Source organism: Sphingopyxis macrogoltabida, from assembly GCF_001314325.1.
GTDB lineage: Bacteria > Pseudomonadota > Alphaproteobacteria > Sphingomonadales > Sphingomonadaceae > Sphingopyxis > Sphingopyxis macrogoltabida.
On sequence record NZ_CP009429.1, the window covers coordinates 1,016,396 to 1,072,952 of the forward strand.

General features: G+C 63.3%; 53 protein-coding genes, 1 tRNA gene and 2 pseudogenes (2 of these 56 cut by a window edge). 43 read left to right on the top strand and 13 right to left on the bottom strand.

The window, feature by feature from the left end:
* Together LH19_RS04960 and LH19_RS04965 are read left to right on the top strand one after the other, a co-directional pair.
* Positions 1-41 carry the 3' end of a TetR/AcrR family transcriptional regulator gene (locus LH19_RS04960; RefSeq protein ID WP_054725342.1) on the top strand. The gene continues 568 nt to the left of window position 1, outside the view, so the window shows 41 of its 609 coding nt (coding positions 569-609); the start codon falls outside the window, past its left edge; its stop codon occupies positions 39-41.
* A gap of 23 nt (positions 42-64) precedes the next feature.
* On the top strand, positions 65-502 hold the full coding sequence (locus tag LH19_RS04965; RefSeq protein WP_054733030.1) for a hypothetical protein: 438 nt from the start codon (positions 65-67) through the stop codon (positions 500-502).
* A 158-nt stretch (positions 503-660) separates the two neighbouring features.
* Here the strand turns inward: LH19_RS04965 and LH19_RS04970 are convergent, their stop codons facing one another.
* The 3 genes from LH19_RS04970 to uvrB form a co-directional block, all read right to left on the bottom strand.
* Positions 661-2,169, bottom strand: a complete 1,509-nt coding sequence (locus LH19_RS04970) for a S10 family peptidase (RefSeq protein ID WP_054725344.1) — start codon at positions 2,167-2,169, stop codon at positions 661-663.
* Positions 2,170-2,272: 103 nt separating this feature from the next.
* Positions 2,273-2,965: a 2OG-Fe(II) oxygenase gene (locus LH19_RS04975; protein ID WP_054725347.1), complete on the bottom strand. Its 693-nt coding sequence runs from the start codon at positions 2,963-2,965 to the stop codon at positions 2,273-2,275.
* Positions 2,966-3,068: 103 nt separating this feature from the next.
* On the bottom strand, positions 3,069-5,255 hold the full coding sequence (gene uvrB, locus LH19_RS04980) for an excinuclease ABC subunit UvrB (RefSeq protein WP_054725351.1): 2,187 nt from the start codon (positions 5,253-5,255) through the stop codon (positions 3,069-3,071).
* Positions 5,256-5,341: 86 nt separating this feature from the next.
* Between uvrB and LH19_RS04985 the strand changes: the two genes are divergently transcribed.
* The 10 genes from LH19_RS04985 (at position 5,342) to LH19_RS05030 (ending at position 14,994) form a co-directional block, all read left to right on the top strand.
* The gene (locus LH19_RS04985; protein ID WP_062912870.1) at positions 5,342-5,860 is read left to right on the top strand and encodes a DUF3617 domain-containing protein; all 519 of its coding nucleotides are present in this window, start codon (positions 5,342-5,344) and stop codon (positions 5,858-5,860) included.
* A 128-nt stretch (positions 5,861-5,988) separates the two neighbouring features.
* Complete coding sequence (locus tag LH19_RS04990) at positions 5,989-6,531, top strand: DUF3617 domain-containing protein (RefSeq protein ID WP_054725357.1); 543 nt, start codon at positions 5,989-5,991, stop codon at positions 6,529-6,531.
* 659 nt (positions 6,532-7,190) lie between these two features.
* Positions 7,191-8,948, top strand: a complete 1,758-nt coding sequence (locus LH19_RS04995) for a tetratricopeptide repeat protein (protein WP_054725360.1) — start codon at positions 7,191-7,193, stop codon at positions 8,946-8,948.
* 127 nt (positions 8,949-9,075) lie between these two features.
* The gene (locus LH19_RS05000) at positions 9,076-9,312 is read left to right on the top strand and encodes an acyl carrier protein (RefSeq protein ID WP_003039428.1); all 237 of its coding nucleotides are present in this window, start codon (positions 9,076-9,078) and stop codon (positions 9,310-9,312) included.
* Positions 9,313-9,495: 183 nt separating this feature from the next.
* Positions 9,496-10,758, top strand: a complete 1,263-nt coding sequence (gene fabF / locus LH19_RS05005; RefSeq protein ID WP_054725364.1) for a beta-ketoacyl-ACP synthase II — start codon at positions 9,496-9,498, stop codon at positions 10,756-10,758.
* 300 nt (positions 10,759-11,058) lie between these two features.
* Positions 11,059-11,976, top strand: coding sequence for an endolytic transglycosylase MltG (gene mltG, locus LH19_RS05010; RefSeq protein WP_082396229.1), 918 nt, complete (start codon positions 11,059-11,061; stop codon positions 11,974-11,976).
* Positions 11,977-12,019: 43 nt separating this feature from the next.
* On the top strand, positions 12,020-12,772 hold the full coding sequence (locus LH19_RS05015; RefSeq protein ID WP_054725370.1) for an alpha/beta fold hydrolase: 753 nt from the start codon (positions 12,020-12,022) through the stop codon (positions 12,770-12,772).
* A 166-nt stretch (positions 12,773-12,938) separates the two neighbouring features.
* A complete protein-coding gene (locus tag LH19_RS05020) occupies positions 12,939-13,424 on the top strand; it encodes a 2'-5' RNA ligase family protein (RefSeq protein WP_054733033.1) in 486 nt (161 codons plus the stop codon).
* A 61-nt stretch (positions 13,425-13,485) separates the two neighbouring features.
* Positions 13,486-13,562: transfer RNA gene (locus LH19_RS05025), tRNA-Met, on the top strand.
* Positions 13,563-13,740: 178 nt separating this feature from the next.
* Positions 13,741-14,994, top strand: coding sequence for a tyrosine-type recombinase/integrase (locus LH19_RS05030; RefSeq protein WP_054733036.1), 1,254 nt, complete (start codon positions 13,741-13,743; stop codon positions 14,992-14,994).
* A 15-nt stretch (positions 14,995-15,009) separates the two neighbouring features.
* Here LH19_RS05030 and LH19_RS29355 read toward each other — a convergent pair whose 3' ends face one another.
* Positions 15,010-15,318 carry a DUF5818 domain-containing protein gene (locus LH19_RS29355; RefSeq protein ID WP_322787401.1) on the bottom strand — a complete coding sequence of 103 codons (309 nt, stop codon included), beginning with the start codon at positions 15,316-15,318 and terminating at the stop codon, positions 15,010-15,012.
* Positions 15,221-15,880 carry a lytic transglycosylase domain-containing protein gene (locus LH19_RS27750; RefSeq protein ID WP_082395425.1) on the bottom strand — a complete coding sequence of 220 codons (660 nt, stop codon included), beginning with the start codon at positions 15,878-15,880 and terminating at the stop codon, positions 15,221-15,223. Before LH19_RS27750 ends, LH19_RS29355 begins: the two co-directional genes overlap by 98 nt.
* 127 nt (positions 15,881-16,007) lie before the next feature.
* Between LH19_RS27750 and LH19_RS05035 the strand changes: the two genes are divergently transcribed.
* Positions 16,008-16,916, top strand: a complete 909-nt coding sequence (locus tag LH19_RS05035; RefSeq protein WP_054725373.1) for a DUF7146 domain-containing protein — start codon at positions 16,008-16,010, stop codon at positions 16,914-16,916.
* Between the two features lie 103 nt (positions 16,917-17,019).
* Entirely contained in the window at positions 17,020-19,488 is a 2,469-nt protein-coding gene (locus tag LH19_RS05040) for a strawberry notch family protein (RefSeq protein ID WP_054725375.1), read from the top strand.
* A 137-nt stretch (positions 19,489-19,625) separates the two neighbouring features.
* Here LH19_RS05040 and LH19_RS05045 read toward each other — a convergent pair whose 3' ends face one another.
* From LH19_RS05045 to LH19_RS05055, 3 genes are read right to left on the bottom strand one after another with little or no spacing between them, the layout of a single operon-like run.
* On the bottom strand, positions 19,626-20,630 hold the full coding sequence (locus LH19_RS05045; RefSeq protein ID WP_030540398.1) for a tyrosine-type recombinase/integrase: 1,005 nt from the start codon (positions 20,628-20,630) through the stop codon (positions 19,626-19,628).
* Complete coding sequence (locus tag LH19_RS05050) at positions 20,627-21,541, bottom strand: tyrosine-type recombinase/integrase (RefSeq protein ID WP_030540399.1); 915 nt, start codon at positions 21,539-21,541, stop codon at positions 20,627-20,629. The genes LH19_RS05045 and LH19_RS05050 overlap by 4 nt, the downstream gene beginning before the upstream one ends.
* The gene (locus LH19_RS05055) at positions 21,535-23,082 is read right to left on the bottom strand and encodes a tyrosine-type recombinase/integrase (RefSeq protein WP_054725389.1); all 1,548 of its coding nucleotides are present in this window, start codon (positions 23,080-23,082) and stop codon (positions 21,535-21,537) included. The genes LH19_RS05050 and LH19_RS05055 overlap by 7 nt, the downstream gene beginning before the upstream one ends.
* Positions 23,083-23,246: 164 nt before the next feature.
* On the opposite strand from LH19_RS05055, the gene LH19_RS05060 reads away from it, so the two are divergent.
* From LH19_RS05060 to LH19_RS05075, 4 genes are read left to right on the top strand one after another with little or no spacing between them, the layout of a single operon-like run.
* A complete protein-coding gene (locus LH19_RS05060; RefSeq protein ID WP_082396231.1) occupies positions 23,247-24,977 on the top strand; it encodes a strawberry notch C-terminal domain-containing protein in 1,731 nt (576 codons plus the stop codon).
* Positions 24,978-25,036: 59 nt separating this feature from the next.
* A complete protein-coding gene (locus LH19_RS05065; RefSeq protein WP_054733039.1) occupies positions 25,037-25,450 on the top strand; it encodes an MbcA/ParS/Xre antitoxin family protein in 414 nt (137 codons plus the stop codon).
* The gene (locus LH19_RS05070; RefSeq protein ID WP_054725394.1) at positions 25,447-26,163 is read left to right on the top strand and encodes an RES family NAD+ phosphorylase; all 717 of its coding nucleotides are present in this window, start codon (positions 25,447-25,449) and stop codon (positions 26,161-26,163) included. The genes LH19_RS05065 and LH19_RS05070 overlap by 4 nt, the downstream gene beginning before the upstream one ends.
* A gap of 13 nt (positions 26,164-26,176) precedes the next feature.
* Positions 26,177-27,340 (top strand): hypothetical protein, encoded by a 1,164-nt coding sequence (locus LH19_RS05075; protein ID WP_054725397.1) that lies wholly within the window; start codon positions 26,177-26,179, stop codon positions 27,338-27,340.
* A gap of 6 nt (positions 27,341-27,346) precedes the next feature.
* Here LH19_RS05075 and LH19_RS05080 read toward each other — a convergent pair whose 3' ends face one another.
* Together LH19_RS05080 and LH19_RS05085 are read right to left on the bottom strand one after the other, a co-directional pair.
* The gene (locus tag LH19_RS05080) at positions 27,347-28,129 is read right to left on the bottom strand and encodes a DUF5131 family protein (RefSeq protein ID WP_054725399.1); all 783 of its coding nucleotides are present in this window, start codon (positions 28,127-28,129) and stop codon (positions 27,347-27,349) included.
* Between the two features lie 2 nt (positions 28,130-28,131).
* A complete protein-coding gene (locus tag LH19_RS05085) occupies positions 28,132-29,247 on the bottom strand; it encodes a three-Cys-motif partner protein TcmP (RefSeq protein WP_054725401.1) in 1,116 nt (371 codons plus the stop codon).
* A gap of 276 nt (positions 29,248-29,523) precedes the next feature.
* Here LH19_RS05085 and LH19_RS05090 point away from each other — a divergent pair, with 276 nt between their 5' ends.
* From LH19_RS05090 to LH19_RS05130, 10 genes and pseudogenes are all read left to right on the top strand, one after another.
* Entirely contained in the window at positions 29,524-31,512 is a 1,989-nt protein-coding gene (locus LH19_RS05090) for a ParB/RepB/Spo0J family partition protein (RefSeq protein ID WP_054725404.1), read from the top strand.
* 155 nt (positions 31,513-31,667) lie between these two features.
* Positions 31,668-32,294, top strand: a pseudogene (locus tag LH19_RS05095) (ArdC family protein); the annotation flags it as partial.
* A 116-nt stretch (positions 32,295-32,410) separates the two neighbouring features.
* On the top strand, positions 32,411-33,628 hold the full coding sequence (locus LH19_RS05100; protein WP_054732971.1) for a tyrosine-type recombinase/integrase: 1,218 nt from the start codon (positions 32,411-32,413) through the stop codon (positions 33,626-33,628).
* On the top strand, positions 33,625-34,563 hold the full coding sequence (locus LH19_RS05105; protein ID WP_054725041.1) for a tyrosine-type recombinase/integrase: 939 nt from the start codon (positions 33,625-33,627) through the stop codon (positions 34,561-34,563). The genes LH19_RS05100 and LH19_RS05105 overlap by 4 nt, the downstream gene beginning before the upstream one ends.
* Entirely contained in the window at positions 34,560-35,552 is a 993-nt protein-coding gene (locus tag LH19_RS05110) for a tyrosine-type recombinase/integrase (protein WP_054725040.1), read from the top strand. Before LH19_RS05105 ends, LH19_RS05110 begins: the two co-directional genes overlap by 4 nt.
* 110 nt (positions 35,553-35,662) lie before the next feature.
* Positions 35,663-35,791 (top strand): annotated as a pseudogene (locus tag LH19_RS29160) (zincin-like metallopeptidase domain-containing protein); the annotation flags it as partial.
* A 156-nt stretch (positions 35,792-35,947) separates the two neighbouring features.
* Positions 35,948-37,297 carry a tyrosine-type recombinase/integrase gene (locus LH19_RS05115; RefSeq protein ID WP_054725407.1) on the top strand — a complete coding sequence of 450 codons (1,350 nt, stop codon included), beginning with the start codon at positions 35,948-35,950 and terminating at the stop codon, positions 37,295-37,297.
* Entirely contained in the window at positions 37,294-39,081 is a 1,788-nt protein-coding gene (locus tag LH19_RS05120) for a hypothetical protein (RefSeq protein WP_021224414.1), read from the top strand. Before LH19_RS05115 ends, LH19_RS05120 begins: the two co-directional genes overlap by 4 nt.
* Positions 39,078-41,240 (top strand): hypothetical protein, encoded by a 2,163-nt coding sequence (locus LH19_RS05125; protein ID WP_016744722.1) that lies wholly within the window; start codon positions 39,078-39,080, stop codon positions 41,238-41,240. The genes LH19_RS05120 and LH19_RS05125 overlap by 4 nt, the downstream gene beginning before the upstream one ends.
* Before the next feature lie 168 nt (positions 41,241-41,408).
* Positions 41,409-42,272, top strand: coding sequence for an ArdC family protein (locus tag LH19_RS05130; protein WP_054725410.1), 864 nt, complete (start codon positions 41,409-41,411; stop codon positions 42,270-42,272).
* Positions 42,273-42,275: 3 nt separating this feature from the next.
* Here the strand turns inward: LH19_RS05130 and LH19_RS05135 are convergent, their stop codons facing one another.
* On the bottom strand, positions 42,276-42,692 hold the full coding sequence (locus LH19_RS05135; RefSeq protein WP_016744720.1) for a MerR family transcriptional regulator: 417 nt from the start codon (positions 42,690-42,692) through the stop codon (positions 42,276-42,278).
* Positions 42,693-42,766: 74 nt separating this feature from the next.
* On the opposite strand from LH19_RS05135, the gene LH19_RS05140 reads away from it, so the two are divergent.
* From LH19_RS05140 to LH19_RS05185, 10 genes are all read left to right on the top strand, one after another.
* Positions 42,767-43,126, top strand: a complete 360-nt coding sequence (locus LH19_RS05140; protein WP_021224336.1) for a hypothetical protein — start codon at positions 42,767-42,769, stop codon at positions 43,124-43,126.
* Positions 43,119-43,343, top strand: a complete 225-nt coding sequence (locus LH19_RS05145; protein ID WP_021224337.1) for a GDCCVxC domain-containing (seleno)protein — start codon at positions 43,119-43,121, stop codon at positions 43,341-43,343. Before LH19_RS05140 ends, LH19_RS05145 begins: the two co-directional genes overlap by 8 nt.
* A 12-nt stretch (positions 43,344-43,355) precedes the next feature.
* Entirely contained in the window at positions 43,356-44,135 is a 780-nt protein-coding gene (merB, locus tag LH19_RS05150; RefSeq protein WP_021224338.1) for an organomercurial lyase, read from the top strand.
* The gene (locus LH19_RS05155) at positions 44,117-45,466 is read left to right on the top strand and encodes a dihydrolipoyl dehydrogenase family protein (RefSeq protein ID WP_016744716.1); all 1,350 of its coding nucleotides are present in this window, start codon (positions 44,117-44,119) and stop codon (positions 45,464-45,466) included. Before merB ends, LH19_RS05155 begins: the two co-directional genes overlap by 19 nt.
* A gap of 330 nt (positions 45,467-45,796) precedes the next feature.
* On the top strand, positions 45,797-46,081 hold the full coding sequence (locus LH19_RS05160; RefSeq protein ID WP_054725413.1) for a zincin-like metallopeptidase domain-containing protein: 285 nt from the start codon (positions 45,797-45,799) through the stop codon (positions 46,079-46,081).
* Between the two features lie 11 nt (positions 46,082-46,092).
* Positions 46,093-46,515, top strand: coding sequence for a hypothetical protein (locus LH19_RS05165; RefSeq protein WP_054725416.1), 423 nt, complete (start codon positions 46,093-46,095; stop codon positions 46,513-46,515).
* 303 nt (positions 46,516-46,818) lie between these two features.
* The gene (locus tag LH19_RS05170; protein WP_054725419.1) at positions 46,819-47,772 is read left to right on the top strand and encodes a DUF2493 domain-containing protein; all 954 of its coding nucleotides are present in this window, start codon (positions 46,819-46,821) and stop codon (positions 47,770-47,772) included.
* 121 nt (positions 47,773-47,893) lie between these two features.
* Positions 47,894-48,355: a DUF6878 family protein gene (locus LH19_RS05175; RefSeq protein ID WP_054725422.1), complete on the top strand. Its 462-nt coding sequence runs from the start codon at positions 47,894-47,896 to the stop codon at positions 48,353-48,355.
* Between the two features lie 10 nt (positions 48,356-48,365).
* Positions 48,366-48,794 carry a DUF6915 family protein gene (locus LH19_RS05180; protein ID WP_054725425.1) on the top strand — a complete coding sequence of 143 codons (429 nt, stop codon included), beginning with the start codon at positions 48,366-48,368 and terminating at the stop codon, positions 48,792-48,794.
* Positions 48,795-49,097: 303 nt separating this feature from the next.
* The gene (locus LH19_RS05185; protein ID WP_007688363.1) at positions 49,098-49,487 is read left to right on the top strand and encodes a single-stranded DNA-binding protein; all 390 of its coding nucleotides are present in this window, start codon (positions 49,098-49,100) and stop codon (positions 49,485-49,487) included.
* A 115-nt stretch (positions 49,488-49,602) separates the two neighbouring features.
* Here LH19_RS05185 and LH19_RS29360 read toward each other — a convergent pair whose 3' ends face one another.
* On the bottom strand, positions 49,603-49,833 hold the full coding sequence (locus LH19_RS29360) for a DUF6437 family protein (protein WP_234716089.1): 231 nt from the start codon (positions 49,831-49,833) through the stop codon (positions 49,603-49,605).
* A gap of 323 nt (positions 49,834-50,156) precedes the next feature.
* Between LH19_RS29360 and LH19_RS05195 the strand changes: the two genes are divergently transcribed.
* A complete protein-coding gene (locus LH19_RS05195; protein WP_054725432.1) occupies positions 50,157-50,393 on the top strand; it encodes a hypothetical protein in 237 nt (78 codons plus the stop codon).
* 102 nt (positions 50,394-50,495) lie between these two features.
* On the opposite strand, the gene LH19_RS05200 is transcribed toward LH19_RS05195, so the two are convergent.
* Positions 50,496-50,690, bottom strand: a complete 195-nt coding sequence (locus tag LH19_RS05200) for a hypothetical protein (protein WP_020820072.1) — start codon at positions 50,688-50,690, stop codon at positions 50,496-50,498.
* A gap of 56 nt (positions 50,691-50,746) precedes the next feature.
* Here LH19_RS05200 and LH19_RS05205 point away from each other — a divergent pair, with 56 nt between their 5' ends.
* From LH19_RS05205 to mobF, 4 genes are all read left to right on the top strand, one after another.
* On the top strand, positions 50,747-50,947 hold the full coding sequence (locus LH19_RS05205; protein ID WP_054725435.1) for a hypothetical protein: 201 nt from the start codon (positions 50,747-50,749) through the stop codon (positions 50,945-50,947).
* A gap of 184 nt (positions 50,948-51,131) precedes the next feature.
* Positions 51,132-51,464: a hypothetical protein gene (locus LH19_RS05210; protein WP_054725438.1), complete on the top strand. Its 333-nt coding sequence runs from the start codon at positions 51,132-51,134 to the stop codon at positions 51,462-51,464.
* On the top strand, positions 51,454-53,850 hold the full coding sequence (locus LH19_RS05215; RefSeq protein WP_054725441.1) for a type IV secretion system DNA-binding domain-containing protein: 2,397 nt from the start codon (positions 51,454-51,456) through the stop codon (positions 53,848-53,850). Before LH19_RS05210 ends, LH19_RS05215 begins: the two co-directional genes overlap by 11 nt.
* 37 nt (positions 53,851-53,887) lie before the next feature.
* Positions 53,888-56,557: the 5' portion of a MobF family relaxase gene (mobF, locus tag LH19_RS05220; RefSeq protein ID WP_054725445.1), read on the top strand. 255 nt of this gene lie beyond the right edge of the window; the window shows 2,670 of its 2,925 coding nt (coding positions 1-2,670); its start codon is at positions 53,888-53,890; the stop codon falls past the right edge of the window.

Sequence of the window (56,557 nt, forward strand, 5' to 3'; positions counted from 1 at the left end):
CCACGTTGCTGGCAGCGGCAAAGCGTGATAGCTTCGCCTGATCTTTCTGGAGGGGGAGATGAATATGAACGAAGTTCGGAAAACGCCGTGGCACCTGTGGGTCGTCGGCGGTGTATCGCTACTGATCAACGCCTTTCCGGCCATCGATTTCACGCTGACCAATCTGCAGAATGAATTCTGGCTGTCGCCGCTGACGGCTGCGCAACGCAGCTTCGTTCTCGGCGCGCCTTTATGGTCCGATATCTGTTGGGCGCTTGGCGGTTTTGGGGCGTTCCTCGGTTCGCTGCTTCTGCTGATGCGGTCGCGCCACGCGGTCACGGCCTTTATCGTATCGATCGTCGGTCTCGCCGGCTCGACGCTTTATCAGCACGTTCTGAATGGCGATACGACCAGGGAATTGTTCCAAAATGTCGCGCTGTACGTGACTCTCACCATCTGGGTGATCATGCTCGCGCTGCTCTTTTATGCACGCAAACAAGCGGCGGCGGGGGTTTTGCGCTGAGAGATTCCGTCTTGGGGCGGAGCGTTGCTTTACTCACCTTCGTCATCCCGGGCTTGATCCGGGATCCACGGCAGCGCCGAAGTCATGGACCCGGATCAAGTCCGGGGTGACGATGACGAGAAGGCCGTTTCCACTCGCAATCGGCTGGCCGCCGATCGTCAGCGTCCGCGAATGAAGGCGCGGATGTCGGCCGACAATTTATGGCGGTCCTCGTCGCGGATATACATCATGTGGCCCGCGCCATAATATTGATATTCGACGCGGTCCTGCGGAATGCCGGTGCGCGACAGCGCATATTCGGCGGCGAAGAAGGGCGTCGCGAAATCATAATAACCTTGGCCGACGAACACGCGCAGCCCCGAATTCTCGCGCAGCGCCTGCCCGATATAGGGCGCGACGTTGAGGTAGGCGTTGCTGTCGCGACCGCCGATGCGCCAGTCCCACTGGCCGCCGATGCGGCCGATCGACTGATATTCGCGGTCGGTCTTGAACCCCAGCGTATCGCGGCTCCAACTGTTGATCGCGGCGGTATAGCTCGCGTCGATGCCATAGAAGCTGGGGTCGTTGTCGGGCCCTTCGCCGGCGCTGTCATAATCCTTGCCGGTGTAACGGCTGTCGAGGCGGCCGACGGTCAGCCCGCGGTCGCGCAGCAATTCCTTGTAGAAGCGGTTGGGGGTGACGCGCAGGTCGGCGCTTTCGAGATAGGTTTCGGAAAGCCCGGTAAAGCGCGCGAGGTCGCGGCGGATCGCGGCGCGTTCCTCGCCCTGCAATTTCTGGCCCTTGAGCAGCGCCGAGGCATAGGGGCCGATCGCCCATTGCCGTGCTTCCTCGACGAAGGCCTCGACCGACGCGCCGCCGCCGGCCTTGCCATGGAATTGCGCCGTCGCGGCCATCGAGGGCAGGTTGGTGATATAGCTGAGCTCGTTGCCCGGCGTGTCGGCGCCGGCGGCGAAATCGAGCACGGTCGAAATCAGGATAATGCCGTTGAGCGCGACGTCGTTGTACGTCTCGTTCATCAACTGGTTGGCGACCGCGGCCGAGCGCGTCGTGCCATAGCTTTCGCCGCCGAGGAACTTCGGGCTGTTCCAGCGGCCATTGTCGTTGAGCCAGCGGCGGATCACTTCGGCGACCGCCTTGGCGTCCTGCGTGACGCCGTAATAATCCTCGGGGTTCGCCTTGCCGATCAGGTGCGAAAAGCCGGTACCCGGCGGGTCGATGAAGACGACATCGGTGACATCGAGCAGCGCGTCGGGATTGTCGACGATCGGGTAGGGCGGGGCGCCGTCGTCGCGCGCGTCGCTGGGGATCGCGACACGCTTCGGCCCGAACGCCCCCATCATCAGCCAGACGGTCCCCGACCCCGGACCGCCGTTGAACAGGAAGGTCACCGGGCGGCTCGGGTCGCGCGGTTCCCTGACATAGGCGGTGGTAACGATCGCCGCCTCGGCGACGCCATCCTTGTTCTTGAGGATCGTCTCGCCGATCGTCGCGGCATAGTTGACGCGCTGGCCGCCGAAGGTGCCCGACAGCTTCGTCGTGTGGACTTGCGGTTCGTAGTCGGCCGCCTTCTCCGCCTTGGTGTTGTCCGCGGGTGCGTCCTGAGCGCGGGTTGCGACCGGCGCGGCAAACACCAGCGAGATTGCGATAAACGATGCGGCCGATTTCATGTGCGTGTCTCCCCGGTCAAGATATGAGCCCTAGGCCCGGGTATCGCGCGCAGCAAGGTCGCCGGTAGAGGATAACTGCCTCTTGGTCGATGGATCGGACGGGTCAGGCAGCGTCGTGGAAAATGATGCCGAGGGTGAAGCGTTCGCCGGATAAAATTCGGCTGACGCCATGGCGCATCTGGACCCTGTAGTCACCGCGTGTTCCCGCGACCGGCCGATCGCGCACCGGAAAGACTACGGCGTCGCCGCGTGCCAGCGGGACAACCTCGGCGCGCGATTGCATGCGCGGTCTTTGTTCGGTGAGGATGAACTCGCCGCCGCTGAAATCCTGTTTCGGACGGGACAGCAGGATCGCGACCTGCAACGGGAAGATTTCGCTACCGTAGACATCCTGGTGCAGGGCGTTCCAATCCCCGGTCGAATAGCGGAGGATCAACGGCGTCGGACGACCCTGTCCGTTCAGATGACAGCGCGCCAAATAATCCGCGTGATGATTTGGGTAAGCCAAGCCCCATCCCAGCCGGTCGGACCAGCGATTGGCAATGCCTGCGAGCGGCGAATAGAGGCTCGCGCGCAATCGTTGCACCACCTCGGGGAGCGGGTAAGCGTAATAGCGATATATGCCGCGCCCGAAGCCATGGCGCGCCATGCTCACCTCGCTTCGGTAATCGGCGCTGGCCCACCCGTCGCAAAGGCTATCGCATTCGGTGGGGGAAAGCAGGTCGGGAAGCACCGCATAGCCATGCGCGTCAAGCGCGGTGGCGACAACGGTCCAGTCGATGGAGCCTCGGGTCATGCGGACCGCTTATGGAAGGTTCAGGGCCACCGCATCCCGAAACTTGCGATGAAAAGGCACGGCTCGGAATCGAAAGGCGCGGCTCAGAATCTCGCTTCCGTTTTTACCGGCCCCACTTCGTCTTGCTCTGCTTCCCGAACCGCCCCTTGCGCGTTCCCGGCTTGCCTTCGTTCGAGCGGCCGACGCGTGGGGCGACCTGTTCGTCGGCGGGCAGGCCGAGCTCGTCGGCTTCGAGGCGGCGGATCTCGTCGCGCAGGCGGCCGGCTTCCTCGAATTCGAGGTCGGCGGCGGCGTCGCGCATCTTCTTTTCGAGGTCCTGGATATAGGCGCGGAGGTTGTGGCCGACCATGTGCTGCGGCTTGTCGTCGCCGATGTCGATCGTCACCTGATCCTTCGACGCGACATGCGCGATGATGTCGCCGATGTTGCGCTTGATCGTCGTCGGGGTGATGCCATGTTCGGCGTTATACGCCTCCTGCTTTTCGCGGCGGCGGTCGGTCTCGCGCATCGCGCGTTCCATGCTGCCGGTGATGCGGTCGGCGTAGAGGATGACGCGGCCGTCGACGTTGCGCGCGGCGCGGCCGATCGTCTGCACCAGCGACGTCTCGCTGCGCAGGAAGCCTTCCTTGTCGGCGTCGAGGATCGCGACGAGCCCGCATTCGGGAATGTCGAGCCCTTCGCGCAGCAGGTTGATCCCGACGAGCACGTCGAACACCCCGAGGCGGAGGTCGCGGATGATCTCGATGCGCTCCAGCGTCTCGACGTCCGAGTGCATGTAACGGACCTTGAGCCCCGCTTCGTGGAGGAATTCGGTGAGATCCTCGGCCATGCGCTTGGTCAGCGTCGTGACGAGGGTGCGATAGCCGTTCGCCGCCGTCGCCTTGGCCTCCATGATCAGATCGTCGACCTGTTCCTCGACCGGGCGGATGATCACCGGCGGGTCGATCAGCCCCGTCGGGCGGATCACCTGTTCGGCGAAGACGCCCTGCGTGCGGTCCATCTCCCACGTCCCCGGCGTCGCCGAGACGCTGACCGTCTGCGGGCGCATGACGTCCCATTCGGCGAAGCGCAGCGGCCGGTTGTCGATGCAGCTCGGCAGGCGGAAGCCATATTCGGCCAGCGTGATCTTGCGGCGGTGATCGCCCTTCGACATCGCGCCGATCTGCGGGATCGTCTGGTGGCTCTCGTCGACGAAGAGCAGGGCGTTGTCGGGGAGATATTCGAACAAGGTCGGCGGCGGCTCGCCGGGCAGGCGGCCGGTCAGAAAGCGGCTGTAATTCTCGATCCCCGCGCAGCTGCCGGTGGCGGCGATCATTTCGAGGTCGAAATTGGTGCGCTGTTCGAGCCGCTGCGCTTCGAGCAGCCGGCCTTCGGCCTCAAGCTCCTTGAGGCGTTCGGCGAGTTCGTGGCGGATCGCCTCGGTCGCCTGCTTGAGCGTCGGCCCCGGCGTCACATAATGGCTGTTCGCATAGATGCGGACATAATTGAGACTGGCGATCTTCTTGCCGGTCAGCGGGTCGAACTCGGTGATCTCTTCGATCTCGTCGCCGAAGAAGCTGACGCGCCACGCCATGTCTTCATAGTGCGAGGGGAAGATTTCGAGACTGTCGCCGCGCACGCGGAAATTGCCGCGCGCAAAGGCCTGATCGTTGCGCTTGTACTGGAGCGCGACGAGCTTGCGGATGATCTCGCGATTGTCGGCGACCTGACCCTTTTTGAGGTCGAAGATCATCGCCGAGTAAGTCTCGACCGAGCCGATGCCATAGAGGCACGACACCGACGCCACGATGATCACGTCGTCGCGTTCGAGCAGCGCGCGCGTCGCCGAATGGCGCATGCGGTCGATCGCCTCGTTTACCGAGCTTTCCTTCTCGATATAGGTGTCCGAGCGCGGCACATAGGCCTCGGGCTGGTAATAGTCGTAATAGCTGACGAAATATTCGACCGCATTGTTCGGAAAGAAGCTCTTGAACTCGCCATAGAGCTGCGCCGCGAGGATCTTGTTCGGCGCGAGGATCAGGGCCGGGCGCTGCAGCTCCTCGATGACCTTCGCCATGGTGAAGGTCTTGCCCGACCCGGTGACGCCGAGCAGCACCTGGTCGCGTTCGCCGTCGAGGGCGGTCGACACCAGTTCGCTGATCGCGGTCGGCTGGTCGCCCGCCGGCTCATAGTCGCTGACCAGTTCGAATCTTTTGCCGCCTTCGACCTTGTCGGGGCGGGCAGGGCGGTGCGGGACATAGTCCGCCGCCGTATCGATTTCATCGAGCGATGTACGAATCTGAATTGCCATCGCTGCCAATATGGTATCGATGGTGCGGGTCCACAATCGCAATCCATCACAAGAGAGCGCGGCAAGCGAGTCACAGGAGACAGGGTATGAAACAGATTATGACGATTGCGGCCCTCGGTGTCGCATTGGCGGTGTCGGGCTGCGGCAAGAGCGAAAATGCCGGGGGCACGGTGAAGCGCGAAGCGGGCAACTGGAAGACCGATATCAAGCTGGTGAAGTTCGAAGTTCCCGGCATGCCCGAGGAAATGAAGTCGGGCATGAAGCAGATGATGGAAGGTGCCAGCGGCATGGACCAGTGCTTCACGCAGGAACAGGTCGACAAGGAAGATATCGCCGCAGAGCTCGCCAAGGGGCCGGGCAATGGCGGCGAATGCACCTGGTCGAAGAAGGAAGTCGGCGGCGGCAAGATCGACGTTGCCGGCACCTGCAAGGCCAATGGCCAGACCGTCGACATGGCGATGAACGGGACGATCGAAGCGAAGAAGAACGACGTGACGATCACCACCAAGGGCAAGGTCCCGACCGGCGGCGACATGGAAATGGTGCTGCAGATGACAAGCGTCCACACCGGTCCGTGCAAGCCGGCCGGCGCCTCGGCGACTTGATCCGGTCTTCGATATGACAAGCAGGGCGCCGGCCAAAGGCCGGCGCCCTTTGTCGTTTGGGCGTCTCCGCGCACGCAACCATTTGGCGCCGAAGGGGTTTTTGCCTTGCCTAACAGGAGGAGGAACCCATGAAAAAGTTCGTTACGGTTGCGGTGCTCAGTGCATCGCTGGCGGTCGCCGGTTGCGGAAAGTCGGACAGTTCGGCCGATGCCGGCGCGGAAAAGGCGGGCGGCACCAGCACCGCGTCGTCGTCCGCTCCGGTCAAGCGCGAAGCCGGCAACTGGAAGACCGACATCAAGCTGGTCAAATTCGACATGCCGGGCGTGCCCGACAATATGAAGGACCAGATGGCGAAGCAGTTCGCCGCGGCCAGCGGCACCGAACAGTGCGTGACGCAGGCACAGGTCGATCAGGAAAATGCCGCCGACGCCCTGTCGAAGGGTTTCGGCGAAGGTTGCACTTGGGCGAAAAAGGAGATCGGCGGTAGCACGATCGACGTCGCCGGCACCTGCACCTCGAACGGCCAGAAGGTCGAACTCGCGATGAACGGCACGATGGCGGCCAAGAAGACCGACGTGCTCGTCACATCCAAGGGGCCCGCTCCGGCCGGCGGCCAGATGGAAATGCAGATGCAGGTCACCAGCACCAACGTCGGCCCCTGCAAGGCCTGACACGTTCACCATACGGGCAATACCCGGACAGGAGAGCGCGCGGCCCTTGGCTGCGCGCTCTTTTTTTGCAGGGCGGGCGCGAGGTTCCGATGGCCGCAGGTCGGGCGAGGATTCAGCCGAAAAACGAGATCGATAGCAAGCAAAGTAAGCTTTGTGCTTTCCGTATCGACATAGCGTGATACAAGCTGCCTGTAAGAAAGGTCGCAGGGTAAGTTGTCGGAGACGGAGAGAGGCGGACTCGCCGGGTAGAAAGCAGGTGGGGCTGCGTCCCACCCGGCGAAGTCTCAGTGCAAGAAGCCGGTAGATATTCCGAACGGTGCCAGGGACCAGCTCGCACCTTTCGACCCACCGGCTTCAATCCGTCTAACTGAGAACATGTCTCAGACCAGACCGCGGCGCTGTGGGGGGACACCGCGACGATTGGAAATTCGCAGAAACCGGTAACAGATTGCAGTTACATGGGGTCACGTAGCGGGGTGTAGCAAGATGATAAGAAGCCATTAACCTTGTTTGGCGGTTTTCCGGGGAGTTTGACGCGATTGTTATTTTTCGCCGGGAATAAATGGCCGTCTGTTACCGTTACAAGCGAGTAACAATGGCTGGCCGCGACTTCGGAATGCCGTATCACCCGCGCCGTCAGCGGGGGTTTGAGGAATAGCATGGATCACGCGAAAGCGACGGATACACAGACGGCGGCCGAAACCGACCGGATCATCGAGCAGGAATGCGAGCGGCTGCTCGAATCGCCGATGTTCGTTCGCTCGCCGGTGCTGTCGCGCCTGCTTCAGTTCCTCGTCGAACATCGTCTCCGCGGCGGTCGCAGCGCGCCCAAGGCCTATGCGATCGCGACCGAGGCGCTGGGCCGCAGCGCCGATTTCGACCCCGCGGTCGACAGCTATCCGCGCGTCATGGTCGGTCGCCTTCGCAGCCTGCTCGACCGTTATTATGCCGATACGCCGTGGGTCCATCGCCTTCGCGTTCCGCAAGGCAGCTACGAAGTGGTCATCCAGCATCGCAATGCGCCGCCGGGCCGTTCGCCGGTGGACCCGGACGATGCCGCATCGGCGCCTGCCGCCGATATGCCGGAGGCCGACAGGCCGCGCTCGCCGGCGACGCCCGGCTCCCACGTTGCACCCCGCCGGCCCCGCTGGGGCCTGGCCTTCGTTTTTGTGGCGCTCGCGCTGCTGGCGAGCTGGTGGTTCACCGCCGGCAAGGGCAAACTGCTCGCGGCCACTCCCGCGCCGATGCCGCTGCTCGAAGTCAGTGCGCCGATCGCCGGGGATAGCGGTCCCTCGCGGGCGCTGGCACGCGCACTCGACGGCAAGCTGCGCGACGGGCTTCGGCGGTTCGATCTGGTCGACCTGCGCAGCGCCGGCGCACCGGGCACCGCCGCCGCGGCCGGCCGCATCGACTACCGCCTCGACACGTCGCTCGTGCGCACGCTCGAGGGCAATGTCGATGTAACGCTGGTCCTCAACCGCGTTGCCGATCAGCGGACGATCTGGTCGCAGCAACTCCGGCTGACCGCCGACGAGGTGCCCGAGTTTACGGCGATCGACCCCGCCATCGCGCAGGTCGCGGGCGATTTCGGGATTATCGTGCGCGACCAGGTCCAGCGCCAGCCCGACAATTTCAACCCCGGCTTTCCCTGCCTCGCCCAGTTCAACCGCATGCGCCAGATGCGCAACCGGGCCAGCGTGCAGCAGATCGACGCCTGCCTTCGCGCCGGGCTGAAGACCAGTCCGAACGATCCGGTGACGCTGACTGCGCTGTCGCTGCTCCGTTTCGGTGACTGGCAGCCGCGGCGGACGACGAAGGAAGGGCAGGCGGCGTTCGCCGAGGCGCGGCTGCTCGCCGAGCAATCCTATCAAAATGGTCCGAACAGCTCGGCCGGGTTGTTCGCAATGGCCCGCGCCAGCTTTTATGCGGGCAATTGCCCTGCTGGCAACGCGATGGGCGATGCCGCGATCAAGCTCAACCCCTATGACCCCGACTTGTCGGGTTTCCTCGGCCTGTTCAAGACGACCTGCGGCCAGATGGACGAGGGCGAGGCGCTGCTCCGGCGTTCGCTTGCGCTCGATTCGTCCTATCCCGGCGTGCCCGCGGTGACGCTGGCCTTCCTGCTCTCGCAACGCGGCAATCAGGACGAAGCCCTGTCGATTCTCGACCAGATGCCGTCGCCGAGCAATATGGAGCCGCAATATCTGATGGTGCGTTCGGTCGTGCTCGCGCGCTCGGGCAACCTGCCCGAGGCGCGCCGGCAGTGGCAGCGCCTGCTTGCCTACACCGGGCAGCCGGCGAGCGCCCCGCCCGAGCGGGTGCTCCAGCAATTCGTCATCACTCCGGTGGTGATCGCGCGCGCCTCGGCTGCGCTGCGCGAGGCGGGCGTCGTTCCCGCGGCGAAGACCCGGCCATGATGCGGGTGCGACGAAGCGAAGAAAGCGGCTGCCGCCAACCATCCGGCGCCAGCCCTCTTGCCAGCCCCGCTGCTGCGCACTAGGGCAAACCCCAACATTCACGGCTTAGTCAGAAAAGGAATAGCGCATGAGCGATTCGGCCGAAAAGGTTAAGAAGATCGTCGTCGAACATCTGGGCGTCGAAGCCGACAAGGTCACCGAGGAAGCGAGCTTCATCGACGATCTGGGCGCCGACAGCCTCGATATCGTCGAGCTGGTGATGGCGTTCGAAGAAGAATTCGGCGTCGAAATCCCCGACGATGCGGCGGAAAAGATCGCCACCGTCAAGGATGCGATCGACTATATCGAAGCGAACAAGGGCTAAAGCCCTGCGATCCGGCCTGGCCGGATGCGGCGGCAAGCCGCCCACGCATTTCCGGCTTCCCGGTCACGAGCGCATGCGCGCAGCGGCCGGGAAGCTTTTTTTATGCGCGCGGCTCCTCTAGAAGCGCGCCGGGTCAAGTGATGCGGGTTCCCGTGGGGACGGGGGCCGACGAAAGGAACGATTATGCGCCGGGTTGTGGTGACGGGTTTGGGTTTGGTGACGCCGCTGGGCGGCGACGTCGAAACCAGCTGGAAAAATCTGATCGCGGGCAAATCGGGCGCCGGTCCGATCACCCATTTCGACGCGTCGGACCAGAAATGCACGATCGCGTGCGAGGTCAAGGGCCCCGACCATGAATATGGTTTCGACCCCGGCAAGCGGGTCGATCACAAGGTCCAGCGTCAGGTCGATCCCTTCATCATTTTCGGCATCGACGCCGCGGGGCAGGCGCTCGAAGACGCCGGCCTCACCGAAATGACCGAGGAGCAGAAGGTGCGCGCCGGCTGTTCGATCGGTTCGGGCATCGGCGGCCTGCCGGGAATCGAGAGCGAAAGCCTGCTGCTCGCCGAAAAAGGGCCCGGCCGCGTCTCGCCGCATTTCGTTCACGGCCGCCTGATCAACCTGATTTCGGGGCAGGTCAGCATCAAATATGGCCTCAAGGGCCCGAATCACGCCGTCGTTACCGCCTGTTCGACCGGCGCGCATTCGATCGGCGACGCGGCGCGGATGATCCGCGACGACGACGCCGATGTCATGCTTGCGGGCGGTGCAGAGGCGACGATCTGTCCGATCGGCATCGCGGGCTTCGCGCAGGCACGCGCGCTCAACATGAGCTACAACGACCGCCCCGAGCAGGCGAGCCGCCCCTATGACAAGGACCGCGATGGCTTTGTGATGGGCGAAGGCGCGGGCGTCGTCGTGCTTGAGGAATATGAGCATGCCAAGGCGCGCGGCGCGAAGATCTATGCCGAGGTCGTCGGCTACGGCCTGTCGGGCGACGCCTACCACGTCACCGCGCCCGATCCCGAAATGGACGGCGCCTTCCGCTCGATGAGCGCGGCGCTCAAGAAGGCGGGCATGACCCCCGCCGACATCGACTATATCAACGCGCACGGCACCTCGACGATGGCCGACACGATCGAACTCGGCGCGGTAAAGCGCCTGTTCGGCGACGCGATGAGCAATGTCTCGATGAGCTCGACCAAATCGGCGATCGGCCACCTGCTCGGCGGCGCCGGCGCGGTCGAAACGATCTTTTGCATCCTCGCGATCCGTGATCAGGTCGTGCCGCCGACGCTCAACCTCGACAATCCCGACGAGGGGACCGAAGGCGCCGACCTCGTTCCCAAGGTTGCGAAGAAGCGCAAGGTCAAGGCCGCGCTCAACAACAGCTTCGGTTTCGGCGGCACCAATGCCAGCCTGATCGTCAAGGCGGTCGAGGACTGATCTCGATTCTCCCTGTCGCGGAGCGATGGGGAGGGGACCGCGCCCGAGGAGCGTGGTGGAGGGACGGCGACGGCAGCGCCATCGCCCCTCCGTTAGCGCTTCGCGCTGCCACCTCCCCATCGCTCCGCGACAGGGAGGACCAAAAGCCTCTTTCCTACATCGCGCCGCCATGCTCTATCACCCCGTCGCCGGTGTCGGCTAAAGGCGACGAAGGAGACAATTTCGATGCGCGCATGCGTATCCTTTGTCTCCTTAAGAGCGAATAGGGAGAAACTGGTGCATCCGTTCCGCTGGCTGACGATGGCGATCTTTGCATTGTTGCTCGCCGCCTGCTCGGGCGGCGCGCCGCATGATGCCGAGGTTGTCGTCCCGCCGGGTGCGAGCATCGCGAAAGCGGGGCAGATCCTCGAGGAAAAGGGCCTCGTCTCGGCCTCCGAGTTTCGCAATCAGGCGCGCTTCTTCGGCTCGGACGATCCGATCAAGCCGGGCGAATACAGGATCGAGAAGGGGATGGACGCGGGCGACATCCTCGCACTTTTCCAGTCGGGCAAGACCATCCAGCGCCTCGTCATGATCCCGCAGGGCATGCCCTCGATCATGGTGTGGGAACGGCTGATGGCCGAAAAGCGGCTCAAGGGCGAAATCCCGGTGCCCGCCGAGGGCAGCATCCTTCCCGACAGCTATGCCTTCACCACCGGCGAAAGCCGCGCCGCGGTCGTCAAGCGGATGCAGGGTGCGATGGACAAGGCCTTCGCCGAACTCTGGGCAAAGCGTTCGCCGCGCACCGCGGTCAAGGACCGGAACGAGGCGATGGCGCTCGCGTCGATCGTCGAAAAGGAAACGTCGGTCCCCGCCGAGCGCCGCACCGTCGCCGGCGTCTATACCAACCGTCTCGCGGTCGGCATGAAGCTGCAGGCCGACCCGACGATCATCTATCCGGTCACCAAGGGCAAACCGCTCGGCCGCCGCATCCTGCGCTCCGAAATTCTGGCGGTAAACGACTATAATACCTATTCGATGATCGGCCTGCCCAAGGGACCGATTGCCAATCCCGGCAAGGCGTCGATCGCCGCGGTGCTCGATCCTGAGGCGAACGACTATCTCTTCTTCGTCGCCAAGGGCGACGGCAGCCATATTTTCGCGCGGACGCTTTCCGAGCATAATGCGAACGTCCAGAAATGGTATGCGCTGCGCCGCGAGCGCGGGGAGATGGAATAGCAATTGTTGCCCTTCGCCGGGCGACGGAAGCAGGAGAAGCCGGGTGGCCGCAGCAAAGCTCTTCCTTCATGGCGTCCCCGACAGCCCGGCGATCTGGCGCCCGCTACTCGCCGCGCTTGATCTTGGCGATACCCCGGTCGCGGTGCCCGCACTCCCGGGTTTTACCGGCCCGCTCCCGGCCGGATTTCCGGCGACCAAGGAGGCCTATGCGGATTGGGCCGCGAAAGAGGCGGAGGCGCTGTTCGCGGAGCACGGTCCGATCGATATCGTCGGTCACGACTGGGGGGCGCTGATCGCACAGCGCGTCGCGATGCTGCGACCCGACCTGATCCGCAGTTGGGCGGTCTCGAACGCGGTGATCGACCCGGACTATCGCGGCCACCGGCTGGCCCGCATCTGGAACACGCCGATCCTCGGCGAACTTTTCATGGCGCTGAGCAAGCCGGCAAAGCTCGCCGAGGGCCTCGCCGCGCAGGGCATGCCGGCCGATATCGCGGCAGAAGAGGCGGCGCAATGGGCCAGCAAGGACAAGCAGCGCGCGATCCTGAAGCTTTATCGCTCGGCAAAAGGGCTGAGCTTCGAGCATGACTGGGCGCGCGACGTCGGCCGGCTCCCCGCAAACGGTACGCTGATCTGGGGGGAGGGCGATCCCTATGTCGAACTGTCGGTGGCGCAGCGCTTTTCGTCGAACACCGGCACACCGCTGACCGTGATCGAAGGAGCGGGGCATTGGGCGATTGCCGAACGGCCGCGCGAGGTGGCGGCCGCGCTCTTGGCGTTCTGGAGCGGGCTTTGATCGGTGCAATCGATCACTATGACTGGCACACTCGATTTGACCCCGGTGTCAATCCCTGCTTGGGCAGCGGCGCGCGACCTTCCCGCAGAGGCGCGCAATAGCCGGCCCGGACATCCCCCCTCCCGTCCCGGCCGCTGGCGCCGTGCCCATCATCGTGACTGCGACGATGGGTGCGGCGGACCAGCATTATTTCGACGCGCTGCGTACCGCCCATTTTCCCCCGGATCGCAATCATCTCGCGGCGCACATCACACTCTTTCACCAACTGCCACCGTCGTGTCTCGACGAACTGACGCGGCTGATCCGCGCCATCGCCGCCGACACGCCGCCTCCGGCCGCGTCGCTCCGCGAAGTCTATTCGCTGGGCGGCGGTGTGGCCTTCCGTATCGACAGTGCCAGCCTGCTGGCGATCCGCGACCGCATCGCCGACCACTTCTTCGGCGCGCTCACCGCGCAGGACCGGGGAATGCCGCGTCTCCATATCACCGTCCAGAACAAGGTGACGGCCAGCGAGGCCAAGGCGCTGCTCGCCCGCCTCACCGAAGATTTCCGTCCCCGGCCGCTGGCGATCGCCGGACTCGCCGCGCACCATTATCGCGGCGGCCCGTGGGAGACCGCCTTTGCGGCTAATTTTCGCGGACGGCGTACATGATATTGACCGCCGCAATCGCGATGCCTATAGGCGCGGCTCGCCCGATGCGGCGACCCTTCGGGGCGGAGTAGCTCAGCCGGTTAGAGCAGCGGAATCATAATCCGCGTGTCGGGGGTTCGAGTCCCTCCTCCGCTACCATTCCTTGATCCGGAAGCTTCCACTAGCTTCCGCATTTTTCCAAAAATCGAAAGAAAAGCAGAGGTTTGCGGGTGATTCGCGTCCGCATGCGCCCATGGTCTTCCACATGCAGCCAGATTTGGTGTGGGGGTATTTTGGGGGTATTTTCGCGGAGTGTCGGAAAGGAGCGATACCCCCAATGCCTCTCACGGAGACTCAGGCCCGAAATTCCAAGCCAAGTGATCGCGCCTACAAGCTGGCCGACGGGGAGGGCCTATTCCTGTTCGTCCAGCCGAACGGATCAAAGTTGTGGCGGATGAAGTACCGCTTCGCAGGCAAGGAGAAGTTGCTCTCGTTCGGCGCTTACCCAGACCTCGGGATAGCTGCAGCGCGTGCCAAGCGCACAGCCGCAAAGGCGTTGCTAGCCGAGGGCAAGGATCCAATGAAATCCAAGGGGGAAGTGATCTCGCAGGAGGGTGCCACTTTCTTTGATGTCGCAAAGCGCTGGCATGAAAATCGAAAGAGCGCGTTGAATGCCGCGCACGCCGAACGCGTCTGGTCGCGCATGGAAAGGGACGTGTTTCCAGCCATCGGCGAGAAACTCGTTCATGAAATCACGGCGCCCGACGTCCTGGCAATGATACGCAAAATCGAAGCAAGAGGCGCGCTCGATATCAGCCGGCGTGCGAAGCAAGGGGTGGGGCAAGTCTTCCAGTTCGCAATCGCGTGTGGCCTGGCCTCGAATGATCCGACGACACATCTGCGTGGGGCGCTAAAGCCGCGACCACGAGTGAAGCATATGAGCCGTCTGCCGCTCAGCGAATTGCCCGCATTCATCGAGAAGCTGCATGCCTACCAGGAAGAGGGCGAACGGCGGTCCTCAATCACCCGTGACGCAGTTCTCTTTGCGCTCCTGACTTGGGTTCGAACGAAGGAGCTCCGCTTCGCCGCCAAATCCGAGTTCGAAGACCTCGGCGGCAAATCACCTGTCTGGCGCATACCGGCCGAGCGAATGAAGATGGGACGAGAGCATTTGGTGCCCCTCTCGCAGCAGGCAACGCACATCGCGAAATCTATGATAGCAGCAGCGCCTGGCGAGTTTCTCTTCCCGGGTAATGGCCCAAACATGCCGCTTTCAGAGAACACAATGATCTACGCGCTCTATCGCCTCGGATACCACAGTCGCCAAACCGTACACGGCTTCCGGGGCTTGGCGAGCACCTGGGCCAATGAGCAGTTGGTCGAGTTCGGCAAGCCGCCCATGTGGATCAGGAAATACCATGAGGATTGGGTCGAACTACAGCTCGCGCATTCGGAGAAAAACGACGTGCGTGGAGCTTACAATGCCGCTGAATACCTGGCTCCTCGGCGCCGGATGATGCAGGACTGGGCTGACTATCTGAGCGGCGGGAAGGTCATCGACATCAAGAAGGCAGGGAAGCGCGCAGCCTGATAACTATGGCTTCGATCAGACCGGTCCAATCCAGTCTGCGCGCAAACGATCTCGACCTGCGACAACCCCCTCGACAATCACCGCTGATCCGACGAATTCGCATTTGGGTTCTTCGCTCTCGATGATCCAGACGACGTCGTCTGTCGTGGTCAGGAACAACCCGCGTCTACCACGGCTCAAAACTCCCGAGACGCGTCTTCGATCCGCGCTCACAACACCCCCCCGTTCAAAAACGCCAATGGCGCAGCACTTCACGCACATAGGCCGGTGTCTCGCCATTGCGAGGAATACCGCCTGCGCGCTCGACGGCACCTGGACCTGCATTGTAGGCAGCGAGGGCCAGATGAACCACCCCGAACTTGTCCAGCATCTGGCGTAGGTATCGGGCCGCACCCAAGATGTTCGCCTTGGGATCGAAGCGATTTGAAACGCCAAGGTCCCGCGCTGTCCCTGGCATCAATTGCCCCAAGCCTGCGGCCCCGGCCTTGCTGATGGCCATCGGATTATATCGTGATTCCGTCCATACAAGAGCGTCGAGAAGGCCGCTTGGTAGCGAGTATTGAGCCTCAGCAGCGTAAACATGAGGAAGGTAGCTTGCCCGACGGAAGCCCGATGGCGCGCTGCTTTGGGGCTTTGGATATCGATAGGGCAGATAGGTTCGACCCGCATCGGTAGCCAGCGGCTCGGACGAGGCCGTTGGAGGCTTTCTCCAAATGCCATGTTCGACGAGAAGGAAGCCATCAGTCCCTTCTGCAACGCGGAAGCCATCGGTCGTCAACTCCGAGGCAACGGTCATCTGAGGGGGCTCCATCTCCTGCGCGTGAGCGGGGAGGACGGACCCAAATCCTGTCGTTGCCCCTGCAACTACTGCCCATTTCAGTCTCATTCCCAAATCCTTTGGTGGTCGAATCGGGAAAGAACATATATAGAACATATGATGTAGGAAAATGAAACGTCAGCGACGCAGAGCGGAGGCTGCGCGGGTGGAGGCACGTTACGATGGAGATGCCCCCATGCACCAACACCGATCATCCCAATTCCAAGGTCTGCAACTGGAAACCCGCGCGCGCAAGATAGTCGAGCAGCTGGGCGGTGCCTGGTCGCGTTCGCGCGGAATGTGCTGCTGTCCGGCCCACGACGACCGCACTCCTTCGCTAAGTATCACACTCGGAAAGCGCGCAATTCTTGTTCATTGCTTTGCCGGCTGCACGAACGAGGCGGTGATAGAAGCCATGGCCGGGCTCGGAATAAGAATTGCGGATCTGTTCGATGGCACGAGTGGTCCGATCGTGGCCGAACCGCGCGAGGAAGTCGCCAATCGCAATGCGCTGAGGCTCTGGCGTGAGGCGTCGACCATCGCTGGCAGCCCCGCCGAGAAGTACCTCGTGTCCAGAGGCATCACGATTTCTTCGCCGGAGCTGCGTTTCCACCCGCACATGCCGCTGGGGCCAAAGGGTGCTGTCCGGTTTCTACCCGCGATGGTGGCAGCCGTGCGCAATGATGCCGGAATTCTGGCGCTGCACCGCTCCTTCCTTGACCTCGACAAAACCAGCTTGGCTTCTTTCGATCAGCCCAGGCGTGCGTTAGGCAGCCCCGGTTCTGGGGCGGTGCGTTTCGCGTACCCGAATGGCGGACGCCTTGGCCTCGCAGAGGGAAACGAAACGGCCCTCTCAGCGATGCAAATGTTCAAGGTTCCCTGCTGGGCGACGCTAGGAAACGAACGCTTCGGCTTGGCCACAATCCCGGAATCGGTGCACCAGCTATATCTCTTTGTCGACAATGATGCGGGCGGGCGCCTTGCTGAAGAGCGTGCGCGAGAGGCCTACGCTTGCGAAGGGCGGCTGATTGTCACCAGGCGTCCGGAGCTAACCGGCGACGACTGGAATGATGTGCTCATGCGCTCAGTCCGAGCTGCGGTCTGAATGTCGGTTAGAGGAAAGCGGGCTTGGGGCCTTGTGAGGCCCCCGGGCGGATCCATCCGAACGGACACCCGGACAAACCCAGGGCCTCTTCAGGAGGTCTCTCATGTCACACGCAAATACCGCTTTCGCATTCTCCGATCCCGCCGAGCTGCCAGTGCTGGCAGCGGCGAGGGCGCTGGCCGCGCGGCTCGTTGCAGATCAAGCAATTTCACGGCTCACTGTGAATGCAACGATGGCCGATCACTTCGGCGGTAGCGACGCCGAAGGACGCTGGTCCGTACGCGATGCCCATGCGGCACTTGAATTGGCGCAGGTGTTGTTTCTGGCGCAGGCGACCGAATTCTCACCTGCAATGTCACCCAGCTTTGCCGATGAGGCTTTCACGCGCCTTGAAGGTCTGGTCCCGACCCAGTCCAACCGTAGCGACGAGCAGATCGAGTGGCAACAATTCGCGACGCCGCCCCGTCTGGCCTGGATGGCTGCAAAGGCATGCGCGATTTCTGCCGCTGAACTGGTTCTCGAACCGTCGGCCGGGACCGGGATGCTGGGCGTATGGGCAGCAAAGGCAGCTGCGCGTCTCGCTCTCAACGAGATATCGCCGCTGCGCCGCGAATGCCTGGGCGCCGTGTTCCCAGAGGCGACAGTCACGGGATTTGACGGGGAACTGATCGACGAACTTCTCAAGCCCGACGTGGGTCCGAGCGTGGTGCTGATGAACCCGCCCTATTCACACGGAATCGAAAGGGGCCACGATAGTCGCACTGGCGATCGGCACTTGCGTTCTGCCTGGAATCGCCTTCTGCCCGGTGGCCGCCTGGTCGCAGTGATGCCCGAATGGTTCGAGCTTCCGAAGTTTCTTGTCGGGATCGCCGGTCCCGTCTCGTTGCGCCTCAACGCGATGATCGAGCGCGGTTTCGTCAAGCAGGGCACCTCTATCGCAACCCGGCTCTTGGTTCTCGACAAGGCTGACGATGGTACCAGCCCGATCATCGCCCAGCCGGCAAACTTTGCCGAGCTTCATCTGCTGATCGATATGCTGCCTGACCGGGTAAGCCTGCCCGCCGAGCCCAGCATCGGCATCAAGCCAGCATTGCCGCTTCGGCTGGTTGCGAACAGGACGAAACCTGTTCCACTTAAGGTCCATCCAACCGCTGCGGCGCCGTCGATCCTGCCGCTTGATTTTACTCCGCTCGAAGCACCTGCGCCGATCGAAAGCCAGGTTGGGCATTATTTGCCCTACCGGCCGAGCCGGATCTCAATTGCAGATGCTGTCCCGCATCCGACCCCCCTGGTCGAATCCGTTGCGATGGGTTCGATAACCGCACCCGTGCCCGAAGTGGTGCCTCAGCTTCCGTCGAGCCTCATTGCTGGGGGCGTCCTATCCGCTGCGCAGGCCGAGACCCTGATCTATGCCGCAAGCGCGCATGCCCGCGATCTGCCGGTACGGTTTGAGCCCGACGACAAGGGCTGTGCCTTGAAGGCGAGCCCCGACGGGCACGCCTACCGCATGGGCTACTTTCTTGGTGACGGAACTGGTGCAGGGAAAGGACGGCAGGTCGCTTCCGTCATCCTCGACCGGTGGGTGAGGGGCGAACGGCGCCACATCTGGATTTCCAAGAACGAAGCTTTGCTCGAAGATGCCCGCCGCGACTGGACCGCGCTCGGAGGCCTTCCCATCGACGTCCAGCCCCTTGGCCAATGGAAGCTCGGTGTCCCGATCGGGATGCGCGAAGGCATACTCTTCGTGACTTATCCGACACTACGCTCGGGCCGCAGCGACGCGACACGGCTCGAGCAGATTCTCGAATGGGCAGGGGAGGACTTCGACGGGCTCATTGTCTTTGACGAAGCCCATGCGATGGCCAACGCCGCTGGCGGGGAAGGCTCACGTGGTAAGGTCAAAGGATCGGAACAGGGCATTGCCGGTGTTCGCATCCAGAATCTGCTGCCGCGCGCCCGCGTGCTCTACGCATCGGCGACCGGGGCATCCGACGTCAATAATCTCGCCTATGCCACCCGTCTTGGGCTGTGGGGTCCCGAGACGGCTTTTGCCAATCGCGAAGCCTTCGTCGCAGACATTCGCGATGGCGGTATCGCTGCAATGGAACTGGTCGCCCGTGATCTGAAGTCACTTGGACTGTACGCGGCGAGGGCACTTTCATTCGCCGGAGTTGAGTACGAGATTCTCGAGCATTGCCTGACCCCCGACCAGGTAGCGGTTTATGACGCGTATGCAGACGCTTGGGCAATCATACATGGCAACCTGCGCGAGGCACTCGAGGCAACCCGGATCGTCGACACTGATAGTGGCGAAACCCTCAATTCAGGTGCCAAATCAGCGGCGCTTTCGGTTTTTGAAGGCACCAAGCAGCGCTTCTTCGCGCAGCTCCTTCTATCGATGAAGTTGCCGAGCCTACTGCCCGCAATCGACGCGGCACTTGCGGACGGCAACGCGGTTGTCGTGCAACTCGTCTCGACCGCCGAAGCCATGCTCAACCGCCGCCTCGCTGATCTCTCCGATGCGGAACGCGAAGCACTCGAAATCGATCTCTCCCCTCGCGAATTCCTGTAATGTTGAGCTCAACATTACACATATTCTTTGCAGTCGCAGTTTATGTCGAGCGTGGCGGCGGTAGGCGCAGGTTTCCTTCGGTTTTCCATGATTTCACTCCAGATAATATGAGTGCCAGGGGGTTGTCCGGAGACGGGCTAGGCCCGCCTTCGAACGTCGGTGAGCATCGTGATCAGGGCATCGGATGGCGGCTTGAAGCGCCCGGGCTTGATGGCAGGAGCGCCGTGCGCCGCGAGAATCTGCAGCTTCTCCTCGGGATCGGCGCGCAAATAGGTCTCGGTGCTCTGGATGCTGGCATGGCCGAGCCACAATGCGACTTTGCGAATGTCCCCTGTCGCCGCGAGCGTGTGCATTGCGCAGGAGTGGCGCAGCACGTGCGGTGTTACGCGCTTGCCAAGGATCGACGGCTGCTTCTCTGCCGCGCGCTTGACGTGCTCCGCCAAACGGAACGCAAATCCGTCGCGGGTCATGGGTTGCCCGCTGGCATTGAGGAATATCTCGGCAGCTTGCGCATCGGGGCGGATCGCAAGCCACGCGCGCAATGCGAACTGAGTCTCCTTCCAGAGCGGGAGGACCCGTTCACGCCGTCCCTTGCCCATGATGTGCACGGTGGACAGGAAGCGGTCCGGGAAATCGCGCAGTTGTAGCGTTACGAGTTCCGACACCCTCAGCCCGCCAGCATAGGCCAGATGCAGCATTGCGCGATCGCGGGTGCCAAGGCGTGTCCGGGGATCCGGGGCGTCGAGCAAAGCCTTGATCTCTGCCCGGTCGAGGTAGTCGATCAGCGCCTTGTCGGTCTTCTTGGTAGGGATCGATCTGACGCGAAGGGCCTGATCCAGGCAGGCCGGAATACGATACTCGATGTAGCGGAAGAAGGACCGGATCGCGGCGAGCCTGCCATTGCGGGTCCGAACACAGCTGCCGCGACCGTTCTCGACATGGTCAAGGAAGGCCATGATCATGTCGGTGCCGAGATCCTCGATCTCGAGATCGGTCGGCCGACGCTTCAGCCGATCGGCAGCGAACTGGACCAGGAGGACAAAGCAGTTGGCATAGGTCTTCACCGTGTGCGGACTGACAGCACGTTCGCGCGGCAGATGTTCACGCAGGTAGATCGAGAGGTGCGGAGCGAGTGCCGTCATGCCGCTTCTCCCCGGTAAAGTTGCTCGCTGGCGACAGCGATATCGCGCAGCAGCACCGGAGTGGCCTCGAGATACCAATAGGTGTTGGCGACCGACGCATGCCCCAGATATACGCTGAGTCCGGCCATGTGGTGTGCGATGGCTTCCCTGTCGCGCGGACAGGACTCAAGGGAACGCACGGCGAAAGTGTGCCGCAGGTCGTGTAACCGCATCCCGGCCGTTCCGGTCGGTCCGCGGTATCCGAGCTGCCGGGCCAGCCTGACGAACACCACGTGGGCGCGCACCTTGTGTGGTGCTCTCCCCCGAATGGTCACGAACAGGTCATTGCCCGTGGCGCCAAGCCTTGCTCGGGTGGCGAGATATGCTTCGAGCGCCTGACGGGTCGATGGCTGCAAGGTAATCAGCCGCTGCTTGCCGAACTTGCCGTTGCGGACGATCAGGCCATCCTCGACCAGATCGTTGCATTGAAGAGCGAGGGCCTCGGAAATCCGGAGACCTGTCGCCGCCAGCAGGCCGAACAGATAATGATACGTGTACGGGCTGATCGTGCCTTGGGGCGCAACGTCCAATACCGCGGTCATGATCGCCCGGACCTGTTCCGGTTCGATGATGGTCGGGGTCGGGCGTGGCCGCTTGCCCCGACCGAAGACGCCCGCAGGCGGAACCTCGTGAGCTGGATCTTCAGCATGAGCGAAAAGGCTGAAGTTACGTACGGCGTCGAACCTATGGCGGGCCACGTTCTGCGAGCTTGCCGTGTGGCACCAGTCGTAAATGCGCTGCACTTGGGTGTGCCGGTCACCGGCGCGGCCGGCGAAATCGGCGTATTGGCGCAGCAAGCGTTCCTGTTCGGAGAACTTCCGTCCCAAGCTGCGATGGAGCGAGACGTATCTGGAAATGTGCATGTTCAGCATGACGGTTCTCCCGGCCATGGCTGCGCGATCTTCATGAGCATCGGCAGATCGACCTTGGCGTAGATGGCAGTGGTCTCAGGCGAGCTGTGACGCAGGATGGTCCCAACGGACTCCAGGCCTGCGCCCGCGCGCAGCAGGTTGGTGGCAAGCGAATGCCGGAATATGTGCGACCCGGTCGACACTCCTTCGATCCCACCGCGGTCGCGCGTTCGAGCGACGATGCCCGCGATCTCGGCGGACGAGCGGAATGGCCGAAACGGTGCTTGTGCACGCAGGAACAGATGCTCTTCGGCGGCCTCCGGGCGGGCTGCCGCAAGATATGCCAAGATCGCGTCGCCGACATCCTGCGGCAATGGCAGACGGTCCGGTCGACGCGTCTTGCCCTTGACCGTCAGGTGGCCGGACCGCCAGTCGATGTCGTCGAGACGCATGTCCTGAACATCGGCAGCCCTCAGGCCGAGCCTGGCGAGCAGGAGAATGATGGCCTTGTCCCGGACTTCTACCGGACGATCTGTCGGGCAGGCCGCAATGATCCTCTCGATCGTTGCCGGGTCGACGTGGCGCGGCAGCGTCGAAAGGCGGTAGCGCTGCACTGATGGAACTGCATGCAACAATGCAGGCCGGCACTCGCCACGCACGACCAGAAACCGGATGTAGCTCCTCATTATCGTGACGAGCAGCGATGCCGAGCCCGGCGTCTCCTTGCTTCGTCGTTGAAATGCGCTCCTGAGTCCGGCGGCATCCCATTGCGAAGGCTCGCCCAGCATCGGCATGAGCCGTCTGATATCGGTCCGGTAGCGCCGGATCGTCTCATCGGTGACGCCGCGATGTTGCTTGAGCCACGTGAGGTAAGCCGACATGTGCGGGTCATCGTCAGCCACCGGTTCAACCGATGGGATGACACCGCGGCCTCGCAGGAACTCGACGAAGTGCCGTGCGCATCGCCGCCGCCGCTTCGTGCCCGTGGCGACCAGCTTGCCGCGCTTGCGCCATACCGGGCATCGGCAATCATGCGCAGCGTACTGGTCGATGATCGTGTCGTCGATATCGATCCATTGGCGTCGCGTAATGCGAAGCCAGGCCATGAAATGCTCGGCCTCGGACCGATAGGCCTGCGCGGGTCCCTCGGCGAGTTGCAGGCGATCGATCGCATCGGAATAGTCAGCGAGGTGCCGTGGCAGATCGTCGATCCCGTCGTCGACTTCGACGTAGCCTTGATCTTCCAGGAACCGGACGAAGCGCCTGACCCTTGCTGCTTGGTCAGCCTTGTAGTGCGCTTGCTGCGCCGAATACCGGTGGCACCGACACCGATGCTTCTCGAACCGCCGGACAGCCCGATCGTCAATCGTGCGGATCGCGATCTCGTGCAGGTCCAGCCAATGCAGGAAATGGCGGACCGCCGCGCCATACAGAACCGCACAGCCTGACCTCTCGTCGAGCGACAGAGAGGAGAGAAATGCGGCGAGAAGAGTGCCGTGACTGGGCGAATCTTCGACCCGGAGCGGGGCAGTCCGAAACGGCAGTGATGATCGTGTTCGCATGTTGGCTCCTTCGACTTGCTGAGGTCGACGGAACCGTAGTTATCTGGAGTGAAATCATGGAAAACCGAAGGAAACCTGCGCCTACCGCCGCCACGCTCGACATAAACTGCGACTGCAAAGAATACGTGGTCGATTACCTCACCAAAAGCTTCCCGGTTCGGCTGATGGCGGTGTTCACGGACGAGAATGGCAATGCCCGGTCCGAACCGATGAGTGATGAGAATGGTGCTCCTGTTCTCTGTCGTTCGGCGCTTGCCGCGCGCGACCGCATGATCGAGCAGCTCTGTGCCTTGCCGCCGATCGCGACGGCGCTCGATGCGATCATCGAACGGTTCGGTGTCGATCAGGTCGCCGAAGTCACCGGACGTACCCGCCGCCTGATCGTCGGACGCGATGGACGCCAGGTGCTCCAGTCGCGCTCTCCGCGCGCCAATGTCGCCGAAACGCGAGATTTTATGGACGGGACAAAGCGGATTCTGGTTTTCTCCGATGCCGGTGGCACCGGCCGCAGTTATCATGCCGACCTTGCGGCAAAGAACCAGATGCGCCGGGTCCACTTCCTGCTTGAGCCGGGTTGGCGGGCCGATGCCGCAATTCAGGGCCTTGGCCGTACCAACCGCACCAATCAGGCGTCGGCCCCACTGTTCCGCCCGGTGACCACCGACGTGCGTGGCGAACGTCGGTTTATATCGACCATTGCACGTCGGCTCGACAGTCTCGGGGCACTGACCCGAGGGCAGCGCCAGACAGGTGGGCAGAACCTCTTCGATCCTGCCGATAATCTTGAGAGCACCTACGCCAAGGAGGCGCTTCATCGCTGGTTCGGCCTGTTGTTCGCAGGCAAGCTGGAAGCCGTTACGCTTTCTCGGTTTGAGGAATTGAGCGGGCTCAGGGTCGAAGGGCCCGACGGCGGGATGGTCGATGACCTGCCAACAATCCAGCGCTGGCTCAATCGCATCCTCGCGTTGCCGATTGCTTTGCAAAACGGCATATTTGACGAGTTTCTCGGCCTCGTCGAAGCGCGGATCGATGCAGCACGCCAGGCCGGCACGCTCGACATTGGGGTCGAGACTATTGCGGTGGAGCATTACGAGGTGCTGACCGACACGCTACTGCGCACCGATGCGCTGTCGGGTGCGACTACGCATCTCCTCGAACTCGAGATCGCCCGCGCGCTTAAGCCTTTGCGTCTCGAACGCCTCGACGAGCTCTACGGCTTGTCAGGTGCGCGTCAGCAACTTCTGCGTAATGCGCGCTCAGGCCGGATCGGGTTGCTTGTCCCGGCTCGCAGTCTGCTCACCGACGAAGGTATGCGTGTGGCCCGCTTCGAGCTAGTTCGTCCCTTGAAGCACGGACACATCACTGCCGATCAACTCGAGGAGAGCAACTGGGAAACAGTGGATCCAACCGAATTTCAGCGCCTCTGGCAGGCGGAGGTCGATGACGCCGCCTCAAATCACAAGCGTGAGCGACTGCATCTTGCAACCGGCCTGTTGCTCCCGGTGTGGGACAAACTCCCTTCCGACTATGTTCGCGTCAGCCGGATTTCGGCGCGAGACGGACGCTCGCTGTTAGGCCGGGAGGTTCCGCTCCATTGCGTGCCCGAACTATGCCAGGCGCTTGGGCTTGAAGACGAACATGCCTTTTCGGCAGAGCAAATCGTCGATGCGGTGAACGGGACCGGGCGGCCGATGCAAATCAAAAGCCGCGAAGCGCTCACGCTCAAGCGCAGCCTCGTCAACGGCGCGCAGCGGCTCGAACTGACTGGTTGGTCGGCGTCTCGCCTAGACTGGTACAAGGCACATGGGTGTTTCACCGAGATCATACGCTATCAAACGCGACTTTTCGTCCCGACGACGAGCGCAGTATCGGTCTTGGCGCGACTTGTGGGATGAGATTGTTATCTTGCCAAATGGCATTCAATGTGATATATACTGCCATATGGAGAATGCTCATGTTGGCACTGCAACCCGTTGATACCGTCCCCGATGCCTTCCGGCCCGATCCTATAACTCAGGAGGAAGCAGCGGCGATGTTCCGCGCCGTGCTGAACCTGTTTGGGAAATGGGAACTCACCGACGAGCAGGCAGCGACTTTGCTCGACATGCCGGTTCGCTCCTACCGGCGATGGAAGGCTGAGGGGCCGGGCCGTGTCTCGCGTGATGGTGCGGCGCGGCTCTCCAACCTGATGGGTATCCACAAGGCGCTGAGGATCATTTTTTCCGAAGCCCAACGTGGCTACGCCTGGATCAAGGCAGGTAACGCCGCCTTTGCCGGAGTGAGTGCGCTCGACGTCATGCTTGGCGGCGAGCTGACTGATATCATGCGGGTGCGTCGCTATCTTGATGCCGAACGTGGTGCCTGGTGATTGATCCCAAGGCGATTCCGGTTGCCCAGGTCGAGTGGAAAGGTGCTGTACGGATTATCCGCAGTGCCTTTCCACCGATTGACCTGTTCGAAGACATCGCAGACCCTGCAGATTGGCCGCTGCTGATCTCCGCCGAGCAAAAAACCAATCCTCGCATTATGGCGACGATCGGCAATCTCGATCTGGTGCCGGCTGATCGCCGGGTAGGCGGAAATGGCGCATCCTATCTGATGGCGCCGTTCACGCATGTTAGCACGGACCGGCCAAGTCGCTTCACCGATGGGACCTACGGCGTGCTATACGCGGGGGATACATTCGAAACAGCGCTGTTCGAAACAATCCATCATCATGCCCGCTTCATGACTCGCACTGCCGAAGCGCCAGGTTGGATCTCGCAGTTCCGTGAAATCGTATTGTCAGTAAACGCCGACCTTCGTGATCTCAGGGGCATTGAGCCAGAGGATCCTGCGCTTGATCCCGACAGCTATGTCGCATCGCAAAGCCTCGCTGCAACGCTCAGGGCGAATGGCGCGGAAGGTCTGGTCTATCCGAGCATCCGGCATCAGAACGGCGAATGTGTTGGGCTGTTTTACCCCGACCGCGCGTCAGACCCTATTCAAGGGCGTCACCTAGACTATCACTGGGATGGTACGGGGGTCGACCTAGTTCGAAATGCGGGAACAGGTGCCGTGTTTCGAGTGGTATCTACCTGAAAGGTGGGCAACATTGAACAGCGAGCAAATCGAAACTGTCCGAACCCGCGCCCAGAAGGCGATTTCTCCACTAGAACCAGCAGATTTCAGCATGCGAGCGCCGAAGGGATTTCTCTTCAACGCAAAGCGCACCGATGCCGGGCGGACGCTGCCACCATATTATCTGGTCTACTTTCTTCTTGTCGACTTGCTGGGTTTCACGAATCTAGGTCAGTTCGAAAAGGTAGCCTGGTCAGTCCCGGTGGAATATGATGGGCGGCCCTTCCTTGTGGAACACCGCAAATTTGGATTGGGCGTCTTCGCTGCCAATGTTCCAGAAGACGAAGAAGCGGCTGCCGAAATTGTCAGATTGATCCACAAGGCCACCAAAGCGGCGCAGCCTTATTTCGATTGGAGGGCTGAGCAGGCAGCAAAGGCCTCCCAACTCAATGTCGTCAACCGCTCGCCCGATCTGTTCGAACGGCTAAATTTCTACCTCGATCTTTATGACGACAGGCAACAGCAAGCGGAGGGCCGGAAGGACGAGCGGATTGTCAACCATCTTAGCGATATGAGCTATACGGTAGCCTTTCCGGCAGTCGAGCTCAATCGGGAGGCCAAATGGCTGGGGCTCTCTGCCATCGAATGCTTCTTTAGCTGGACTGAGCATGTCTTCATCCACATCGCCATCCTTCGCGGTAACTGCGCGACAGGGGAGGATGTCACCAAGCTCGCAAAGGCGGAATGGGCCGAAAAGTTCAAAGCAGCGCTGGATATCACCGACCCCACCACAAAACAATTTTACGATCAGCTGGCCATAGTCCGGCGTCAGCTTCGAAACTTCGTTGCCCACGGGGCGTTCGGGAAAGACGGCGAGGCGTTCCACTTCCACTCGAAGGCTGGGGCTGTACCGATGCTTCTGCCTCATCCGCGTGACCGTGCCGCTTTGAAGTTTGGACAGGGTGTCGATTTCGTGGCCGCTGAGGCTATCGCACTTATCCGGGATTTTATCGATCATCTTTGGTCAGGCTCACTCGAGCCCGCAAAGATACACATTCAGGACTTTGGTCTGCCTCTCAACCTGACCAAGGTCGTTAACGGCGACTATGCACGCGCCATGGCTTCAGTCGACGCCATGGAGAGCTATGCCGATTATCAAGTGCACTTGAACGATCGCTACGCCAACATGGATTTTTGATCGATCCTAGACGAAAGCCGCCGCCAATGCCGCCTCGCTACGCAGCGGCTCCTTGGGAAATTCATCCCAAGTTTGGCCGTCAAGCATTCGACCAGCCTTCTTCTTGTTGACGCCGCCCCATTGCTTGAAATGGAAGGCCACACCAGCGCTCTGGCACTGGTCGCGAATCGATCGCACCCAGCTAGGGTTCATCGGTCTTGCACCTGGCCCGCTTTCGCCGCCTGCAATAACCCAATCGATTCCCTGGAGGTTCATGTTCTCAAGCGGCCCAAGCAGGGGCTCTAAGCTCAAAAATTTGATGGCCGCTTTTGTGCGGCGCAGGTGGTCGATGCGATAAAGGTAGTCTGCATTTTCAACGCTTACACCCATCCATACATTTGCTGGCCAGTCCAGCTTACGAGCGAGCTCTTCGAGCCGTTCCGCGCGCTTGGTAAGGATTTGATAGGTGTGCTGTTGAGTTGCCCTCATGGTTTCGAACACGCGCTGCACAAATTTCACGGGCACGGCCTCATGAAACAAGTCGGACATTGAGTTCACGAAAATCATGCGGCCCGTGCGCCATGTGGCGGGCAGCCTAAAGCTTTCCTCGTCAATCCGCACAACGCCGTTCCACTTCGGTCGTCCACCAGACATTCTGGTGGTGCCTGCGTACTTGGGCTGGCCCATGGCTTCGAGCCGTCGCGCCATCCGCATGGCATAGCAATTGGTGCAGCCAGGCGAGACCACATTGCAGCCTGCGACGGGGTTCCATGTCGCCTCTGTCCATTCGATTGATGAATTCGTCGCCATGCTCAGCACCCTTCCTTGAACTGGACCTTCACATGGTCGGGGTAGGTATCCTTGCGACGCTTCCCTTTAGTCGAATACGCCGAGACCCTCTCTGCGGCTTCAAGCGCACTAAGCGCCTCGCGGTAATTCCTTTTGATGTATGGCTTGCCTACGCTGTGTCGCTCATAGATTTCCGTGAGTGACAGGGTTTGTCCCGCGAAATCTTCCAGCAGCATCTCTTTCAGCTTAGACATGGGTTGGACCAGCGAAAACAAAAGCGGCATCGACGCATCAGCAGGTGAATATGTGAGCGACGGGACACCTTCGTCGAGAGTTGAGCTCTCAGCCGCCATAATGTCCTTCATAATCTCATAGCCCTTGAAGTGCTTTGAGACGAAAATCAGCTTATGAGATGTGCGCGTGCCTTCGCTGTTACGGAATGTGAAGGGCAGCACATACTTGCCACCAAGCGACTGAATCTCATTGGCCAGCTCTTCGAGAATGGCAGCCTCTCGCAATTCCGGCGTTAAACCGGGGAGCCTCGCGCGAAGCGTGTCCGCGCGCTCTTCTCCGAACAGCGCATCCATATGCTTTTTTACGCCGGGATTGTTGATCCCCGCATTGATCCGATTGTAATTGAAGAAGAATACACAATCGCAACCCCAATCTTTGATGACGCCCTGGACAATCCTAAGAGAGAGGCCTTTGTAACCGAAAGGATCGACAAACGAGAACGAAGGGACGAGGCGCGTTTCGTTAAAATACGTCGCGGCATCATCATCTACCTCACCACAAGTCACGACGGGTTTATATTTGAGTTTTCCTAGACCCGGGAGGCTATCGATTTCTGTTTGGAGCGTCGAAGTTTTGTCACCATCTGCGTCGTTGAAATAGGCGGTGAGCATTTGTGACATTAGCGGATGATTGATGGCCGTTTGCAATACGAGAAGGGGCGTCGACGCCGCACCATCCTTGTAGCGGCCTGGGCCGGCATAAAGGTCCATGTAAGCGATCTTTCCGCCGCGCTTCGCAACCGTGGGCATGACGACCTGTGCCCAAGTAGAGAAGTACTTGTTCACGATGCGGGCTTTGACCTCGGATTGATCAGTCCTCTCTTCGAAGAACTTCTGGTTTGCCATGCTTTTTCGCCGCCTGTCGATTGATCATCCATCCAGTAGAACAAAATGCGAACCAATACAATTCGTTTGGCTTGCCATGGGGAAGGTAGTTTCCGTGATGCAACAGCATCGGTTCGATCCTTGGGCCGTGTTCCCTTCTTCCATAATTTCGTTTGGCCGCAGAACGTCACCTGTCTGACCGGCCACGGTGAAGAGAGAGGGAAGGGGGCTTGCTTCTGACTGAGCCGAAGGAGCGTCGATGGTCGATGCCTGTGCTCGCAATCAGGAGTATGTCCCATGATCAAGTCGATCCCGTTGACCAAGTTGGTCCAGTCTCCTCGCAATGTGCGCCGCCACGGTGACCCAGCTGCAGATTCCGAACTGAAAGCGAGCATTGCAGCCCATGGGCTGTTGCAGAACCTCATCGTTCGGCCTGCGGCTCGTGGCAAATTCGAGGTCGAAGCCGGAGAGCGCCGCCGCTGCGCCTTGCTGGCGCTTGCCGAAGAGAGAGTCCTGCCGAAGGGCTACGAGGTTACCTGCCTCGTGCTTGAGGACGATGCGGAAATCGCAGTCGAAACGAGCCTGGCCGAGAACTTCCATCGCCTCGCGATGAACCCCGCCGACGAAGCGCAGGCGTTCGCTGCCCTGATCGAGGCAGGCGCCTCGACGGAAGATGTCGCGCGCAGGTTCGGACTGACGGTCCGCTTCGTCGAAGGCCGGCTGCGTCTCGCGACCCTTGCGCCTGTCGTCTTCGATGCTCTGGCATCCGGTGAAATCACTCTCGATCTCGCCAAAGCTTTCGGCGCGACCTCCGACCAGGAGATTCAGGCTCGCGTCTATGAACAGGCGTCCTCGGGCTATTATGCGCCCAGCGCCGACAGCATCCGGCGCATGGTGCTCTCCGGCACGGTTCGCGGTAGCGATGCTCGGGCCCGTCTTGTCGGTCGCGACGCATATACCGCTGCAGGTGGCCGGATCGAACGCGAACTATTCGACGACGATGACAGCGAGTCCTGGGTTGATGTCGCGCTTCTCGAAACCCTCGCCTCGGAGGAGATGGAGAAACGCGCCAAGGCGCTCGCAGCAGAGCAGGGCCTTGCCTGGGTTAAGCCGACGCTTGACGCCTATGCCAGTCACGATCTTGTGGAAGGCCTCATTCGCCTTCCGGCCGAGCCGGCTCCGTTGACTGACGCCGAACTGGCCCGCCTTGACGAACTCGATGCTTCCTACGACGATCATGCGGCCATTCTCGAGGATGAAGACAGCGCAGAAGAAGCAATTGCTGCGGCCGAGGCGACGATCGAAGCGATCGAGCGCGAATGCCAGGACATTCGGGCAAAGCCCCCGGAGCTGGCGCCCGAACTGAAGGCCAATGCCGGAATGATCCTCGTTCTCTCGCGCGACGGGACACCGGTCCTCCAGCCGGTGTTCTACGGCGAGCGCGATATCGAAGTCGTTGGTGACGACGATGTCGTCGAAGTCGTGGCCAGTGTCGACAGTGATGGCAAACGCCGTGCAGCGCTTTCCAAGCGTCTGATCGACGAACTTGCGATGCAACGTCGTGACGTGCTCGCGCTCCACGTGGCATCGGATCCCGGCCTTTCGCTCGACATCATGGTCTTCACCCTCGCGGATGCCGACACCCACGACTGGCGGTCACGCGCGGCCACGACCCTGCGTGGCGGCGTCCCTGCGGGTCCGATTGTCGGGTTCGAAGCGAAGGATGCGCCGGCAAGCGCATCCCTTGCGGACCTGCGCTCTGGTCTCGATGAGAGCTGGCGATCTGGCGAAGACGCTTCGTCGCGCTTCAAGATGTTTCGGGCACTCGCTGATGAAAGCCGCGCAGCATGGCTCGGCTTTGTCGTCGCTCGCACGCTCGAGGCGAGCCTCAACATGGCAGGCGAACGCCAAATCGCGTTCCAGGATCATCTGGGCAGCGCGATCGGCATCGATATGGCGCAATGGTGGCGTCCGACCGCGGCAAACTACTTCGACCGCGTCTCGAAGCAGGTCATCCTCGATGCGCTCACCGATGTCGGCGGCCTGGAACTGTCCTCGCGCTTCGCATCGGTGAAAAAGGGCGATCTCGCGATGAGCGCCGAGCGCGTCTTCGCGGGGACCTACATCACCGAGGTCGAAGTTCGGGAAAGGGCCCTCGCCTGGGTGCCCGAGGTCATGCGCTTTGCCGACCTGCCGGAAATTCCTGCCGATAACGAAGCGCAAAGTCCCAACGCGGATTTCGTCGCCAACGACGACAATCAACCCCCGAGCGAGTTGGCCGCCTGACCTCCTCCTGACAGGAACGGCTACTCGCCACCGTGAAGCGGTCCTCCGGCACATGCCGGGGGGCCGCTTCCTTCATGGAAAGAGAGCGGAGGGGGCTCCGGGATCTCCGGCACTGACCGACGGAACTGTCGTCAGGCCATTTCAGGAGATCCAACATGGCCTATCGCAAGGGACAAAGCGGCGGAGTGTCGCCTGCGACCCGTATCACCCAAGAAATCATCGCCCGCCTCGAGTCCGGCACGAAGCCGTGGATCAAGCCATGGCGCGGTGTGCCAGTCTCGCGTCCATTGCGGGCGTGCGGCGTCCCTTATCGCGGCATGAATGTATTCTGGCTCTGGATGGTTGCCGATATGTGCGGTTACGCCTCGCCGTTCTGGATGACCTACAATCAGGCCAAAGAACTGGGCGCACAGGTGCGCAAGGGCGAAAAATCCACCATCGCCATATTCTACAAGAGCTACACCAAGGAAGTCGAAGCCCCCGACACCGGCGAAAAAACTGACGAAAGTCGTCGCGTGTTGAAGGCCTATCCGGTTTTCAATGCCGATCAGGTCGAAGGTCTTCCGGAACGTTTCCATCCCGCCGCGACGCTTGAGGTGGTGGAACCCGAGGGCCGTCAGGCTGAACTCGACTCATTCTTTGCCAATATTCCGGCCGTCCTGCGTCATCAGGGCGACGAAGCCTATTATGAGCCGGTAGCTGACCGGGTGACAATGCCGCCCGCGCATCTCTTCTCGGGCTTCGACCACTATTACGCGACGCTCGCGCACGAGCTGTCGCATAATGCCGTAACCCAAATTATGCCGCATCGTGGCGAGAAGGCGCGGTTGGCGGCATGATCGCGCTTGGCCCATTCGGCATAATCTTCGTCGCTCCAACAACATGGAGCACGATGATCATGACGGAAACTCAGTACACTTGCATCGAACCCTATCTCGACTCGTTCATCGAGAGCTTCGCGGCCGCCAATTACAAAACGGGAACGCTCAAAACCTACCGCCATCTCGTTCGGAATCTGGGGCGGCTGATGGACGCTGAGGGCGTGGAGCCTTCCGCATTGACGCTCGATCAGGCCGAACGGCTGGGACGGATGGTGCCGCGAAAACAGGGTCAGAAGCTTTGTCCGCATAATCTGGCGCGTCGGTTCGCCGCGCATCTCATCGACATTGGCGTGGCGCAGCCTGTGCCGCTGACGGACGCTGAGGTGATGCGGACCACGCTGTTGGCGGACTTCGAGGCCTATCTGGTCAAACAACGGGGCCTGAGCCCGCGCACGATCAGGCACACGCTGGGCTTCGCGAACCGGTTCCTCGACTATCGCTTCGGCAGGCAAATGATCGACCTGACGCGGTTGAGCGGTGCCGACATCACTGGCTTCGTGCAGCAAGTGCTGGCGCGCCGGACGCCCTATCGCGACAAGACGGTAGCGACGCATCTGCGGACCTTCTTCCAATATCTGTTCGCGCGTGGCGCGACCGCGACCAATCTCGCACCCAGCGTCCCCAAGACAGCCCAGCGCTGGGATGCGCGACTGCCCCGGCACCTCTCGCCCGATGGCGTTGAGGCGGTGCTTCGCTCGGTGCGCAGCAATCCCCGACATGCCGCACGCGACTATGCGATGTTGCTGCTGATGGCGCGGCTCGGGTTGCGAGCGCCCGAGGTGATCGCGATACGGTTGGACGATATCGACTGGCGCGCGGGCGAACTCATGGTGCGCGGCAAGGGCGAGTTGCACGATCGGTTGCCGATATCCGGCGAGGTCGGGGACGCGCTGAGCCGCTATCTTCGCGATGAGCGCGGGCCAACGACATGCCGAGCCGTGTTCGTCAGCCACCGCGCGCCGCACCGCGCGTTTAAGAACGGCCAGATCGTCAACGCCATCATCAAGGATGCACTGGCGGCGACCGGGCAAAAGCCGGTGACGCCATACGTCGGATCACATGTGTTGCGTCATAGCCTTGCGACCAGACTGGTGAACGCCGGTGCTTCGCTCGACGAGGTGAGCGACGTGTTGCGGCACCGCTCACGGTCATCGACCCTGATATATGCGCGGCTCGACATTGACGGGCTGCGGTCGGTCGCGCAGCCTTGGCCAGTTGCGGGAGGCGTGCAATGAGCATCGTCCTTCAACTCGACCGTTATCTGAGCGTTCGGCGCAGTCTCGGCTACGATCTTCGTACGGATGAACGGATACTCCGGCGCTTCGCCCGCTTCGCCGATCAGGAACGCGCTTCGCACGTCGATACGGCGCTGTTCCTGCGCTGGGATGCGAGCCTGCCCGTTGTAGGCACATCCACACGCTCGGCACGGTTCGGCAAGGTGCGGCTGTTCGCGCAGTGGCTGAGCGGTATCGACCCGGCGCACCAGGTGCCGCCGCGCGGGCTGCTCCCTGAGCGTTATGCGCGGCAGCGTCCTTATATCTATACGGAGGCCGAGATCGCCGCGATCGTCATGGCGGCCAAGGGTCTGCCGTCCATCTATGGCCTGCGCGCGCTGGCCTGCTCAACCCTGTTCGGGCTTATCGCCGTAACAGGGCTCAGGATCAGTGAAGCGCTGGCGCTCAAAGACGATGACATCGACACCGAGACTGGCGTGCTGCGCATACGGCGCGGAAAGCTTGGCAAGGAACGGTTGCTTCCGCTCGACCCAAGCGTGGTAGCGCAGCTCATCGCCTATGCTGCAGAGCGCGACCGACTGCTTGGACGGTCCTCGCCAGCACTGTTCGTCACGGAAAAGGGAACCCGCCTGACCGACTGCAGTGCCCGCTACAACTTCGCGCACGTCTGCCAGCGGATCGGGCTGCGGCCCGGCCAACAATATGGTCGGCACGGCCGGGGGCCGCGCATCCATGACCTTCGCCACAGCTTCGCGGTGCGCACGATGATCGGGTGGTATCGCGCGGGCAAAGACCCCGCGCGCGAAATGATCCGACTGACGACCTATCTGGGTCATACCAATCCCTCCAACACGTTCTGGTATCTGGAGGCGGTCCCGGAACTGCTCGATCTGGCGATGGCCCGTGCAACCCGCCGGCCGGAGGTGAACCAATGAGCGTCGCGACCTTGCCTGCGCTGATCCAGCGCTTCTTCACCGACCGGCTTTGCACGCAACTGGAGGCAAGCCGCCACACGGTTGCAGGCTACCGCGACACGTTCCGGCTCCTGCTTCGATATGCGAGCGCGCAACGTGGCAAGCCGCCGGTCAAGCTGACGGTCGAAGACATCGACGCCGATCTGGTTGCCGACTTCCTCAGCCATATCGAAACGGCGCGGGGCAACGGCGCTCGCAGCCGTAATACCCGACTGGCCGCGATCCGATCGTTCTTCCGCTTCGTCGCGATGACCGACCCAACCTGGCTACTGCACTGCCAGCGCATCCTCACCATGCCCAACAAGCGCTATGTGAAGCGTGCGGTCACATTCCTTGACGCGGATGAGATCGCGGCGTTGCTCGCAGCGCCGGATCGCACGACATGGACGGGGCGGCGTGATCATGCTCTGCTGCTGCTCGCGGTCCAGACTGGTCTGCGGGCATCCGAACTGGTTGGCCTCACGCGGGGTGATGTGGCGCTCGGCACCGGCGCGCACGTCCGCTGTATGGGTAAGGGCCGTAAGGAGCGCGCCACCCCGCTTCGCCGCGAAACGGCTAAGCTGCTGGCGACGTGGATCGGCAACGACAAGGATGAGAGCAGGCCGCTGTTCCCATCGATCCGGGGCGAGCGGCTGAGCCGCGACGCGCTCGAACATCTGGTACGCAAGCATTGCCTGACGGCATCGCGCGCATGCCCGAGCCTCGACACCAAGCGGGTCACACCGCATACGCTTCGCCACAGCACGGCGATGGAACTGCTCCACCACGGTGTCGATCAAACGGTGATCGCGCTCTGGCTTGGTCACGAAAACGTCGAGACCACCCAGATTTACATCCATGCCGACATGAGAATGAAGGAAAAGGCGCTCGCTCGCGTCGCGGCCCCTGCCACCCCGCCCGGCCGGTTCCGACCAGACGATAACCTCTTGGTGTTCTTAGAAGGGCTCTGATTATGCCGAACAGCCGCATGGCCGATGCCGGGCTGTCTGGCCTCCAGCGGAGGCCATGCGGCATAATCTGGGTTACGGCATTATGCGACTTATGCCGATATCGGCATAAGTCGCACTGGACTGGCCATGCCAGCCGCTTGGGCCGTGATCTCAAAAACCGCTTCGGTACGGCGGCATATGCCGCCGAGGAACTGGTCGCATTATCTGGACAGTCTGCGCCGTCCGCAACATTGCAGTAAGGTCGGCGATGGACGCCCACGGTAGGCAGTTATCAGGCTGGCCGTAGCGCTGACCCAAGAGCTGGCGGAGGCCAGCCTGATAGCTGCCGGGCCATAGGGCGCAACGGTGCGAGGTCAGTTTCCGGGTGGGGGGTCCGGGGGGAGGGTTTCGCGCCGGTGTCGATCATTGCTGTTTGCGAGCGGCGCGAGGCCAGGGGCCTCGATGCGCATGTGCCGCTGATCCTGCGTGGCGATGCGCTCTATCATCCCGATCTGGATCGCTTCTTTCTCGACCTGCCGCTGTCGGGGGTCCGTTCGCGGCACTCGCTTCGCGCCTACGCCTATGATGTCGCGGTCTGGCTTCGCTTTCTCGATGCCTGCGGCAAGACCGTGTGGGCTGCGACCCGCGACGATGTCGGCGCCTATCATCGTGAGCGACGCCGCGACGAGGCCGATCACCGGATCACGGGGGCAAGCTGGAACCGGGCCGTCGCCAGCCTCGATCGCCTCTACCGCTGGGGCGAGCAGCAAGGGCTGATCGCCGACGCGCCGTTCAGCCGCCGCGCCGTTTGGCGACCGGCGCAGGGTGGCCGTCGCGGCATGATCGCGGCGCGCAACGACGCCTATGAGCGCGTCGCCAGGCGGTCGGACGTCCGGTTCGTCACGATGGACGATTACCGCATTTTCCGCGAGCTCGGCCTGCGCGGGCTCACCCCTGACGGCACGGAGCGCCCCGGCGCTCGCGATCGCAACGGGCTGCGCAACGCGCTATTCGCCGATCTTCTCGTCACCACCGGCCTGCGCCTCGAAGAGGCGTCGGGCCTGCTCACTGCCGAGCTCGCGGCGATCGACCGCGAGGACGGTGACGTCCAACAACTTTGGTTGCCCCTTCCGCCGCCGCTCACCAAGGGCGACCGCGGACGCAGCGTTCTGGTCCCACGCCGGCTGCTTCGTCAGATCGCCGCCTATGTCGCGGTCGAGCGCGCCGCGGGCGTGGCCAAGTTCGCCGCGCGCGACGGTGCGGCCAGCTTCGACCGACCGATCCCTGTCACCCGCGCCGGTCTCGACCGCATGCGCGATATCTGCACCCCGGAGGAACGATGCCGCCTGATCCTGTGCGACGAGGATGGAACGCCCCGCGAGCCGGCGGCGCTATGGCTGACCGAGGTCGGCCAGCCTGTCCGCCCCAACTCGTGGGAGGTGATCTTCACCCGCGCCTGCAAGCGGTGCGCACAGAACGGCTTCCCGCTGTCGATCAGCCCGCACCAGCTTCGCCACGCCTTCGCAGTCCATATGCTCGCCTTGCTGATCCAGCAGCGGCTGCGCGAAGCGGCATTGCCGGTGGGGCCGGTGGAGAGCTATCGGCTGATCCTGGGCGACCCGCTGCAACAGGTGCAACGCCTGCTTGGCCACGCCAGCCTCACCACCACCTATATCTACCTCGACCATATCGCGACCCGCGCCGATACGGTGGACGCGGCCGTCGAGGGGCTGCTGGCGTTACTGCCGGGGCCGCAAGGCGTATGAGCGGGCGTCCCCGCAAGGGCCGGCCTGTCGCCTTTGCGCCGATCACGCCGGAGCGATCGCAGCCCGATCCTGTGCTCGGCCTCAAGTTCACCATCGAGGCGCGGCATGGCGGAACGGTCCTAGTCGATATGACCGGGCTCGATCCTCGCCCACTCGCCATCGCTTTCGCCGGTGCGCTGCGTCGATCGGCGGCGCTCGGCGGCCCCATCGGTGCGGCCAGCGTCATCAAGCAGTATGTTCAGGTCTATCGCCACTTCTTCGCCTGGCTTGGCGATGATGCGCCGGAGGTGACCGGCGTCAACGACCTGCGCGCAGTCCATATCGATGGCTTTGCGTCCGCGCTCGAACGGCGTGGGATGGGCGCGATCCACCGGCACATAACGGTCGGCAAGGTCATCAACACGCTGCGCGCGATCGAGGCAGACCGGCCCGATCGGATCGCGCCCGACCTGCATGAGCGGCTGCGCTACACGCTGGCCACTTCGGCGGGCCGCTCGACCCCGCGCGATGCCTATAGCCCCTTCGTCGCCCGCGCGCTGCGCGACGCCGCGAGGGCCGATATCGAAGCGATGCTTCGCCGCCTCGGCGCCGACGACCGCACTGATGAGGGCGACCCTGTCGTCGCCAGGGCGCGCGCCGATGTCGAAGCGATCATCGCGCGGCAGGGCTTTATCGTCGCAGACCAGCCCGCGCTGAAGCGCCTCTATTTCATGCGCATGCGGCGCGGATTGCCGATCAGCACGCTCATCGACGACCTGCATGGCCGCCATCATCTGCTCGCGCGCGATCTGCCGGCGCTGCTCGTGCTGCTCACGCTCGATACCGGCCTCGAGCCGGAGTGCCTGAAGACGCTGACCGTGGATTGTCTCACCAACCCGCATGCCGGCACGGTGGAGCTACGCTATCTGAAGCGCCGCGCCCGCGGTGCCGAGCACAAGAGCATGCGGGTCCGCGATGGTGGTAGCGGCACACCCGGCGGCCTCATGCGTCGCCTGATCGACGTCACCGCCGTCGCACGCGAGCATCTGACCGACGATTGCCTCTGGCTCTATCACAACGTTGGCGGCCTTCGCGCCGGCATCGTCGATCCCAAGTTCCAACTCGCCGCCTGGGCTCGTCGCCATGGTATCGCCGGCGATGATGGGAAGCCGCTCCATCTGCTGCTTTCCCGGCTGCGCAAGACCCACAAGGCGCTATGGTACACCAAGACCGAGGGGCATATGGCCCGCTTCGCGGTCGGTCACACCCGCGAGGTCGCGGCGCGCCACTATGCCGATCTGCCGTCGCTCCGGCCGTTGCACGAGGCGGCCGTCGCCGATGCCTTCCGCGCAGCGGTCGCTGCGGCGATGCCGACCGTGCTTCCACCCACCGCCGAGCAGGCGCTGCGCGAAGCGCCCGAACAGGTCGCGTCGCTGATGTCGGCTGATACGGTGGGTCCGGTGCTCGACGGCGAACAGGATGTCTGGCTCGCCGCCTGCGCGGGCTTCCATAGCAGTCCTTTCGCCGAGCCCGGTTCGCCCTGCGCGCAGCCCTTCTGGGGCTGCCTCGATTGTCCCAACGCCGTCATCACCGCGCGCAAGCTCCCCGCGATCCTCGCCTTTCTCGCGTTCGTCGAAGAGCAGCGATGCAGCCTGCCGGCGAGCGACTGGGCCGCCAAGTTCGGCCGCGTCCACACCCGGATCACGGTCCAGGTCCTGCCGGTCTTCTCCGATGCCGTTATCGCCGAAGCGCGCCGGCAGATGGGGAGCGAACGGCTCTATCTGCCGCCGGAGGCACGCGCATGACCACGCCCGTCCATGCCCTCGTGCCCGCGTTCGACGATCGCCCTGTGCTGGCGAGCGCGCCGCTCAAGGCGGGCCATGCCCGCGAGGAGCTGTCGCACGTCGGCGACCCGACCTGGGATCTCGGTCCCGCCGTCTTCCGCGAGAACGCTCGGCGCTGCCACGTCACCGTGCATTTCGACGTGCTCGAACATGCCGATGTGCAGGCGGCAATGCGCGCCTATCTCTACGCCCGCCTCAACGTCGGTCTTCCCGGCTACCACCCGAAGCTGCCGCCCGCCAGCATCCGACAGGCATTCAACCGGGCTCGCCGGTTCTTCGCCTTCGCGCGCGAGCGGCTTGGGCGGCTCGACCTGGGCCGCATCGATCAGGCGCTGATCGACGCTTATGCGCGCCACCTGCGGGATGATTCAGCGCGGCGCCCCGTCATCGTCGGCCAGCTCTTGCAGGTGGTCACCGATCTCTACCATCTCCGGGATCACCTGCCTGGAGGCGGTCTCGGGTTCGAGCCGTGGGCCGGGCAAGCGGCTGCGCGCGTCGCCGGATATCGGCATGTGCGCGAGAACCGCACCCCACGCATGCCGGAGGAGATTGTCACGCCGCTGCTCGCCTGGTCGCTGCGCTATGTCACGACCTTCGCGACCGATATTCTGGCGGCTCGGGTCGCGCTCGATCGGCTCGAGGCAGTCCGCGCTCGGCTGCTCGCCGCCGAACGCGGACTGCCTGATGCAGAGCGCCGCCTGCGGCAGCGCGCGCGCCTCGAGCGCTATCTCGCGCGCCGAGCCCGGCAAGGACGCGGCGTGCCCATCTGGACGACGGCACACAACGGCGCCACGCGCATCGATCCCCTCACCGGGGATGCAACCCCGCCGATCAACGCCCATCTCCTCCATTTGCATGCCGGCATCGATGCCGTCGCCGAGCCGGCCATGCATCTCATGCTCACTACCGGCGCACCGGATGTCATTCGCGAAGCGGTTGCATCGCTTGGTACCGAGGTCGGCGGCATGGACACGCCGATCTCGATCGCTCCCGAGAGCGGTCGGCCATGGCGTGCCCGCTTCGACGTGAAGACCCTAGCGATCGAGGAGCGGATGCTGCAGGCCGCCGCCTATATCGTATGCGCCTATCTGACCGGCATGCGCGACTGCGAGGTCCAGGCGATGCGGCGCGGCTGCCTCTCGATCGCGCGCAGCGAAGACGGCCTGATCGAGCGGCAACGCGTCCGATCGACCCTCTACAAGCGCCGATCGAGCGCCGGTGAGTCGGCGAGCTGGGTGACGATCGAACCGGTGGCCGAGGCGATCACGGTGCTCGAACGGCTGTCGGAACACGCGGCACGGAAGACTGGAAGCGACACGCTCTGGCCGGTGCTTCGTCCCCGCGCTGTCACCAAGACGCATCTGTCGAGCGAGGTGGTCCGCCAGCTCAACGCCTTCCGCGACCACCTCAACACCGTCTTCGGCAGCCCCGATGCGCCGGTCATCCCACCCGGCCCCGATGGCAAGCCGTGGCGCATCACGACGCGGCAGTTCCGGCGCACCATCGCGTGGCACATCGCCAACCGTCCGTTCGGCACCATCGCCGGCATGATCCAGTACAAGCATGCCTCGGTCGCCGCTTTCGAGGGCTATGCCGGGACCAGTGGATCGGGGTTTCGCGCAGAGGTCGAGGCGCAGCGCCGGCTCGGTCAGATTGACGATCTGCTGGACTATTTCGACCGGCGGCAGGGCGGCGCATCACTCGGCGGACCGGCGGGACCACGCATCGCGCGGACCCTCGACGATGCCGCCGTTAAGCTCGGGCCACTGCCCGCCATGATCGCCGATCGGGCCCGCCTGCGCGTCATGCTCGCCAGCGTCGCGCGCACCTTCCACGTCGGTCTGCTCGCGGATTGCTTCTTCGATCCCGCGACCGCGCTCTGCCTCAAGCGCGTGACGACCCCCGATCCCAGGCAGCCGCTCACCGCTCTGTGCGAGCCGACCCGCTGCCCCAACGCCTGTATCACCGCCCGCCACAGGCCGGCGTGGGAGCGCGCGGCCGATGATGCCAGGGCGCATTTACGCGAACGGCGCATGTCCGATCTCCAGCGCCGCGCGCTTGAGGGCGAGCTTGACCGCCTGACCGCGGTGATTGCCGGGATCGACCCTCCCGCGCCGTAGACCACCCCGGCTGTTGGCGGAGTCCTGCGCCGGTCGGCGCACCCGCGCAACGGCTTCGCCGTCCTCCGCTTCGCTGCGGCCCTGACGGGTGCGCGAGCCCCCTGTGCCCGGCGCGAACGGGCCTCCGCCGCCGGGGATGGTCCCCGGCGCGAGAACGGAGAACAGATCATGTCAGCCTCACCACGCTCAGACGTCTATGCGCGCGTCACCGACGCGATCGTCGCCGCGATCGAAGCCGGCACCGGCACCTGGCGCATGCCGTGGCATCATTCTGGCGCCGACGTCACCCGCCCGACCAACGTCGCCAGCGGCAAGCCCTATCGCGGCATAAATACGGTCTCGCTCTGGGCGGCCGCCTATGGCAGCGACTATGCGAGCGGGGTCTGGGGCACCTATCGCCAGTGGCAGGCGCTCGGCGCGCAGGTCCGCAAGGGCGAGCACGCCAGCCTCGGCGTCCTCTGGAAGGAGTTTCGCGCGAAGGGCGATGACGCCGGCGACGATGACGACCACCGACGGCTTTTCGCCAAGGCATTCAGCCTGTTCAACGCCGATCAGGTCGATGGCTATGCGCCCGAACCGGGGCCGGTCCTGCCCGAGAGCGAACGCCTCGCCGCCGCCGAAGCCTTCATCGCCGCGCTCGGCATCGATACCGTCTACGGCTCGGCCAGTGCCTATTATCACATCGCCGAAGACCGCATCCACTTGCCGGATTTCAGCGCCTTCCACGACGCCCACGGCTTCTATGCCACCCACATTCACGAAGCGGCTCATGCCAGTGGCGCAGTCCATCGGCTCGACCGGGATTTCAGCGCCAAGTGGACCAGGCACGCGCTCGCGATGGAGGAAGCAACCGCCGAGCTGACCGCATCGTTCCTGCTTGCCGATCTCGGGATCGCGCACGAACCGCGACCCGATCATGCGGCCTACATCGCCTCCTGGCTGCAACTGCTCAAGGACGAGCCTCGGGCGATCTTCACCGCGGCGAGCAAGGCGCAGGCGGCAGCCGACTGGATGCACGCCCGACAGCCGTAATGCTCACGCGACCCGCACTTCGGCGCCAAGTGTGTCGAGCAGCGGACAGCCCGGATCCCGACCGGCATCGCAGGCGCGCACCGAGTCGGCCAGAACCCGTTCCATCCGCTTGAGGTCCGCGATCCGCGCGCGTACGTCCTTCAGGTGCGACGCCGCGAGCTCGCGCACCTCGGCGCAGGAGGCCTGACCGCCAACCGCGAGTCCGAGCAAGGCGCGTACCTCGTCCAGGGTAAAGCCCAGCTCCCTCGCGCGGCGCACGAAGCCCAGGCGAGCCACGTCCTCCCGGCCATAGCTGCGGTAGCGGCCCCGCCGCGGCGGAGCGGGCAGCAGCCCGATCCGCTCGTAATAGCGGATCGTCTCGATGTTGCATCCGGTGCGGCGTGAGAGTTCGCCGATCTGGATCGCGCCGGTTGCGGCCATCCCCAAAATACCTCTTGAGTCTGTAGTCGCTACAGATGTTAGGACAGCTCAATGCCCGCCACAAGGAGTCGCCCGTGACCCAGACGCCAAGCCCGCCTAAGGGGATCGGCACCGCCACGCTCACGCTGGCGGGGATCGCTGCGGCGTTCGGCGTCGCCGCCTGCTGTGCGCTGCCGATCCTCTTCGCATCCGCCGGGATCGGCGCAGCTTGGCTCGGCGGCGTGGCCATTGTCGCCGCGCCGTATCGCACGCCGCTTCTCCTCATTGGCGCATTGTGCCTGCTTGCCGGCGCGGCGCTGCTGTTGCGCCAGCAAGTTACGGCGGCGCGCTGTGGGCCGGGCGGCATATGCACGCCGCGCTGGATGCGTGTTCTCACGCTCATCGGATTGCTGCTCGGTGCGGCCCTGCTCTGGGCAGGCTATCGCTATGTCTGATGCCACCCCCGAGCTGCGCTCGACGCTGACCTGTCCCCACTGCGGTCATCGGGCGACGGAGACCATGCCGACCAATGCCTGCCAGTATTTCTACGACTGCCGGGGTTGCGGCGCGGTCCTCAAGCCCAAGCCGGGCGATTGCTGCGTCTATTGCTCCTACGGCGACGTGCCCTGTCCGCCGATCCAGGAGAGCGGCGGCAAGGCGTGCTGCGGCTGAGGAGGGCGGGCGATGGCGCGCGCATCATCCGCTGAAGCCGCCTTTGGATCGACCGTTACATTTCCCGGCGGTGCCGTTGTCCCGGACTGGAGCGCAGTCACAACACCCAGCGCCCGCGCAGCCCTGACGGCACTGTTCGCGGCGTTCATCGGTTCGAAGTGGCGCGGGATGGACGGCGTCGAGGAGCGGGTCCGGCGCGCCGTGCTTCAAGCCTATGCTGCCGATGGTCGCTCGCCGGTGCCGGCACAGATCGCCGCCGCATCGGGACTCCCCTCCGGCGAGGTCGGCTCGGCCCTGCAGCGGCTCGCCGGGCGCGATCTCGTGGTCCTCGACGGCGCGGGCCGGGTGACCGGCGCCTATCCGTTCACCGACGGCCCCAGCGAACATCAAGTCGAAGTCAGCGGAGTGACCATGAGCGCCATGTGCGCCATCGACGCGTTGGGGATCGGCGCCATGCTGGAGCGGGACTGCATGATCCGCTCGGCCTGCCGCCAGTGCCGGCGCACGCTCGCCATCCATACCCCCAGCCGCGGCCGCGAGCTGGAAGAGGTTGAGCCGGGCGCGATCGTCGTCTGGTCCGGCCGTCGCTATGCCAGTGGCTGCGCGGCATCGTCGCTCTGCACCTTGCAGGCCTTCTTCTGCGATGACGATCATCTGGCGGCCTGGTGCGCGAGCGGTCCGGTCGGAGCCGATGACGGCATTCGTCTGTGCCTGGCCGAAGCGCTCGAGGTTGGGCGCGCGATTTTTGCGCCGATGCGGATGGAGATGCGACCATGGCTTCCTACGACCTGATCGTCATCGGCAGTGGCACGGCAGCGCAGGTCGCGGTCGGCCGGGTCCGTGCCGCTGGATGGTCCGTCGCCGTCATCGATCACCGTCCGTTCGGCGGCACCTGTGCGCTGCGTGGCTGCGATCCCAAGAGGATGCTGGTCAGCGGCGAGGAAGCGATCGACGCGGCAAGGCGCATGGCCAGACATGGCGTCGACGGCACGCTGGCGATCGACTGGCCCGACCTGATGGCGTTCAAGCGGACCTTCACCGATCCGATCCCCGCCAAGCAGGCGCACCGCTACGCCGAGCTCGGTGTCGACGCATTACACGGTGTTGCTCGCTTTGCCGGCCCAGACACGATCGTGGTGGAAGGCCGGACATTGCGGGCCCGCCATATCCTGATCGCCAGCGGCGCGCGTCCAGTCCCGCTCGGCATTCCGGGCGAAGATCTGGTGAGCACAAGCGATGCGTTCCTGGAGCTTCAGGCCCTGCCGCGCCGGATCGTGCTGATCGGCGGCGGCTATGTCGCTGCGGAGTTCTCGCATCTGGCGGCCCGAGCGGGCGCAGAGGTCACCATCCTACAGCGGGCCGAGCGGCTCCTGCCGCACTTCGATCCCGACCTGGTGGGCTGGCTGACGCCCCGGTTCGAGGCGCTCGGCATCCGCGTCGAGACCGGTGCCACCGTTACCCGGGTCGAGCGCAGCGGGAGCGGTCTGCTGGTCCACGCCGAGCGCCAGGGCGAGCCTGATCTCAGCGTCGCCGCCGATCTCGTCGTTCATGCCGCCGGGCGCGGTCCTGACCTCAAGGCGCTCGACCTGTCCGCCGGCGAGGTGGCCGTGCAGGACGGGCGCCTGCAGCTCGACGCGCATCTGCGGAGCATTTCCAACCCGCGGGTCTATGCCGCCGGCGACGCTGCCGGAGTCGGGCCGCGGCTGACGCCGGTGTCCAGCCACGATGCCAAGGTAGTTGCCGCCAACCTCCTGGATGGCCCGACGCACCAGCCGGACTATCGCGGCGTGCCGAGCGTGGCCTTCACTCTGCCGCCGATCGCCGCCGTCGGACTGTCAGAGGAGGCGGCGCGCCGCGGCGGCGTCGCGCTCCGGGTCAACGCAGCCTCGACGCCAGACTGGTTCACCGCCCGCCGCCTCGCCGAGCCGGTCTACGGCCATAAGCTGCTGATCGACGAGGACACGGACCTCATCCTCGGCGCGCATCTCGTGGGGCCGAACGCCGACGAGGTAATCAACGTTTTCGGTCTGGCAATCCGCCACGGCCTCACCGCGGCCGATCTTCGCTCCACCATGTTCGCCTATCCGACCGGCGCCTCCGACGTCGGCTACATGCTGACTTAACGCACGAGCGCCACTGCCATGGCGGCCGATCCCTCGCGCGATCGGCCGCTTCGCGATGCATGTCGATGCGGGCTGTCGCCCGCCATTAAGCGGACGCCGCTTGCGCGGCGGCTCCGATTTTTTGGCCTCTCCCTCGATGCGGGAGTGGTCGGCGCTCCCTGCTAGGCCCGCCGCGGCGCGCTGCAAGCCTCGGCTTCGCCGGGCTGCTCCATTTCATTTCGCCCCTGCGGGTGCAGCCCGCCGCTTCAGCAGGCCTCTCCGGTCGCTCTCGCCGCCCACCCCCGCCTCGGGGGAGGCCATGGGGCTTTTGGGCAGTGCTGGAGGCAACCGATGGTTTTCACCTTCCAACCGCCATTTTGGGCTGGACTGTCAGGATATATCGCGGAGCTTTCGAGCGCCATGCTCGGCGCTGAGCTGGGACTGCCGGTCACGCACCTCGACAGCCATGCGAGCTACATCGAGCATTGGCTCAAGCTTCTGAAGGATGACGACCGCGCCATCCTGACGGCTGCGGCCAAGGCTGAAGAGGCTTCGACCCTGCTGCTGAGGCTCGGTGGTCGGATCACGGTCGAACAGTTTGACGACGCGTCAGACGATGCTGCGCTTGCGGCCTAAGGGAGGGTATCATGGGCCGATCGGTCAGCTATCCTAGCGGCGCAATCGTTGCATTCACGGTGCTCGATGTCGAAGCCGAGGACGATTGGGAATTCGCATACGAGTGGCTGCGTGATGACCTGCGCAAGCGGGCCGGCCGAGCCTTCCCGTCGCTGATCCCGCATGACGGCTGGCGCGGCCGGGAAGACCGGATCCTCATGCGCAATGCCTATGCGGATTTCGGCGTATCGGTCTACGGCGGGCTGGTGGCCGTCTGGATCGTCGAACGCGATGACGGGGCCTATTGGGACGCCGATTGGCGCACGGCCCGCTCACCGCGGGCACAGCGCTGGTTGTCCCAGATCGCATCCCGCTTCGATGCCGTGTTCGGCGACTATGACTGTCTCGGGCATATGTCGAACGGAGAGGGTGTCTACGCCAAGCGAGCGGCTTGAGCCGAGCCGGGTCGGTGCATGCATGAGGCATAGGGCGTGCACCTGCCAATGTCTGTTCCGACCGCCCATGGCCTGGCGCCATGCGAGAGAGGCCCTGGGCCAGCCGCCAGTCTTGCGCAACCCGGCTTGGTCGGGCCCGTGTTGGCCTTGGCCCTTCGGGCTCAAGGCCTGCCCGCGCCAGCCCGCCAAGCCAGGTTTCCCCTGACGGGTGCGCAACCCTGCCTGAATGCTGGCCCTGACGGGCTCTCGCTGGCGCAGCCATGAACGGGTGCGTCGGCCTCACGCCAGTCAGGAGGACATCCCATGCACACGTCATTCGCCGATCAACTCGCCGGGCTCGATCTCGCCGGCTTCTCGATTGGAACCGCTCCCGTATCGACAAGCGATTTCCCGGTCCGGGAGGCTGTCGTCCAAACCCTCGAAGCGGTCTGGTCCGATCTTTTCGCCATGGTGTCCGGGACCGCTCTTGAAGCCGACGCCGAGGATCTCGGCTGGGCTTTCGTCAACATCTTTCACCGCTCCGCCGAGCGCAAATCGACTGCCCTCGACCGGGCGACCGACGAGGTCCGCGCGCTGATTGCGACGGCTGACGGATCCGAAGTCCACACCCACGACCTCGAGACCCAGGTCGAGCGGGCGCAGTGCGCCGAAAGCGCGATGTTGGCGCTCGAAGAGATGCGCGAGGTCGCAGCAGGCCTATACCTCAACGAGTTCGGTTCCTCCTGGAAGCCAGTCTCCAGTTCGCGCTTCAATCACAGTGCAATGCTGACCTCTGCGCTCGTCGAAGGTCGCGACTTCCTGCGCGCCCGCGCCGAGACCAAACGTCGTGCGGCCATGCCCGAAGGAACCCCCGTCGTGTTCGCCGGAGGGCGCACCCGTCATGCTACCGAAGACGATGCGCTGACCTTCGGTAACAATGTCTGGGCCACGCTCGACAAGGTCCGCGACCGCGTTCCGGATATGGTCTTGATCCATGGCGGCGACACCAAGGGCGTCGACCGTTTGGCATCGAGCTGGGCTGAACGTCGAGGCATCCCGCAGGTGACATTCTCGCTGGATATGCGCCTGGGCGCCCGTGCCGGCTTCAAGCGCAACGAGCGGATGCTCTCCCTCGATCCGCGCTATGTCATCGCCTTTCCCGGCAATGGCGTACTCGAACGCCTGGTGATCGACGCCAAGGCTCGGCGGATCACCGTGGTCGATCGTCGCGGCCCCCTCGGCACCAATCCGAAGAACACTTCGGCCAGAACCGACTAAGGCCCTGTCGGTCTTCGCGCCAGCGCCGGATCGGCGCTGGCGTCGTCCATCAGAGGAAAGGCGTGCGCCTGTCGGTTGGAGCCAGCGATGGTCGTTGGCTCCTTTCTACAGGAGGCATTCCATGATCGATATCGAGGCTGTGATGGCCGACTTTGCCGTTCGCCAGGCCGAGCGGCAGACCCAGGTGGTCGAAGAGATTCAGCAGCTCAAGACAGCCATTCTTCCGCGCTTGCAGGACGCTGCGATTGCCCGGGTCGAGATCCGTTTCGACGGATGCGGCGACAGCGGCGCCGTTGAGGAATGTGTCTGTCTGGATGCAACTGGCGCGCCGATGCCTTGCCCGGATGTCACCCTGCTGGAAGGCGAAGCTGACAAAGCTGATCGTACCGGTTCCGAGCAACTGCACTCACTCGGGCAGGCTCTCGAGCGGCTGACCTATCTGGCGCTCGAACGTCACCACCCTGGCTGGGAGATCAACGACGGTGCCTGCGGCGAACTCGTGATCGATGTGGCGGAAGCGATCTTCGTGCTCGACTGCAGCCTGCGCTTCACCGCGACCGATGATCACAGGGCCGAGCTCTAGGAGACCCGGCATGGCACACTGCTACTACCACGCTCTCTCGTCAGTCCGAAAATGGGGCGGCACGGTCGATGACTATCTCCCGCTGCACCAGTGGTTCGACCAGTCCAAGGCTATCCTGGCAGACCCCCGACATCGCGCGCTGCGGCACCATGCCGAGGGGATATTCATGCTGGAGGCGATCTTCGGCGAGACCCTCGTGAATGCCGATAGCCGGGTTGTTCCGGTGCGTCTGGTCGGCGAGCAGCACGTACGCGAAGACTTGGGCTCGATCCCGTCCTTTGCTGACTGGGCGCGCTTGATCACGCCGCAGGCCTGGATGCTTCGAGGCAACCCTCTGGACGGCGCTGAAGGGGTGACGATCGATATGCCTGTCCCCGGCGAAGCAGTTGCGTCCAGGACCAGGCCACCTGCTGGAGGAGCGGTCCCCACCGTGATCTAGGAAGGGGTTCTCCGGTGGAGGGCTGGCGGGGGAATGATCCGGCCAAGACCGGAGGGAAACGAGGCAGGGCAAACCTGTTCACGGCATCCGGATCCACCCGGCTTCGATACAAACCTGTCCCTGAATCACCCCCCGTCGAGACGCGCAACCCGGATCAGGTCCGGCCGAGTTGCCGGGCTTTGCCCGGCTGCCCGCACCACCCGAACCAGTTCCGGGTTCCCCTCCGGTGCGCTTCGCCGCGGGGCGCTTCTGCTCGGGTTTGCAGCCGGGATGGACCCGGAATGCTCGATCAGGAGAAAGCCCATGACCAATCTCGTTATTCTCGTTGGCCGCATCGCTCGCGACCCCGAAACCCGCACCACCCAAGGTGGAACCAGCATCACCTCGATCTCGGTCGTCACCGACCGTCCCGCCCGCAAGGATGGCAAGACCTACAAGGACGAGAACGGCTACACCGCCAAGGACAGCGAATTCCATCGGATCACCTGCTTCAACGGCCTGGGCCAGAACGTCGCCAAGTATTGCACCAAGGGCCAGCTCGTGACGGTCGAAGGGCGTATCCATTACACCCAGTGGGAGGATCAGAGCGGCACCAAGCGCTACGGCTGCGAGATCATCGCCGACAAGGTCGACTTCCTCACCAAGGGCCGTTCGGGCAGCAACGAGGGAGCACCCGATATCGACGAGGACTGAATGTCCTTACCCCACGACAAGGCCCCGGTGGCAGACGCCATCGGGGCCTTTTCTTTTGCTCGGGGACTATGCGGCGGCGCGGGGCATCAAACCCCTTGCCGCCGCTGGGTGGGCCTTAAGCGGGAGCGATCCGCTTCAGCGTTTCTTCGATCCCGAGTGCCATCGATGCGCGCACGATCTGACGCAGTTGTGCCGCTTCGATCGTCTCGGCGCCGCACTCGATCAACACCTTGCCGAGTTCGGTCGCTGCCTCTTCGCGAAGACGAGCTTCCTCGCTTTCGAGTTGGGCACGCTGTTCACGCAGCTTCCTGAGCGCATCGCGTGCAGTGGGTTTGGACCTGGCCATAGGGTTTCCTTCTTGCTGGCCGTTGGTCCCCTCCGCTGACGACATTGGCATTCCGGACGCGTGTAGGAAAACGGTTTGTGGGGCGATTGGTGCGCTTTCCCGCTGACGTTGGAGAGGTCTCTCTCGCAGAAAGGCCAAGTCTGATGCGGGCTTTGGGGCTGCGTCAAGGACGACGGGGCCCCACCATTTTTACCGGGCAAGCCCGGCAAAAATCGTTGCCCCCATCGCCGCTTCGCGGCCGCTTGCGCGGTCCCTGACCCAGCCCGTCACCCACATCTCTCGCAACCCCTGATGCGATGCATCGAACATCAGGAGGAAAGATCATGTACGCTTCGCTGAACATTGCCGATGCCGGTCTCAAGGTAGATCAGGCTGCTTTCGTTGCCGCACTGGATCAGGCCCATGCCCGGTCCTTTCACAGCTACTTCACGCAGTACATCCTGACCGACGACGAGGCAGGCTACATCGCTGTCGATGAAGGGGATTACGGCGCGCTGCCCAAGGCCTTGTTGGAGCGTGTCATTGATACGGTGCCGGGCCGGCTCAGCGATGAATTCTGACCCGCCGGTTTGGGAGGAAGTCCGTCAGGGCTTCCTCCTTTCTTTTTGCTCGCAGCCCTTTGCAGACCACGTCAGACCAGGCGCAATTGTCGATGGCCGACTTCAATCCTGGGCATCGGGTTTGTCCAGGTCAGCAAGTCGCTCTGGCATTTCCAGGACCTTCAAAGCCGCCGCCTCGATCGCCTCTGCCTGTGTGGGGAAAGCCTCGGCCGAACTGATTGACACCCCGTTTGAATAGGTGATCGTCGCTTGGAAGCCGTTGCCCTTGGGTGTCGCGCTCAGTGTGACCTGGGTCATGCTCAGGCTCCTCGTTGCCTGCTTTCAGACAACCATCATAGGCCCTGGTCCGTTCTGTGACTATCGAGATCCGGGCGACGGCAGCCCGCGAGCCATCTCAAGAAATCGGCATCGCAAAACGCATCGTCCGTTACTGGCTCAATGGCTGGTTCCTGACCTTGCAGCTGGGGACTGGGGAGCACACCCTACGCGACGGGTCGCAGGAAAAGAAGGAAGGGAAGTGGCGTAAATACAGATGCATAGGCGGAATTTTCTGAAATGGCAGCTTCTCCGTCAAAAATGACTTGGGTGGAAGTGATCCCGTGGATTTGACCAAAGCCGGACCGAGAATGGCGGAATTCCATCAGGTTGCGACGTTCTTGACATGTTCTTGAATCTGACTTAGTGTCGCTCCTGCCTTTCGCAGTGTGAATCGGGCTCCTGACCATAAGGAGTCCGTGCATGACACGGCCAATCTGTCTCCAGGTTTACATCTCCAGCGAGCTTAGCTCGCTGATCCGTAAGGCTGCCAAGGCCAAGGGGATCAGCATGAGCGAGTGGGTTCGCGCCTTGCTCGCCAATGCCTGCACCGAGGACGATCTTGCGTCCCGGCTCGACGCTTCCATTGAACGCATTTCACGCCGCTCGATATTCCTCATGGTCGGTGTGGATGCGCTGCTGGCGGGGCACCCCGATCATGCTCTTCGCAGCCGGGCTCACCAGGCTTATGCGCGCAAATGCAAGGAGCTCGGTCTCTCCACGTCCGCCGGCGAGGGAGGTTCCGATGAAGCGTAACCTCGTCAACTTCACGCGCGGCAGCCAGCTGCTCGGACACTTCAGCTTCATGTTCGCGGCGGGTCTCAAGGGCCCCCTGATTGTCGCCGCGCTTGTGATCACATGGACCTCGTGGTGGACCATCTCGGCAGGTCTCACCGACCACGAAGTCTACCTGGTCTGGATGCGGATCTACGCCGCCATCTACGGCTTCATGGAGTTCGATCCTGCCAAGCGGATCACTCTGGAGACAGCCTTCGGCGCGACCATTCAGTTTCCGATTTCGCAGCTCGATCATTATCCGCCGGTCGTCCATGCCTGGGAGAAACTCACGGCTCTGCTGAGCAGTGCCTTGTGGCGTTCCGGGTTCCTTTTGGTCCCCGCTTTTGCGGTCTTCTACTGGTTCGCTGAGCGGTTCGGTGGTCGCTCCAAGGAGCGCAAGCACGAGCGCGGCGCGATGCTTGTCACGCTCCCCGAGCTTGTCGATGAACTGACCACCCACAACCGGCGCGAGCGCACCCGTGAGCTCGATCAGGCTATGGGCTGGAAGTGGCGGCTCAGCCTGCCGCGAGAGATCGCCCGGGTCTTTCCCTACCGGCCATCGCATATTGCCACGGTCGCCTATCCATGGCGCCTCGAGCAGAGCCACGCGATGCTCATTGGCACCACCGGCATGGGCAAGACCGTGGCGATCTCGGATATGATTGCGGAGGCAAGAGCCAAGGGCCAGCGCTGCATCGTCTTCGATTTGACCGGCGCCTTTATCGAACATTTCCATGCGGCCCACTGCGACATCATCCTGAACCCGCTGGATGCGCGCTGCCCCCAATGGAGCCTGTTCGACGAATGCCGCACTGAGGGGGAGTTCTGGGCAGCTGCGGATGCCCTGGTACCCCATGACGGGGGCGGCGAGGCGCAGTTCTGGGTGATCGCCGCCCGTGCCCTGTTCGTCGAATTCTGCCTCAAACTCCTGGCCGATGGCAGGGCGAGCAACGAAGCACTTGCCCGCGAGCTAATGACCGCGGACCTGTCGCGCGTTCATGCCATGATGCGTGGCACCATAGCCGATCCACTGACCGCACCGGAAGCCGCCCGCATGGCGGAATCGATCCGCGCCGTGTTCAACGTCAATGCCAAGGCGCTCAAGTTATTGCCGGCTACCGGGCCTCGCTTCTCGGTCCGAAAGTGGATCGAAGAGGGCGCAGCTGGAGTTCAGGACCAGGGCTCAATCCTGTTCATATCTGCCCGCTACGTCGACATGAGCGTCTGCGCGCAGCTGCTCACGCTCTGGCTCGATACAGCGATGAATACGCTTATGACTGGCCCACGCACCCGCGATCTCAAGTGCTGGTTCTTCGTCGATGAATTGGGGGCATTGCATCGCCTGCCAGCCCTCGAGAAAGGACTGCAGACAGCGCGCAATTTCGGCGGCGCTATTGTCCTTGGCATCCACGCCTACGCCAAACTCAAGGAAGTCTACGGCGAGAACATGGCGATGACCCTGTCATCGCTGGCCCGGACGAAACTGATCCTCGGCACCGCCGACCGGGAAACGGCTACCTGGTGCTCCGACTTCATTGGCCATCGCCAGGTGCGCGACATGGAGGAGGGCTACACCTACGGCTACAACAATGCCCGTGATGCGGTGAGCCTCACCCCGCGCAAGCACATCGAGCCGCTGCTGCTGCCCGACCAGTTGATGAACCTGCCGCGGCTGTCCGGGTACATCAAGTTCCCCGATGGTTTCCCCGCCGCACCCGTCAGGCTCACCCCGGTCAACCGGCCCAAGCGAGCGGAGACCTTCATTGCCCGGGTGAAGGATGGCCCAAAAGCTCCGGTTGCCGAGCCTCAGCCGCCGGCACAGCAGGCGCGGCAGTCGACAGCATCAACGGGCAATGAGCATCCCTCGTCTAACGACGATGGGGCGGGCAAGCCGGTCGTGCCCAAGCAGGGAGAACTGGCCCTCGACCAGAGGCAGCAATCCGAGCCGAAACAGAAGCCTGACGCGCACGTAAAGGATTTGCGGCAGCCCGTTGAAAGCAGGCCCGGCAAGACGCCGAAGGAGCAGGAACGGGCCGCTCGATCGGGGAAAGAGAAGGCGGGCAACGCCAAGCGAGAGAGTTCGAACACCCGAACTGAAGCAACGCCTAGAAAGGCAGGACCCTCCGCCCGCCCGCTCCTCCCGACCGGCGAGGCCGCCGCGACGCAGGATCAGTCAGCTACTCCCAAGGGCACTGCTCGGGCTGGAACGTCGGAAGCGAAGCCGCCGCAAGAGGGTAGGCCGGACAATTCTAAAAGCACCGGCTCCAGCGATGCAGCAGCGCGCAAGCTGATGCTCGAGGATGGGCTGCGCGAGCAGGAACCGCCGCCGATGACGGGGCCCGACCTCGGCGACATGGAGATGTGAGCATGTCACCGATTGCCACCGCTACGGGAGACGGTCGATGCTGTCGGTAGCCAACGTCCGCACCGCGGGCGGCGCGGCCAACTACTTTGCTGCCGACAACTACTACACGCGGGCCGATGCCGACCGCTCCGGCGAATGGCTCGGGAAGGGCGCTGCCGCGCTGGGGCTAAATGGGACCGTAGACGCGCGGCAGTTCGAGGCGATCCTCAAAGGCATGCTGCCCGATGGCAGCCGGGTTGGCAGTGACAATCGGGCGCATCGGGCAGGGACCGATCTCACCTTTTCAATGCCGAAAAGCTGGTCGGTCCTCGCGCTGGTGGGCGGTGACAAACGGATCCTCGATGCCTACGCCGCGGCCGTCCGGGAAACCCTGCGCTGGGCCGAGAAAAACCTCGCGGAGACCCGGATGGATGTCCGCGGCAGGGAGCGCGTCGTGCAGACCGGCAACCTTGCGATCGCGCTCTTTCAGCACGACACCAACCGCAACCAGGAGCCCAATGCGCATTTCCATGCCGTCATTGCCAATGTGACCCAAGGGCCGGACGGCAAATGGCGGGCGTTGCGCAACGATAAGCTTTGGCAGCACAATACCCTCCTCAATGCCATGACCATGGCCCGGTTTCGTCTGGACGTGGAGAAGCTCGGCTACGAGGTTGGGGAGTTCGGCAAGCACGGTAACTTTGAGGCTGTCGGGGTGCCCAAGGCCGTGCGTGATGCCTTCAGTTCCCGGCGTGCAGAGATCCTGGAGGCAGCGGCCCAGATGAACTTCTCTGGGCCAGGCGTCCTGGATGCCGCAACCTTGATGACCCGAGCAGAAAAGGGACGGATCGAGGATCGCGATGCGCTGACGCAGCAGTGGCGGGAGACCTCCGCGAGGTTCGGCTTTGATCCCGCCGTGGTCATTGCCAGAGCCAATGCACGCAGTGCGCAGGACCTCGGAAACGTGACCGGCTTTGGCCCTTCCGTGCGAGCGCTTGTCCGCCAAGGGCAAGCCCTTGCAGCCACCTTTGCCGAACGCCTGGGCCTGCGTGAAGGCGATCCGCTGATACCTGCACGTATGGGTAACCGCAGCGTGGAGCAGGTCGCCGCAATCCATGCGGTTGCCTCGGCTGTCCGGCATCTGGGCGAGCGGGAAGCAGCCTTCACCCGCTCGGAGATCTATCGCGCGGCGCTTGGCTTTGCGCTGCCGACCTCGCTCGCCGAGATCGAGCACCGGGTCGACCAGCTCGTGCGTCAGGGTCATCTGGAAAGGGGCAGGGGAGGCGACCGGGACCTCCTGACAACGCGCGATGCAATCAGGCTTGAGCAACGTATCATTGCGGCGGTCGAAAGTGGGCGCGGTGTGGTCCCGGCGATTGTCTCGCCCGACCTTGCCGGCGAACGCCTGCAGGCCCTCTCCCAGATCAAATACGGGCTCACCTTGAACGCTGGGCAGGAAGGGGCGGGGCGGTTGCTGCTTGGATCGCACAACCGCATCGTCGCCATCCAGGGCGTCGCCGGTGCGGGCAAGAGCACAGTCCTCAAGCCCGTGGCGGACATTTTGCGCGAGGAGGGCAGGGCCGTACTCGGGCTCGCTGTGCAGAACACGCTGGTCCAGATGCTCGAGCGCGAGACGGGTATTCCGTCGATGACTGTATCGCGGTTTCTGCGCCAGCACAGCGACCTGCTCGAAGGGGCTGACGCGGCTCGCCTTGCCGAGGCGCGCGCAGCTATGCGGGGTACTGTCGTGCTGCTCGACGAAGCATCGATGGCCGGCAATGCCGACAAGGAAAAGCTGGTGCGGCTGGCCAACCTGCTCGAGCTCGGCCGCTTTGCCAGCATCGGTGACCGCAAGCAGCTTGGCGCAGTCGATGCCGGTAAGCCGTTTGATGTGATGCAGCAGGCCGGAATCGAGACTGCGGTGATGGACACTAACCTCAGGGCGCGGACCGAGGCGCTGCGTAATGCCCAGCAGGCTGCCCAAGAGGGACGGATCGAGGACGCCATGCGTCATCTGGCGCCCCAGGTGATCGAGGTGGGAAACGGAGCTGCCGTCGAGGCTGCGGCGGCATGGTTGTCGCTCCCATCAGGGGAGCGCGAGGCAACCGCAATCTATGCTTCGGGCCGGGTCCTGCGCGGCGCGGTGAACGAAGCCGTACAGACGGGCCTGAAGGCAAACGGGGAATTGGGACCTGGGGCGATGCGCCTCAGTACCCTGTCACGCGTCAACGTCACCCGCGAAGAGCTGCGTTATGCCAGCACCTATGCGCCCGGCATGGTGGTCGAGGTCGCGCGCCGCCAACGGGGGCAGGGCCTTTCTCCCGGCGAGTATCGCGTGGTCTCGGCCGACATCGCGCGCGAGCGGGTCACGCTGGAAAACGAGCGGGGGCGCCAGTTCGAGCTTCGTCCGGGCAAGTTCCGGCCACAAGGTGAGCAGGATGCACTGCGGCTCTTCGAGGTGCGTGAAATCGACATCCACACTCATGACCGGATTCGATGGACAGAGACCGATCACAAGCGGGGCCTGCTTAATGCCGACCAGGCTCGGATTGTTGCAGTCGACAGCGCCGGGGTGGTTGTGAAGACATCTCTCGGTGGAGAGCACAGGCTGGAGCAGGGCGACCCGATGCTCCGCCGTCTCGATCTCGCCTATGCGCTCAATGCCCATATGGCTCAGGGGCTCACCTCCGATCGCGGCATCGCGGTCATGGACAGCCGTGAGCGCAAT

Bases quoted from the DNA above. Each gene is read 5' to 3' on its own strand.
- LH19_RS05110 (WP_054725040.1), top strand. From the start codon at position 34,560: ATGAGCGTCGCGACCTTGCCTGCGCTGATCCAGCGCTTCTTCACCGAC.
- LH19_RS04995 (WP_054725360.1), top strand. From the start codon at position 7,191: ATGGATCACGCGAAAGCGACGGATACACAGACGGCGGCCGAAACCGAC.
- LH19_RS05085 (WP_054725401.1), bottom strand. From the start codon at position 29,247: ATGGCAAACCAGAAGTTCTTCGAAGAGAGGACTGATCAATCCGAGGTC.
- LH19_RS05165 (WP_054725416.1), top strand. From the start codon at position 46,093: ATGGGCCGATCGGTCAGCTATCCTAGCGGCGCAATCGTTGCATTCACG.
- LH19_RS05215 (WP_054725441.1), top strand. From the start codon at position 51,454: ATGAAGCGTAACCTCGTCAACTTCACGCGCGGCAGCCAGCTGCTCGGA.
- LH19_RS27750 (WP_082395425.1), bottom strand. From the start codon at position 15,880: ATGAGACTGAAATGGGCAGTAGTTGCAGGGGCAACGACAGGATTTGGG.
- uvrB (WP_054725351.1), bottom strand. From the start codon at position 5,255: ATGGCAATTCAGATTCGTACATCGCTCGATGAAATCGATACGGCGGCG.
- LH19_RS05000 (WP_003039428.1), top strand. From the start codon at position 9,076: ATGAGCGATTCGGCCGAAAAGGTTAAGAAGATCGTCGTCGAACATCTG.
- LH19_RS05200 (WP_020820072.1), bottom strand. From the start codon at position 50,690: ATGACCCAGGTCACACTGAGCGCGACACCCAAGGGCAACGGCTTCCAA.
- LH19_RS29355 (WP_322787401.1), bottom strand. From the start codon at position 15,318: ATGCAGGTCCAGGTGCCGTCGAGCGCGCAGGCGGTATTCCTCGCAATG.
- LH19_RS04990 (WP_054725357.1), top strand. From the start codon at position 5,989: ATGAAAAAGTTCGTTACGGTTGCGGTGCTCAGTGCATCGCTGGCGGTC.
- LH19_RS05170 (WP_054725419.1), top strand. From the start codon at position 46,819: ATGCACACGTCATTCGCCGATCAACTCGCCGGGCTCGATCTCGCCGGC.
- LH19_RS05090 (WP_054725404.1), top strand. From the start codon at position 29,524: ATGATCAAGTCGATCCCGTTGACCAAGTTGGTCCAGTCTCCTCGCAAT.
- LH19_RS05035 (WP_054725373.1), top strand. From the start codon at position 16,008: ATGCACCAACACCGATCATCCCAATTCCAAGGTCTGCAACTGGAAACC.
- LH19_RS05210 (WP_054725438.1), top strand. From the start codon at position 51,132: ATGACACGGCCAATCTGTCTCCAGGTTTACATCTCCAGCGAGCTTAGC.
- LH19_RS05185 (WP_007688363.1), top strand. From the start codon at position 49,098: ATGACCAATCTCGTTATTCTCGTTGGCCGCATCGCTCGCGACCCCGAA.
- LH19_RS29360 (WP_234716089.1), bottom strand. From the start codon at position 49,833: ATGGCCAGGTCCAAACCCACTGCACGCGATGCGCTCAGGAAGCTGCGT.
- LH19_RS05040 (WP_054725375.1), top strand. From the start codon at position 17,020: ATGTCACACGCAAATACCGCTTTCGCATTCTCCGATCCCGCCGAGCTG.
- LH19_RS04975 (WP_054725347.1), bottom strand. From the start codon at position 2,965: ATGACCCGAGGCTCCATCGACTGGACCGTTGTCGCCACCGCGCTTGAC.
- LH19_RS05055 (WP_054725389.1), bottom strand. From the start codon at position 23,082: ATGCGAACACGATCATCACTGCCGTTTCGGACTGCCCCGCTCCGGGTC.
- LH19_RS05120 (WP_021224414.1), top strand. From the start codon at position 37,294: ATGAGCGGGCGTCCCCGCAAGGGCCGGCCTGTCGCCTTTGCGCCGATC.
- LH19_RS05135 (WP_016744720.1), bottom strand. From the start codon at position 42,692: ATGGCCGCAACCGGCGCGATCCAGATCGGCGAACTCTCACGCCGCACC.
- LH19_RS05195 (WP_054725432.1), top strand. From the start codon at position 50,157: ATGTACGCTTCGCTGAACATTGCCGATGCCGGTCTCAAGGTAGATCAG.
- LH19_RS05030 (WP_054733036.1), top strand. From the start codon at position 13,741: ATGCCTCTCACGGAGACTCAGGCCCGAAATTCCAAGCCAAGTGATCGC.
- LH19_RS04985 (WP_062912870.1), top strand. From the start codon at position 5,342: ATGAAACAGATTATGACGATTGCGGCCCTCGGTGTCGCATTGGCGGTG.
- LH19_RS05050 (WP_030540399.1), bottom strand. From the start codon at position 21,541: ATGCTGAACATGCACATTTCCAGATACGTCTCGCTCCATCGCAGCTTG.
- LH19_RS05020 (WP_054733033.1), top strand. From the start codon at position 12,939: ATGGGTGCGGCGGACCAGCATTATTTCGACGCGCTGCGTACCGCCCAT.
- merB (WP_021224338.1), top strand. From the start codon at position 43,356: ATGGCGCGCGCATCATCCGCTGAAGCCGCCTTTGGATCGACCGTTACA.
- mltG (WP_082396229.1), top strand. From the start codon at position 11,059: ATGGCGATCTTTGCATTGTTGCTCGCCGCCTGCTCGGGCGGCGCGCCG.
- LH19_RS04965 (WP_054733030.1), top strand. From the start codon at position 65: ATGAACGAAGTTCGGAAAACGCCGTGGCACCTGTGGGTCGTCGGCGGT.
- LH19_RS05160 (WP_054725413.1), top strand. From the start codon at position 45,797: ATGGTTTTCACCTTCCAACCGCCATTTTGGGCTGGACTGTCAGGATAT.
- LH19_RS05125 (WP_016744722.1), top strand. From the start codon at position 39,078: ATGACCACGCCCGTCCATGCCCTCGTGCCCGCGTTCGACGATCGCCCT.
- LH19_RS05080 (WP_054725399.1), bottom strand. From the start codon at position 28,129: ATGGCGACGAATTCATCAATCGAATGGACAGAGGCGACATGGAACCCC.
- LH19_RS05100 (WP_054732971.1), top strand. From the start codon at position 32,411: ATGACGGAAACTCAGTACACTTGCATCGAACCCTATCTCGACTCGTTC.
- LH19_RS05105 (WP_054725041.1), top strand. From the start codon at position 33,625: ATGAGCATCGTCCTTCAACTCGACCGTTATCTGAGCGTTCGGCGCAGT.
- LH19_RS05180 (WP_054725425.1), top strand. From the start codon at position 48,366: ATGGCACACTGCTACTACCACGCTCTCTCGTCAGTCCGAAAATGGGGC.
- LH19_RS05130 (WP_054725410.1), top strand. From the start codon at position 41,409: ATGTCAGCCTCACCACGCTCAGACGTCTATGCGCGCGTCACCGACGCG.
- LH19_RS05175 (WP_054725422.1), top strand. From the start codon at position 47,894: ATGATCGATATCGAGGCTGTGATGGCCGACTTTGCCGTTCGCCAGGCC.
- fabF (WP_054725364.1), top strand. From the start codon at position 9,496: ATGCGCCGGGTTGTGGTGACGGGTTTGGGTTTGGTGACGCCGCTGGGC.
- LH19_RS05045 (WP_030540398.1), bottom strand. From the start codon at position 20,630: ATGACGGCACTCGCTCCGCACCTCTCGATCTACCTGCGTGAACATCTG.
- LH19_RS04970 (WP_054725344.1), bottom strand. From the start codon at position 2,169: ATGAAATCGGCCGCATCGTTTATCGCAATCTCGCTGGTGTTTGCCGCG.
- LH19_RS05065 (WP_054733039.1), top strand. From the start codon at position 25,037: ATGTTGGCACTGCAACCCGTTGATACCGTCCCCGATGCCTTCCGGCCC.
- LH19_RS05145 (WP_021224337.1), top strand. From the start codon at position 43,119: ATGTCTGATGCCACCCCCGAGCTGCGCTCGACGCTGACCTGTCCCCAC.
- LH19_RS05155 (WP_016744716.1), top strand. From the start codon at position 44,117: ATGGCTTCCTACGACCTGATCGTCATCGGCAGTGGCACGGCAGCGCAG.
- LH19_RS05060 (WP_082396231.1), top strand. From the start codon at position 23,247: ATGGCGGTGTTCACGGACGAGAATGGCAATGCCCGGTCCGAACCGATG.